A 57,671-nucleotide genomic window follows, 5' to 3' on the forward strand; every position below is an offset into this window, starting at 1 on the left:
GGAAGCCGTGAAACCAGAAACTGGCAATTACCGGCAGAGGTATGGCTTAACCCTGAGCGATCAGAGAATCAGCAGCATTGTGATTTAGCTGCATAAGTTGAGGCGACATCTACCTTGAAAGTTACCGCAATTGGTATAAGCAAAATTAAAAAGCCTAACACTAATTTAACCTACAGCGACGCGGTTGCTGCTTATTCAAGGGGCTTAGGCCCCGTTAGCTCTTTGAGCTATCGATACTGGCATACTTTTTCATTAGTTGCTCAGCTTGCTTTCGTACTTCTTCACACTCTTCATCAAAATCGCCCCAATCAAGGTCGCAATAACTGAGTGGAGCTAAGAATGTTTCTAAATTAATAATAATCTCAGTCTTCAAGTGACACCCTCTCATCAAACCGGTGTTTAAGAGTCATTGTTTGCGAAAGGTAAAAACAGCCTGACTCATTTACGATTACCACTTGACAGCTTAAAATTAGCACCTGACACCTAATAAAAAGGAAAGTCCCAATAACGAACTGTAGCCATTGGTTAGGTTGACTCCATCCAGTTTTTGTTGTTCTTCGATTATACAAAGTATGTTACTTTGTCAAAGTTATCGTTATTAATTAATTCACATAATTCAGCAAGATGCTCCCCAAAAAGAAGAGATTTTTTTCTCTTACAATCAAAATATCTTTGTATTGCTTGGGTATGCATCTCACTTTGTTGAGATGAAAAATCTTCTGCAATTTTTGCGCAATCATAATCGTCACAAGTGAATAAATGATAAAAATCTTTTCTAACCACTGCTAAATCGTCATTTTCGAAAAACACTCCACCCCACACGCCAAGTAAGATATCAATTATTTGCTGGTAGAGAGGTATTTCCCAACTGATCATATGGCTGTTCGATTCCATAAAAACATCAACTTTTTTTTCAAAGTATGCTACTGATAAATTTATTCTTATCAATTCAGCTGCAGTGCCAATTTCAATTTTGCTAAGTGTGTCCAGGCTTTTATACCAAGTTCTATATGCTCTTTTTGTTACATGTTTTAGTTCTTTAACTGTTGCTTTTTGAGAGAGTTCTGGCGATTCACTCAATGCATGCTGTATAGAATCAAAGAGTTTGGGCATTTTTTGAGTCGAGAATTGGTAATATAATTTATCCAACTGGTCTTTAGCATATAGATTACTAAATTGCAAAGCAACGCACGTACATAACAATTGAACAAGCTTCTTTATCATTTCTACATTCTCCTTAAAATGAGTTGCTTTTAAGGATATGCATGATTTGACACTTTTCAACCCAACACTTGCAGCAAAGATAACAAAGGCAGTGGCATGACTCTCAATAACTGAGAGCATTCACAAAAAGGCTGTTATGGCTTGATACTCCAGAGAAATGAAAGAGTCTGTTATCCAGAAGATGATAACCCCCCAATAATGCTTCCGTGGCTCAGCTTAAACGAGAAACCGACATTACTTACGCAACCTTGTTTACTTGGCGCAAACAGGCAAATGCGCAAGCTGTACCCGTGCCCGGTGATGGTAAGAATCCTCAGCAGTGGAGTGCTGAAAACAAGTTCGCGGTTCTGATGAAAACCGCCAACATGAACACAACGTAGCTATCCGAATACTGTCGCAAGAAGGGTCTCTACTCTGAAGACCTGTAGCAGTGAAAATCTGAATTTATCGCGGGCAGCACAAAGCCTGCTGAATCCCGTCAGGTTCAGGCCGCTGCCAGACGAGATGACAAGAAGCGTATCCAGAAACTGGAAAAAGAACTTAAACGCAAAGACAAGGTACTTGTTGAAAACACAGCACTGCTGGTTCTGACAAAAAAGGCAAACGCGATCTGGGGAGGGCGCGGGGACGATTGATCCCTCTCCCTGATCGCAAGGAAACCGTTGCTTTAATCCAGAGAGCTGTTTCACAGGGTGCACGTAAAGTGAAAGCCTGTACTGCGCTCACCTGGCGATACGCACGGTTCAGCGCTGGCAAAAAGATATAGAACAGGTGCGGGAAGATCACCGTCAATAAGCACACCCGCCAATGCCTGCCAACCAACTTTTTATGTCCTCAGACACCAGAAATAATCAGAAGCCATCCTGAAGTTCATTAAGCCTTAGTAATGTGTTGAGTTTTTATCACAAAGAGGAAGGCTCTGCCTCCACAAGAAGGTCGAGCCCAGCCCGATGACGGGATTCCCACTGATCCAGAGCTTCAATAGCCAATTGCCTACCCACAGCTGCAATCTCGTTAAAACGGTGAAATTCGTAGAATTGACAGATATTACGAGGCACGTTGACCAGGACGTCTGGCTGATAGCCCGCCATTTTGTATCGGGAAAGAGACTCCTGCATCACTTCCATGGATTGGTTGGAAATTTCCATCAGGCTCATGGAAGCACTGAGTTCATCTTGGGATTTCTTACTCTCATTAACACCTACAAGCTTGTCAATAAGACCGTCAAAAATGGATTTTTTGCCCTTTTCTCCCTCTTCAACCTCCTCATTTTTCTGAAAAGGATTAGCCAGCAGGTCAACAGCTACCACCATATCGGCCAGAGCTGACCCCGCAGGTGCCATTGGCAAAGGATTAAGCACGCCACCATCTACCAGCACCTGACCATGCATTTCTACTGGACTGAACAAAGAAGGAATGGCACATGAAGCACGAATAGCTGTCACCAGATCACCCCGCTGGAACCAGACTTCCTTGCGATTGGTCAAACTGGTAGCTACGGCTGTATAGGGAATCGGCAAGTCTTCTATTCGGCAGTCGCCGATAATGTCGCGCATGCGTTCAAACAGGCGATCACCCTTTATGACACCTGGACGCCCCAAAGAAATATCCAGCAAACGGATAATCTCGAACGAATCAAGGGTTTCTGCCCATTGACAATACTCATTCAGTTTACCCGTGGCCCAGAGACCACCGATCAGTGCGCCCATGGAAGCACCGGCTATTGCCGTAATTTTGTACCCTCTGGCTTCCAGCTCACGAATTACCCCGACATGGGCATAACCCCGGGCTCCACCACTGCCTAAGACCAGAGCTACTCTTTTTGTCATTGCTCTTGTGTCCTGTGAGTTGCTTGCGTTGGGCAATAGAATGAACCCTCTCAGACCTGAGGTCTATAGCACACTGATACTTTTCTCTTACTCGCAATAATGTTTAACGTGAATCAGCAGGATATGCCTCTGTGTCTCTACCTTTCCCTTGAGGAATGACCTGAATCTCAACCGATGACCGGATGGATGCCCTTTATATCATGCTTTTGCGGCCATTTTTAAATAATAAGTAGCTTTTGGCTGAACTACTAACTTCATTGTCAGCTTGATAGCGAATTCAGCACTTATTGCCACTGCTTTTACCTTTCGGTCAGGTAATCTTCCACAAGAATTAGCGGCAGCAGCCATGCTTTTAGAAATATTAACCAAGCCTCTGGCGGCGGATCGGAATGTTATGTCAGATACACTCTTTGATATTAAATTCTCTTCAACTTGACAGCTACTTACCTTTCGGGCTCGAAACCTTCCTGAGTCATCCTGGGTAGCAGTATTGACCGAGCAATCTGAGCTTGTTCTTAAATGGGCAGGCCAGTTTTGACCGCAAAGTTTTTCTAAGATCATATTAACATCCTTATCATAAGACTTTGCTTCAATACATTAACCATAGGGATTGGGTTCACATCTCACAATTAGATCAAAGTATTACCTCTCTGTAGGGAACAATTTCGAGACAAAGCTTGATATGAAAGGAGGAATAGGTGGCCGATAACTCTGAAGTCATGTTTATACAGGGGTTTGTTCTTGCAGAGGTACCTGGCAGGTATTGCTTTACTGTACGGTGTACTTGTAGCCTCTGACTGTCCTGTTTTATTCTAGAAAAACACCCTCTTCCAGTAAAAGCAGACTGAGGTAAATCATGCGTCTTGAAAATGTGCGCCTGCATCAACAGGAAGGTCTGTTTGATATCCTTTTTGATCAGGGTAAAATTCTCAGCATCACTGTCACTGGCACACAACGCCAGCCTGACACCGATAGTTTTGATGCCGGTGGTAAGCTGGCATTGCCCCCCTTCATTGATCCTCATGTCCATCTGGATACCTGCCTGACGGCAGGTGAACCGGTCTGGAATCGTAGCGGCACCCTGTTTGAGGGGATTCAGAACTGGTCTCAGCGCAAAAAAATACTGACACACGACGACGTCAGGCAACGAGCAAAAAAAGCACTGTCCTGGTATGTAGGCCAGGGCGTTCAGCACGTTCGCAGTCATGTCGATACTACCGACCCGGACCTCACTGCCGTTCATGCTTTGCTCGAGTTGAAAGAGGACGTTAAAGATCTCATTGACATCCAACTGGTCGCTTTTCCCCAAGAAGGAATCCCGTCTTTTCCTGAAGGTTCAGAGCTTCTCGAAGAAGCTATGAAACTCGGCTGCGACGCTGTAGGAGGCATTCCCCATTTTGAATACACCCGTGAATATGCTCTGAACTCTCTTAATACTGTCTTTGACCTTGCAGAAAAATACGACAGCCTGATCGATATTCACTGCGACGAAATAGACGACGAACAATCCCGGTTCGTAGAGACAGTGGCCTCTCTGGCACTGGAACGCAACATGGGGCAGCGTGTGACTGCCAGTCATACCACTGCAATGCATTCCTATAATAACGCCTATTTTGTGAAGCTGATGCGCCTGCTGAAACGTTCTGGCATCCACTTTATCGCCAACCCGGTGACCAATCTGAATCTTCAGGGGCGAATGGATACTTACCCGAAACGTCGCGGTATCACTCGCATTCCAGAGCTGCTTGAAGCGGGTATAAATGCTTGCTTCGGTCAGGACGACATTGTTGACCAATGGTTCCCGATGCAGGGCTGTAATATGCTGCAAGTGTTGTTTACGGGTCTGGTGGGTTGTCAAATGACAGGGCTGGACCAGATCAACCGGGGCATCGACCTGATTACCGGAAACAGCGCAAAATGCCTGAATATTCACGACCAATACGGTATTGAAGAAGGGAAACCCGGCAATTTGATTCTGTTGGACTCTGAGACAGTATTTGATGCCATCAGACGGCAGTCGGTGGTAACTCACTCTTTCCGTAACGGCCAGCTGATAGCAGAAACCAGACCTGCACAGACATCTGTCAAGGCAAATCAATCGCTGTCTGGCAATATCGATTATTCTTTTTGCCCTCAGTAAGCTTTTTACAGCCTCTCTTGGACGGCATTAGAGGTTGACTCTTCCCTCCCGGGACCAGCCTGCTGAAAAAATCATTTCCCCCTCTTGGGGACGTCATATTATTCACGTTAGAATGACCGCCTTAAAATGAAAACATAGCCCGGTGCAGTCTCACACTTTCGCACTTATGGCAGTCAACCGTCCTTTTTAGTCGTAACCAAACCATGAAAAACAGCGATTTACAGGCTCGCTTCAACGCCATACGCTCCAACAAGATATTTGAACTCTTTGTCGTCAGCATCATCATCTTCTCTGCCCTGGTTATTGGTGCAAAGACCTACAACCTGCCAACCTACCTCGAAAGCACTATCAGTGTGCTGGATGTCGGCATCACACTCTTTTTTCTAGTGGAGATACTGATCCGCTTTTTTGGGGAAGAGAACAAAAAGAATTTCTTCAAGTCCGGCTGGAATCTCTTTGATACCCTGATTGTGATCGTCAGCCTGATCCCGGTCAGCGATACCGAGATGGCTCTGGTGGGCCGATTGATCAGAATTTTCCGGGTGCTGCGGATGATTTCAGTTATCCCCGAGCTTCGACTGCTGCTGAACTCACTACTGAAAGCCCTGCCGCAACTGGGTTACGTCATGCTGCTGATGTTCATCATTTTTTATATCTATGCCGCTGTTGGCAGCACTTTCTTCCTGAATATCAACCCTGAACTCTGGGGTAATATTTCCGTCAGTATGCTAACCCTGTTCAGGGTTATGACTTTCGAAGACTGGACCGATGTCATGTACGAAACCATGACCGTCTATCCATTAAGTTGGGCTTACTATCTCAGTTTTATTTTCTTCACGACGTTCGCGTTTCTGAACATGATCATCGGCATTGTCGTCAATGTTCTGGAGGAAGAGCGTCAAAAAGTGCGTAGGGAAGAAGAAGCTGTAAAGAATAAGGGTCAACCTACCCTTGAAGACCTTGAGCAGCAGCTGAACGGAATCAAACTACTCCTGCAAAAGGAAAGCCACTGAATGAGCCGCTGCCAGACTGTTTAGTCTGGCAGGTTGGACGTGTTCAGAACAGACGGTTCAAACCATCCAAAGTAGCCACGCGGTAGGCTTCGGCCATAGTCGGGTAGTTAAATGTGGTGTTCAGGAAGTAGCGAATATTATTGGCCTCTCCCTTCTGGGACATCACCGCCTGACCAATGTGTACGATCTCGGATGCCTGGTCACCAAAGCAGTGAATACCCAGCACTTCGCCGGTATCGCGGTGGAACAGGATTTTCAGCATACCAACGGTTTCGCCGGTAATCTGGGCACGGGCCAGCCTTGAGAAGAAAGCTTTGCCCACTTCATAGGGCACAGCTGCGGCTGTCAGCTCTTCTTCGGTTTTACCCAGCGAGCTGATTTCCGGAATGGTATAGATACCGGTCGGTACTTCGTTGACAAAACGCCATTGACCGGCATGTTCAATATTACCTGCGGCAGACCTGCCCTGATCATAAGCGGCACTGGCGAGACTGGGCCAGCCAATTACATCACCCGCTGCGTAGATATGCTCGATCTCTGTCTGATAGTTCTCATTAACAGACAATTGCCCCCGACTGTTCGGCTTCAAACCTATCAGTTCAAGGCCCATGTCCTGAGTATTGCCCGTTCTGCCATTGGCCCACAGAAGAATATCTGCTTTCAGTTTCTTGCCTGACTTCAGGTGCATCACCACACCGTCATCCAGCATTTCTACTTTCTGGTATTCCTCATTGTGGCGAATGATGACGTTCATTTTCCTCAGCTGATAGCCCAGCGCATCGGAAATCTCTTTATCCAGGAAGGAGAGCAGACGATCACGGGTATCCACCAAATCCACCAACACACCCAGACCAGAGAAAATAGAGGCATACTCAGAACCAATAACACCGGCTCCGTAGATGATCATCCGGCGTGGAGTGGTGGTTAGCTGAAGAATGGAATCACTGTCGTAAATCCGTGGATGACGGAAGTTGACATCAGCAGGCTGGTAAGGACGGGAACCGGTGGCAATCAGGATATTGGTACCATGAAGCTTTTCGACATTGCCATTTTCCTGCTGAACCTCAATGGTATGTTCATCGACAAAGGAGGCATGACCAAAATAAAGATCAATCCGGTTTCGGGCATAATACAGGGTACGGGACTGCACCTGTTTCTGAATAACGCGTTCAGCCGTCTTCAGCACCTTGGGGAAGCTGAACCAGCGGGGCTCGCCAATCTCACGAAACATGGGATTGGTGTTGAAGTCCATGATCTGTTTGACAGAGTGCCGCAGAGACTTGGAAGGTATGGTGCCCAAGTGGGTACAGTTACCACCGACAAACGCATTCTGCTCAACGACCGCAACCTTCTTGCCCAGCTTGACAGCGTTCATTGCTGCGCCCTCACCCGCTGGCCCGGAACCCAATACAACCAGATCGTAGTGACTCACGCCCATCCTTTAACCCTCAAAGCGGTTCAGGCAGCATTGCAGCAGATCATTATCCGAGTATGCGGAGATCGATCGTACTGCAACGCTTCCTTATTTTTATTAATTTCCTCAAAGGCTGTTCATATTTTTTGAGGAACAGCCTCTCAACTTTCAACAGAGAAGCATCCGACCCTCTGTACTCTGAAACTCTGGTTTTTCCGGATATAACTTGAACTAAGTACCTGACTTCTTTACAGCCTTGTCGGCAGTCGCATCATAAAACAGATGCTCCATATCCTTATGTTGACCTTCAGAGAAAGGGTCGTTCTTATCCCCTCCGCCACAGATCATGCAGCCATCCTTGAGGCCAAGGTTACTCAAACCACCACAGGAGCCCTTGATCGGTTTGTTGGCAACAATGACACCAATGGCCATCAGGGCGATCAGTACCAGAAAGGTTCCAAATGTAATCAGCATCAGTGTCATGATATTACTCTCCTGACCAGAGGCCCGAATCTAAAAAAACAGTCTTGCTTATTCATCAAACATCTTGCGGGCACTGTTTTTAGCACAATAAGTGCGCTGTCGTTGGTAATGGCAGGTAAGGTCATCAATCCGGCCATTTCTCAATTCTGTTTTGGCAGATAGGGTTTAAATGCATCACTGCTAACTGCGTCAAAGCCTTTATCTGTATGATAGGTAAAGTAGGCCGCGATTCCCTCTCTGTTGGCCAGCTTCAGGCCTTCTTTATCACCCAAAACCATAAACAGGGTCGCCAGTGCATCAGCTTCTGCAACATTATCCTCAATCACAGCCACTTCTGCCAAACGCCCCATCTCAGGACGACCAGTTCGCGGATTAATCGTGTGGGAATACTTGTGGCCATCCACTTCAAAATAATTCAGATAGTCACCCGATGTTGCCATGGCTTTGTTTTCCAATTCAACAATCAGGGCAGGCTTACTATCGGTCATGGCTGGTCCACGGATACCCAGTTTCCAGAGAGAACCATCTGGTTTAGGGTCACCGACTTTGACCTCACCACCGATCTCAACCAGATAACTGTTAATGCCTTCTGAGTTGAGCAGATAAGCCACTTTATCGACACCGTAACCTTTGGCAATAGAGCTGAGATCGACAAAGACGTCTTTGGTTCGGGTCAGTAAATCGTTTCGGGTATCTGCTATAACTGCCTGATAACCCACTTTAGCTTGGGCTGCGGCAATCTCTTCATCAGAAGGCAACTTGGCCGGATAGTTATTTATCATCCATTCTATAAACTCCGGGGCTTGCTTATCAGCGGTACCAGACGATGCTTTTTTGCTTTGTGAGGGTTGCCTGCCAGCATCAGAAGGACCAAAGCCCCACAGATTGACCACTGGACCCACAGTCACATCGTAAGCACCATCCGACATGCGGGAAATCACCAGACTTTTTTCAACAAGATCCACCAGCTCATCGGAAGCTTTGAATGGCTTCCCGATTTCAGAGCGGTTGAATTGCATCAGTTCGGAATCTTCACGGTAAGTTGACATACTGTCATTAATCGCCTCCAGCAGCCCGTCAACCTGCTTTTTAACATTGTCTGTCGAATGGGAAAAAGGCCTTGAAACATAGGTAATAGTGTAAGTAGTACCCATGGTTTCACCCTTTATGTGCTTCAGGGTAGGGCGCAAAGACAAAGCATAAAAGCCAACAGCCAGAAGAATTAAGCCAATCAGCAGTGACCGCTTGTAGGATTTGGACAACAACCTGTTCTCTCCCGTTGAAGCTGGAAAAGCCATTCTGACACTTCCAGAATTCGTTCAAGGAGGCGCAGTGTACCACCGGGAGTGGTGAATCGTCATCCGTACAGAGCACCAGCGAGCGTTCTTATCTGAGCACGCCCTCAGCGCTGTCAGAGTTCATCCCTTGAATCAAGGAGATTCGGCTTCACAACGCCCTTTTCGTCCACCACATGGGTAGTAAAAGAATGGAAGTAGTTCAATCCGGTTAATGGATAGCTCAGCCCCTCCAGCTTGTCGGGGCGGGTGTAGCTTGCAGAAGCTTTTTCCCAATTGCATTGCCTGGGCACTATCCAGGCACCTTTTTTCCACGCTTCTCCAGAGGTCAGACCGGTATCGCATTGATAAACATACTGCCCAAAACCATTAAAGTCTGCTTCTGCAGAAAAGATGATGCCCTTTTTCATACTGATCATATGATGATGCGCATAGCGTTTTTTCTTATCTTCAGAGGCTGGCAGTAAATCAGAATGATCCTGAAAGTCATGGGTGACTCTGAATGTTTTGGGATAACCGTCTTCAAGCAAAGGAGGTTCCTTACCATCCAGTACTTTTGAGCTCACCGCTTTTCCCCAGGCACCAATATAAGCCATGCTTACCGGCTCTACAGGGTATCGAACAACGACCAACTGGTGATGCTTGCCCCTGAGCACCATTGACCGGGTATAAGGATCAACATTGAGGCCACTGAAGTCTCCCCTTAAAGAGGAGTTCTCGCCAACTACGTGTATTGCTAATAAATCGCTCGTCGTATAGCGGGTTTCACCAAACTGCACCAGACCATCCCCTTTCGCATTGATCGGTTCATCCTTTATATCAACCCAATGGCTGGCAGGTTCTCCACCCTCGAGGGCGAGACTTTGCAGGATAGCCCTGGAGTAATAACTCTGCGGTTTCTTCAGATTTCTTTGCATGACACCCAGGACATGGAAAGTTCCTTCTTTATCCTGATAAATATCTAAACCGGTCACGGGCTTGGAGTGATCAACCCCCTCTCGGCTATCCCCCATTGGAAGATAGCTTCCCCATCTCGAATTTACCCAAGCCGGAACCGTCACCAGTTGCTCCTTATCGATGTCGATGATAAAAAGATTTCCGTGCTGGGCGGCAAACAACCAGTTTTTTTTATAGCGCCGATTAAATTCGGCACTGTGGGCCAGATAAACAGGCGAGTTGGCATGAGGTAAGAGGTAACCAAGATTAGGTGATGGTGAAACTATCATGAAATCGAATTTTCCATGAGTCCCAATAAACACCCGACCGTTAGAACAACCAAAGGCAAACTGGTTGTTACCCAGAGGCTTATGAAATGTACTCAAACTGTGATGATGCGCCAAGGTTATGTTGGTCAGGGGAATATTGGTAAATTCATTCATCACACAGCCGGGAAGGTAATCATTAAAAACCGTTTTCCAGGCTTTGCTGCCTGCCGTGCTTTCAATAACAACGGCGTTGCCATCTCTATTGACAGCTCCGAGCTGAAATACCACGGTTTCCTCAGCATGTGAATTCAACGAGGATACCAGCGTGACAGACGACAAAATCAGGGCTTTAAGTGTCCGGATCATACAAACCTCCCTATCAGGGTAATAGTGTAACTACGAGTAAATGGCCTCTGAGTGTTTTGACTCAGTAAATTGCCAAGGGTTCAATGAAACGGACAAGTTTAGACAAACGGGCTTAGTACGCCACAGAGTGGAAAAGGCAAGAAAGGCAGGTCAGGCCGACCGGGCACAGACCGTCATTTTGAAGGCATCATCTTCTTGCCTGACAACTCGGTAGCCAGCAGTTCATGTTCATAGGTGACGGGATGTGGACGCCCCTGCCCTTTTCGGAGCTAGTCCTGTTAGAGTTCATCTCTTGGTCTAGGATGATTGGGATTAATAACGCTCGTTTTTTCCTCCACCTGAGCTATGAAGGGATGGATTTCGTCCATTACCCGGGTCGTGAAAGAATGATAGTAGTTTAATCCCGTTAATCGATAGTTCAGCCCCTCCAGCTTGTCGGGTCGGGTGAATCTGGCAGAAGCTTTTTCCCAATTGCATTGCCTGGGCTCTATCCAGGCACCTTTTTTCCAGGCTTCTCCAGAGGTCAGACCGGTATCGCATTGATAGACGTACTGACCAAAACCCTCGGAGTCTGCTTCTGCAGAAAAGATAATGCCTTTTTTCATACTGATCATATGATGGTGTGCATAACGTTTCTTCTTATCTTCAGTGACCGGCAGTAGATCAGAATCATACTTCAGGTCATGGGTGACTCTGAATGTCTTGGGATAACCATCTTTAAGCAGCGGAGGCTCTTTGCCATCCAGTTTTTTTGAGCTTACCGATTTTCCCCAGGCACCAGCGACATAACCCACATTTACCGGTTCTACAGGGTATCGAATAATGACCAGCTGGTGATACTTACCCCTTAGCACCATTGCCCGGGTATAAGGGTCAACATTGAGGCCACTGAGGTCTCCTCTTAAAGAGGAATTCGTACCAGGGTGGTGTATCCCATTTTCCACATCTGTTATAAACAGGGTTTCACCAAACTGTAACAGACCATCTCCTGCCTTGTTGATCGGTTCATCGTCTATTTCATGCCAATAGCTGTAGGGGATTCCATCTTTGAGCGTTACACGTTGCAGGAGCGCTCTGGAATAATGACTCTGCTTTTTCTCCAGTTTTCTTTGCATAACACCCAACACATGGAAAGTCCCTTTTTTGTCCTGGTAGATATCCAGCCCGGTCATGGGCATAGAGTAATCAACACCCATGCGGAAATCCCACATAGAGAGGTAGTTTCCTTCTACCCAGTCCGGAAACGTCACCAGCTGCCTCTTGTCGATATCGATAATAAACAGGTGTCCATGCTGGGCAGCAAACAACCAGTTTTTCTTGTAGCGCTGATTAAATTCGACACTGTGGGCGAGATAAACAGGTGAGTTGGCATAGGGTAAATTGAAGTAACCAAGATTAGGAGATGGAGAATTTACCGAGAAAGGCTCCTCTCCTTCGCCCCCAACAAACACCAAACCGTTAGAACAACCAAAAGCAAACCGGTTGTTTCCCAGGGGCATGTGAAAAGAACTCAGACTGTAACGATGAGCCATAGTTTTGCTGGTCAGGGGGATATTGGTAAATTCATTCATTACACAACCGGGAAGGTTGCCATTAAAAACCGTTTTCCAAGCCTTGCTACCTGGACTGCTTTCGATAACAACTGCGTTACCGTCGCTGTTGACCGCTCCAAGCTGAAACACCAATGTTTCCTTAGCCTGTGAATTCGGTGAGGAAAGCAGCGTGACAGATGAAAACAACAGGGCTTTAAGAGTCCGAATCATAAAAACCTCGAAATCAGGGCAATGGATGAAGCCATAAGCGCCAGGCACTTATGAAGTTTGACTCAACAAATTGCCAAGAGCTCAATGAAGCGGACAAGTTTAGACTAGCGGGCTGAATAAGCCACACATCAGGAAAGGCAAGGTCAGGCGGTCACCCAGAGAATAACGGCATCTTCCTCGCTGAGGGAAATCAGAGCATGCCCCATCTCGGCATCGTAATAGGTGCTATCACCCTCATTGAGCTCTACCGGTTGATAAAACTCTGTGTAGAGCATGATTTTGCCACTGAGAACCAGCAAAAATTCTTCACCCTCATGCCTGACCCAATCCTGATAATCCTCAAATGACCGGGCACAAACCGTCGTTTTGAAGGGCACCATCTTCTTGCCCGACAATTCAGTGGCCAGCAGTTCATGTTCGTAGGTGGTGGTGGGATGTGGACGCCCCTGCCCTTTTCGGGTGATGTCCCTGCGCCCGCTGGCTGCTTTCTTTTCTGCAGGCTGGGTGAACAACTGAGGAATATCAATACCCAGCCCTCTTACCAGTTTGGTTACAGCGGTGAAGGTGGGCGATATCTGCTCATTTTCTATCTTGGAGAGTGTTGATCGGGCGAGGCCAGTTTTCTGACTGGCTTCTTCCAGTGTCAGATTAAGACTCAGACGGATTTCCCGGACTCGCTGTCCCAGTTGCAACGGCTCAACAGCGTCCTCCCTGTGACTGCGGGAGATGATGACCGACTGTTTTTCCTTCTCTAAAAAGTGCGCCTGCTCTGATATTTCCTGCTCTGACATTTATAGTTATCTCGACATCCAGACGTGCTTGATACTATATAAGGTTCCCGAAAAAAGAAATAAGCTACCCGGAAATTAAACTCTCTAAAAAAGTGCCAAAGAACATTCAGCGTTGTATTTACTCAATTATTTCATTAAGTTAGGCGTACTGTCAGGATAAGAAACCTTAAAACTATCCGTCTCGTCCTGACCCTGATCATCTAACTGAACTGACACCCTTTGGCGTCACATAACAAAGAACCAAGAACAATAACAGAACAGCAAATAGCGTGGAGTAAAGTTTCAAAATGGAAACACTGACCGAAATCATCGGTGCCATTAATGGCGTCGTATGGGGACCCATGATGTTGGTCCTCATGCTGGGGGTAGGACTATTCCTGATGCTGGGCCTGCGACTGATGCCCATCCTGAAGCTGGGCACCGGCTTTAAGCTTCTCTGGCAAGGCCGCAGCGCCGAGTCCGGTGACTCCGGCGAAATCCCTCCCTTCCAGGCCCTGATGACTGCCCTTTCTGCCACCATCGGTACCGGTAACATTGCCGGTGTTGCCACTGCCGTCTTTATGGGGGGCCCCGGTGCGCTGTTCTGGATGTGGTGTACTGCTCTGGTGGGTATGGCAACCAAATTCTCAGAAGCCGTACTGGCCGTTAAATTCCGTGAGGTCGACGAAAACGGCAAGCACTACGGGGGCCCAATGTACTATATCAAAAATGGTCTGGGTTCGCGCTGGACGTGGCTGGGCACCGCCTTCGCTATTTTCGGTGCCATTGCCGGCTTCGGCATCGGCAACACCGTTCAGTCCAACTCGGTGGCTGACGTTCTGCATAGTAACTTCAACCTGCCTCCTGTGGTGACCGGTTTTATTCTGATGTTCCTGGTGGGTGCTGTCCTGATTGGCGGCATCCGTCGTATCGGTGCGGTTGCCAGTACTCTGGTTCCCCTGATGGCCACTGCCTATCTGGTGGCTGGTCTGGTTGTTCTGGCTATCAATGCTGATCAAATTCCTGCCGCCCTCAGCCTGGTCTTCACGCACGCCTTTACGCCTACTGCGGCTACCGGCGGTTTTGCAGGCGCTGCGGTATGGGCCGCCATTCGTTTTGGTGTCGCTCGCGGTGTGTTCTCTAACGAAGCCGGTCTGGGTTCTGCGCCTATCGCTCATGCGGCAGCCAAAACCAACGACCCGGTTCGTCAGGGACTGATTGCCATGCTGGGTACTTTCCTGGACACTATCATTGTCTGTTCCATCACCGGTCTGGTCATCATAACTTCCGGTGCCTGGACTTCGGGGGCGACCGGTGCCGCGCTGACTTCTGCCGCTTTTGCTGAAGCACTGCCGGGGGTCGGTAATTACGTGGTTGCCATATCTCTTGCCATCTTTGCCTTTACGACCATTCTGGGCTGGAGCTTCTACGGCGAGCGTTGCGTAGTATTCCTGATGGGTCCAAGAGCCGTGAAAGCCTACCGTTTCCTTTGGATCGTAGCGGTTCCAGTGGGCGCTACTGTCAGCCTGGATTTCATCTGGCTCGTAGCTGACACTATGAACGCTATGATGGCTATTCCCAACCTGATTGCCCTGGCACTGCTTAGCCCGGTGGTATTCAGGCTGGTGCGTGAATACTTTGGCAAGCAATCTGAAACATCAGAGGCAGTCACTGACTAAAAAGAGCTCTAACCAGCTCCAACGAAGGTGCAAACAGATCTACCATCTGTTTGCACCTCTCTTCATCACCCTCTCGTCATTAAGTACTTCACTCCTTGCCCAAACCCTGATAAATATTCAGAGAGCCATAAAAAAGCACTACCCGCCTGCCCTGTCACTGCTAATATTCCAGAAACCTGTCGTTTCAGTTAGTGGTCAGGAGTCTTTTTTATGGCCAGTAAAGATATCAGGAACCATCGAATGTCTGACGAGGTTTATCAGGAGAATTTTTCTGATATCAAGCCTCCACTGTCGTTTTATCAGTCCAGACTGGAAGCAGGTCGCTGCCTCTATTGTCATGATGCCCCCTGCATCTCTGCCTGCCCGACAGGTATTAACATTCCCTCGTTTATCCATCGAATCGCTGATCAAAATGTGGACGGTGCTGCCCAGGTTATTCTGGAAGAAAACATTCTCGGGGGGAGCTGTGCCCGGGTTTGTCCAACAGAAGTCCTTTGTGAGCAGGCCTGCGTTCGCAATCACCCGCCAGAATGTAAACCCGTAATGATAGGCCGCTTGCAAAGGTTCGCTATTGACCATCGGCAGACAGCTGCTCACCCATTTATCCGCGCGCAGACAACAGGCCGAAGCGTCGCGGTTGTGGGTGCAGGTCCTGCCGGCCTGGCCTGCGCACACAAGTTGGCCAGACTGGGGCATGACATCACCGTATTCGATGCTCATAGCAAACCCGGCGGGCTCAATGAGTACGGCATAGCTGCTTACAAACTGGTAGAGGACTACGCCCAGAAGGAAATCAGATTCATTTTCGAAATCGGTGGTATAACCCTTGAAGCAGGCAGCAGAATCAATCTTGGCCACCAGCTTGCCGACCTGTCTGTTCAGTTTGATGCGGTCTTTCTTGGCATTGGACTGGAGTCTGCGAAATCCCTTGGGCTGCCTGATGAGCCATCCGAAGGCGTTGAGGAAGCCCTTGGAGCCATCAAAACGCTTCGTCAGACCAAAAACCTGGCTGAGCTGCCAGTGGCTTCAAGGGTGGTTGTGATCGGCGGTGGTAATACAGCCATTGATATAGCCTGCCAAATGCGCCGGTTGGGAGCAGAAGAAGTCACACTCGCTTATCGAAGAGGTATTCAACAGATGTCAGCGACCCATCATGAACAGTTATTCGCAAAAGAAAACGGTGTTCGCATTATTCCCTGGATGAAACCCACAGGCTTTGAATCAAAAGCCGGGCAATTACGTGGCGTTCGTTTTGTGAGAACAGCAGAGGCTCCTACTGGCGAGTTGATTGAAACCGGCGAGCAAATAACGATGACTGCCGACCGGGCATACAAGGCCATTGGCCAGACCATAACAGCGGACAGTTTTGCTTACGGAAAACTGGCCCTTAGCAAGAATGGAAAAATCAGGGTGAACGATCAATTCAGGACATCTATCAGTAATGTCTGGGCAGGAGGTGACTGTGTCGATAAAGGGGAGGATCTCACTGTCCATGCGGTTCAGCATGGCAAACTGGCTGCTCAAGCTATCCATCAGTTCCTGCAACCGCCCGAAGTACAGGTAGAACAAGGCGATGGCAGACCTTAGCTGCGAGTTTCTCGGGATTCAGTCTCCCAATCCATTCTGGTTAGCTTCAGCGCCACCCACGGATAAGGCATACAACATTTGCCGGGCATTTTCTGCAGGCTGGGGAGGAGCTGTCTGGAAAACTCTGGGCGAAGATCCGCCACCAGCCAATGTTTGCTCAAGGTATTCCGCTCATCGGGATACTCATGGGCGGATTCTGGGCATCAACAACATTGAACTGATTTCTGATCGACCGTTACAAGTTAACCTGGATGAAATCAAACAAACCAAGAAAGACTGGCCCGACCGGGCTTTAGTTGTCTCCCTGATGGTGCCCTGTAAAGAAGAGAGCTGGAAACGTATTCTCAACCAGGTTGAAGCCACTGACTGTGACGGTGTCGAACTCAATTTTGGTTGCCCCCACGGCATGCCGGAGCTGGGCATGGGAGCGGCTGTAGGGCAAGTACCCGAACTCATTACTAAAGTCACGCGATGGTGTAAACAACATACACGACTGCCGGTTATCGTTAAGCTGACGCCTAATGTCACCGATATTGTCCAGACAGCCATTGCCGCTCAGGCAGGTGGCGCGAATGCTGTCTCACTGATCAATACCATTAACTCCATTACCAGCATCAATCTTGATACCATGGTTGGCTATCCACCCGTAGGCAATCATTGCACCAGCGGCGGTTATTGCGGCGAGGCCGTAAAGCCTATTGCCCTGAACATGGTGGGGCAACTGGCACGGCACGATGAGACAGCCAAACTCAGTGTATCCGCTATGGGCGGCATCACGACCTGGAGAGATGCTGCAGAATACCTGTCATTGGGGGCAACAACCCTGCAGGTATGCACAGCGGTGATGCTGAATGGATTTAAGATCATTGATGAGCTGGTAGACGGACTCTCAAGATGGATGGATCAGAAAGGTTACCGGACACTGTCTGAATTTCGTGGGGCAGCGGTTGCCAGCCTGACTGACTGGAACAAACTGGATCTGACCTATAAAAGTGTTGCTCACATTGACCAGAGCCATTGTATCCAGTGTGGCCGTTGTTTTGCCGCTTGTGAAGATACTGAACATCAGGCTATAGCCTTTCAAACATCTGATGATGGAAAAGACCGGACGTTTGAAGTCATTACGGGGGAGTGTGTGGGTTGCAATCTATGTCAGATCACCTGTCCAGTTGAGGGGTGTATCACGATGATTAATCCTCCCGGGTCCAATCCAGAACTATAAATTGGCAAAGATCACTCAACTAGCCTGGGTGGTGTTTTTCAAGGTAGTTGTCCCGATGACCAAGTTTTAGGCTGCTATTTTGATACAGTCAGCAGCCCCTGATTCCCGTTCCGGGTTTAACGCAACAGAACCAACTGGTTCCCAGTTCCTGCACTTGCCAGACCAACGCAACGGATTTTTCTCACGTGCTTTCTTGTACACCCGTTTTCGCTGCTCCAGTATCGCTTTGTCACATCCATCATGACGCTGTTCTGGTGTCACAAAGCGAATAGAGCTATGGCGGTGCTCTTGGTTGTAAAACCTGACAAACGACAGCATCCAATTTCTGCTTTCTTCCAGTGTCAGAAAACCTTGGGACGGCCATTGCGGACAATACTTCAATGTCTTAAATACGGACTCTGCAAAAGCGTTATCATTACTCACTCTTGGTCGGCTATGCGACGGTATGATGCCAAGGTCTGCCAGTTTTGATTGGAATGTATGCGACGTCATTGGTGCTCCGTTGTCAGAGTGCAGAACCATCGGCTTGTTAACACATCGCTCAGCGACTACAGCCCTGTTAATCAAGCTACTAGCCAGTTCCCCTGACTCTTTGTCGTGTACTTCCCACGCAACAATTTTACGGCTGTATATATCCAGGATGAGGTATAGATACCAAAACTGACCGCGCACCTTCGACGGAAAGTAGCTAATGTCCCAACACCACACTTGGCTAGGGCCAGAAGCTACATACGTGGTCGGCTTACTGCTTTTTGATCGCCTCTTTGATCGTCCTCTATGATGATGCTGGTCATGTTTTTTTAGTACCCGGTAGAAGCTCGATTCTGAAGCAATATATTCACCCTTATCTGCCAGCATCGGCACAATTTGCGAGGGTGGCAAGCTGGCATTTTCTGGCTTATTGCATACTGTCAGAATACGCTGCTCCTCCTCTTCTGTCAGCTTATTAGACGGTGATAATCGTAAGGCTCCAGGCCGTTTGTCAGGAATTACCTGGCCCGTGTTGTCACGCCACCGATTCAATCTCTTTAAAGACACCAGTAGTTGTTCTGCAGCCTTCCAGCGGGGCGCCCCGTTTGCTGTGGCCTCATCAAACCATGTCAGCAATTTCAGGCGTTCATCAAGGGGAGTCAGTTGTCCTCGTTGTCTATCCCGTAGAAGGCATCGAGCTTTTTTGACAGCACCAAAAGAGCAGCAGTTTCGGCTAATGCCTTATCTTTACGGCGAAGCTCGCTCTCAAGTTTCAGAATACGCTTTCGATCCTGTTGAGCTTGTTTTTTCTCTTGTCTGGCCTATTGTCCAGACTGATCTGCACCAGAAATACAGGCTTGCTTCCACTCGTGCACCTGTTACGGGTAAAGCCCTTTTTTACGGCAATACTCGCTCAGCTCTGCTTCAGAAAGTGCGGCAGTTTCAACGACTACGGCAAAGCGGGCTTCAGCAGACCACTGCTCTGAATTATGTTCATTCCCTGGCACGGGCAACCCTTTATCTCTTAACTGTCTGCGCCAATTGTACAGGGTCTGCTCGCTAATGCCTTCTTCTTTGGCAACGTCAGGAACAGAGCGATTGAGGGGTGGTAAAAGCTTTTTCAATACAGCGGCTTTACGTTCTTCAGAATAACTAGCAGCCTGTCGGACTTAAGCGTCCGTAGCGAGGATTGCAAGAAATTGAGGATAAAAATTTCTGCTTCTGAGGAGAATAGCGAGCTATTTGACGAAGAAGCAGGAATTTTTAGACCAATTTATTGCAACCGCAGTAGGACAGCCTTAAGTCCGACAGGCTGCTAGGCACTATAACCTGTCTACCGCCCCCGCTGTTTTATTAGTTGGTTGATTATTAACGGGGACAACAATCCTGACACAGTGGGTGGGTGGTAGGTATATGTAGTAAACGATTGACGTGCACCAAACGTTTGTCTCACCAAATCATCTTCTTTCACAAAGTCTAATGGAATCTTACTTTCTTCAACAGAGTTACGCGGCAATCGTAGCTTTCCTTTTGGAGCCAAACAAGCCCTTACTGCTAAAAAGTACTCATCTGAAAATCTCATAAAGTTACATAAAGGACCTTCATCTCTTATTTCATCGTATTTTTTATTGAGTGTTCTTAGAAATTCAGTTGCCCTTTTGTCTCCCCACTGCAGTAAAACATCAGGTTTAAGGCTTGCTATTATATCCAAAGTATCATGACCTGAATGACCTGAATGACCGGAATGATGATCACCAAGATCATGACCACAGCCAAGTATTAAAACAGAATGTTTTTCTGGGTGCAGCCCATTTAAAATTACAACACCATATTTTTTGTGGATATTATCAAGCTCTTCATCTGTTACTGATGTTTTTAAATCTAGTTTTTTATTTTTCAAATGAAGTTCAATAAAGTAATCCAGTTCATCATAAGCATCCAGAGAAAGTCGAGATTTTATTCTTTGAGCTTCGACTTTTGCTGATGGAGACTCCCCTCCGGAAGGGCATGTGTACAAAGGATTATCTATGTCATTCATTGAACTAAAGATCAGGTTGGCAATTTTTAAACCAGTTTTTTGAGAATCTTCACCGACGAACATTACACCCTTTTCAGTCAACTTTTTCTGTGTAATATGCAAATCCTGGTTTTTTGAATTATCAGGTAGATCCTTTACGTCAATCTTTCTTCTTTTAATATCCATACCAAAAGCTGCTATGCCTTCGCTAGCAGGTATTTTTTTTGTTTGAATCCTTTTAGTTTTACCAACATCCTGGTCTTCATCAGTTAAAGAACCACCCGCTTTGTTAATTGAAGATGGTTTTTTTCCTGGTATATCCATGTTTACTCTTTGTATCAATGTTAAGGTGAACCCACTGTCAAGACAGCAAATCAACGAGTCTGAGTTAAGTCCTGACAATCATCGAAAACTCCTCATGCAAAGTGAATTGCCTTCGGTGCGTTGTAATCCAACGACTGATGCACTCACTCTAGTAAATCGTCCAATCCTCCCTAAAGCTTAGAAACCGTCAAAAACAGTAGCTGTCCTTTCCACTGACTGAACTGGACAGCGGCAACCTGATGCTCACTGGCCAGCCGATTAAATTATAGTCTTGTCACCCCTTCAGGGTTCCAGTGCTACCATTGTACCTTCGTCACATCAACCCATTTGTTTCCAATAGGAAACAAATGGGTTGATGTGAAACATCCAAATTTGCTACTCTGCCAATACTCTGAATATCTGTTGGACTTCTTAAAATCATACGATTCGGGACTTATCGAAGAACAACATTGGTTTCTGTCAACCCAGTATCGTCAGGAGCCTAACCGATAGTAATACAAGCGGGGCGAACCATGGGACTGAGCATTTTCGACCTTTTTAAAATTGGCATCGGGCCTTCGTCTTCACATACAGTAGGCCCCATGGTGGCAGCCAACCGTTTTCTGGATGAACTCCACTCAAATCAGCACTTCGAGCAGGCACACCGTATAAAGGCCGACCTCTACGGCTCTCTGGCCATGACCGGAGAAGGGCACGCCACCGATGTTGCCGTCCTTCTTGGGCTCATGGGGGAGCACCCTGATAGAGTCAACCCTGATAAAGTGCACGAATACGTCTCTGATATAAAGGACAACAACCGACTGGAGCTGGGTGGAATCAGGGCCATTTCATTTCATTTCGACACTGATCTGCAATTTCATTTTGGAAACTCCCTGCCCAATCACCCCAATGGCATGTCACTGACAGCTCTGGATGCCAATGGGCAGATTCTTTATAAAAACCAATATTACTCGGTCGGTGGCGGTTTTGTTCTCAACGAACAGGAAGCTTCTTCCAATCTATCAACCAACCTGCAGTCTGCTCCCATTCCTTTCCCTTTTGAAAAGGGTCTGGACCTACTGGACCACGGCAAAAAAAGTGGTTTATCCATTGCCGAGCTGGTACTTGAAAACGAAAAACATCTGGGGCGCAGCCAGAATATTCCCAAGGATCTGATGGCCATCTGGCAGGTGATGGATCAATGTATCCAGCGCGGTTGCGAGCAAACCGGAAAATTGCCCGGAGGATTGGATGTTGACCGTCGTGCCAATGACATACACAAACGCCTGATCAACAAACCAAAAGATCAGTGGGATGACCTGCAAAGCATGGACTGGGTGAGTCTTTTTGCCCTGGCCGTGAATGAAGAGAATGCAGCGGGTGGTCGGGTCGTCACCGCACCCACTAACGGTGCTGCGGGAGTTATTCCAGCGGTTCTGGCTTATTATGATCGCTTTGTTCCCGGCAGTTCTGATCAGGGTATTCAGACTTTTCTGGCTACTGCTGCGGCCATCGGTATGTTGTACAAAAAGAACGCCTCCATTTCAGCCGCTGAAGTCGGCTGTCAGGGAGAGATCGGGGTAGCCTGCTCTATGGCAGCGGGAGCACTCTGCGCCGTTTTGGGCGGTACTAATGAACAGATAGAAAATGCAGCAGAAATTGGCATGGAACATAACCTTGGGCTGACCTGTGACCCGGTTGGAGGTCTGGTTCAGGTGCCATGCATAGAGCGAAACACTATGGGTGCAGTCAAGGCCATTAACGCGGCACGACTCGCCTTACAGGGTACCGGCCAGCATCGGGTCTCACTGGACAGCGTGATAGAAACCATGCACCAGACTGGCCTGGACATGCAGGATAAGTACAAGGAAACCGCCACCGGCGGACTGGCAGTCAATGTTGTCGTGTGCTGAGACTCGTGACAGATGCCAATAAAACCAAAAATAATCAGCACAAATACCCAGGATGCTCCGTATAACTAGGAGGCTGACCGAGAATAGCGCCCGTAGCGAGGACGGCAGAAAATTGAGGATGAAAATTCGGTTTTGTGAGGAGAATAGCGAGCTATTTGACGAACAAAAGCGGATTTTCAGACCAATTTGCTGCCGCCGCAGTAGGGCAGTCTATTCTCGGTCAGCCTCCTAGGAGCACACCCATGGGAGCATGGGCCGAGAGCTACGGTTCAGGTGTTTTTAGACCATCACAGGGCTGTCCCATCCACCGACAGCCGTCAGAGAAAGGTAGAAACATGGCTGTTGATAAACAGGCACTCAGCGCTCTGGAACAGAGCAACGCATTTACCGGCCGTCACATTGGCCCGGATCAGGCTCAGCAACAGGCAATGCTGTCCGAACTGAAACTGGAGTCACTGTCTGATCTGATTGAACAGACCGTTCCCAAAGCTATTCGCCCAAACGTTACCTCTGGAGAGAGCCCTCTGGCTGTAGCAGCGGGCAAAACAGAAGTTCAGGCGCTGGAATACCTGCGTGCACTAGCCGACCAGAACAAGGTGAACAAGTCTTACATCGGTATGGGTTACTACAACACCCACATTCCAAACGTTATCCTCAGAAACGTTCTGGAAAACCCCGGCTGGTACACCGCCTACACCCCTTATCAACCCGAAATCTCCCAGGGCCGTCTGGAAGCTCTGCTGAATTTCCAGCAAATGGTTATGGACCTGACCGGCATGGAAGTCGCCAACGCTTCCCTGCTGGACGAAGCCACCGCTGCTGCTGAAGCCATGGCGCTTTGCTTCAGATCAAGCCGTAGCAAGAATCCGATATTCTTTGTTGCTGACGACGTTCACCCACAAACCATCGACGTCATCAAAACCCGTGCTGAGCACATGGGTATCCGGGTAGAAGTCGGCAATCCCGTTACTGATCTGGAAAAACACGACATCTTCGGTGTACAGCTGCAATACCCTGGCACTTACGGACAGATTACCGATGTTGCCAGCATCGTCGCCAAAGCCAAAGAGCAAAAAGCCATGGTGTCTGTCGCCACTGACCTGATGGCTCTGATGCTGCTGAAATCACCCGGCGAACTGGGGGCTGACATTGCCCTGGGCAGCAGCCAGCGGTTTGGTGTTCCCATGGGCTTTGGTGGTCCTCACGCTGCTTTCTTCGCTGCCAGTGAAAAACTGAAGCGCTCCATTCCGGGTCGCATTATCGGTGTCTCCATCGACCGCCGTGGCAACCAGGCTTATCGCATGGCGATGCAGACCCGTGAGCAGCATATCCGTCGTGAAAAAGCGACGTCCAACATCTGTACTGCCCAGGCTCTGCTGGCCAACATTGCTGCGTTCTATGCCGTTTACCACGGGCCACAGGGTCTAAAAACCATTGCCGAGCGCATCCACCGTCTGACCACTATTCTGCACAAAGGCCTGACGACTCTCGGTGTTCAGTGCAACAACACCTTCTTTGATACTCTGACCCTGAAAGTAGGCAGTCAGCAAGAAGCGATCTATAACCGTGCCCTTGAAGCCGGTTGCAACCTGCGTCGCATCAGCTTCGATCAACTGGGTATCAGCATTGATGAGACCACAACAGCGGAAGACATCACGCAGCTCTTCAATGTCATTCTGGGACAGGGTCAGGATCTGGATATCCAGACCATCGACAGTCAGATTGCAGTGTCCGGCCTCAAAGACGAACATCGTCGTACTGATGCCGTCCTGACTCACCCGACCTTCAACAGCTATCATTCCGAAACCGATATGATGCGCTACCTGAAGCGTCTGGAGAACAAGGATTACTCCCTGACCCACGGCATGATTCCTCTGGGCTCCTGCACCATGAAACTGAATGCCGCCGCTGAAATGATTCCGGTGTCCTGGCCTGAATTTGCCAACATCCACCCGTTTGCGCCCAGAGATCAGGTCAAGGGTTATATGACCATGATCAACGAACTGGAAGCGGCACTGGAAGAAATCACCGGTTACGACAAAATCTCCATGCAGCCCAATTCCGGAGCCCAGGGAGAATACGCCGGTCTGCTGGCCATTCGTAACTATCAGGAAGCCAATGACCAGGCACACAGAAATATCTGCCTGATCCCCTCTTCTGCTCACGGCACCAACCCGGCTTCTGCCGCTATGGTCGGCATGAAAGTGGTCGTCGTTGACTGTGACGAGAATGGTAACGTGGATGTTGCCGATCTTCAGGCCAAAGCAGAACAGCACAGTGATAACCTGTCCTGCCTGATGGTCACCTACCCTTCCACCCACGGTGTTTATGAAGAAGAGATTCGCAATATCTGCGACATCGTCCACGAACACGGGGGTCAGGTCTACATGGATGGTGCCAACATGAATGCCCTGGTTGGTATTGCCAAACCCGGCAAGTTCGGCTCCGACGTTTCGCATCTGAACCTGCATAAAACCTTCGCCATTCCTCACGGTGGCGGCGGTCCCGGCATGGGCCCCATTGGTGTCAGAAGCCACCTGGCGCCTTACCTGCCAAACCACTGCGTCAGCCCGATTGAAGGTGATAACGAAGGCATGGGGGCAGTATCAGCAGCGCCATTTGGCAGCGCCTCCATCCTGCCCATCAGTTATCTGTACATTGTCATGTTGGGACAGCAGGGCCTGCAGCAATCCAGTGAAGTCGCCATTCTCAACGCCAACTACATGGCTGACAAGCTGGCTGCTCACTACGACGTACTTTATCGTGGCCGCAACAACAAGGTGGCTCATGAGTGCATTATCGATATTCGTCCGATCAAAGAAGCCTGCGGTGTCACTGAAGAAGACATTGCCAAGCGACTGATGGATTACGGTTTCCATGCACCAACTATGTCCTTCCCGGTTGCCGGCACTCTGATGATTGAGCCGACCGAATCCGAATCCAAAGACGAGATCGATCGTTTCGTGAGTGCCATGATTGCCATTCGCAAAGAAGTTCGCAAGGTACAGGAAGGCGAATGGCCTGCCGAAGACAACCCGCTGTGCAATGCTCCGCACACCATGGCAGATCTGGTAGACAGCGAGTGGAGCCACCCTTACACACGTGAAGAAGCCGTCTTCCCGCTTAAAAGCTCTATCAATGGCAAGTATTGGCCCACTGCCAACCGTATCGACAATGTCTACGGCGATCGTAACTTTATCTGCTCCTGCCCGTCTATCGAAAGCTATCGAGAAAAAGACTAACGTCGTCTGAGAACCAGCATTAAACCGGGGAAACTGCTTCCCCGGTTTCTACACTATTTCAGGGAGTCTTTGTAATGACTGATCTCAAAAAAACACCACTCCATGGCCTGCACCTGGAGCTGGGCGCAAAAATGGTTCCTTTCGCGGGCTTCGATATGCCGGTCCAGTATCCTCTGGGGGTTAAAGCTGAGCACCTGCATACCCGTGCTCAAGCGGGTTTGTTCGATGTCTCCCACATGGGGCAGGTTCGTCTGACAGGCAACAATCCGGCCAGGGCTCTGGAAGCTCTGGTACCTGTCGACATTATTGATCTGCCTGAGCGCAAGCAACGCTATGCCCTGTTCACCAATGAACAGGGGGGCGTGATGGACGACCTGATGGTCACCAACGAAGGCAATAACAGTCTGTATGTGGTTGTCAACGCTGCCTGCAAGGATCAGGACATTGCTCACATGAGGGCTCATCTGCCTGAGGATGTAAAGCTGGAGGTTCTGGACGACCGTGCTCTGGTCGCTATTCAGGGCCCTGAAGCGAAATCTGTTATGGCCCGCTTTGCACCTGAAACAGAAAAGATGGTTTTCATGGACTCTGTTCATATCACCATTGAAGGCGTTGACGTTTACATCAGCCGCTCGGGTTACACCGGTGAAGATGGTTTTGAAATCTCAATCCCGGAAGCGGATGCAGAAAAATTCTGTCGTATGTTGCTGGATCAGCCAGAAGTGGAGTTCATTGGTCTGGGAGCCCGTGACTCCCTGCGTCTGGAAAGTGGACTTTGCTTGTATGGTCACGATCTGGATACAGAAACCACCCCCATCGAAAGCAGCCTGATCTGGGCCATCAGCAAAAACCGTCGTAAGGATGGTGAGCGTGCTGGCGGCTTTCCCGGTGCGGACAAGATCCTGAGCCAGATTGAAAACAAAGACTTCACCCGCAAACGTGTTGGTTTGATCGGCAGCAGTCGTGCACCGGTTCGTGAAGGGACTGAAGTCGTCAATGCCGAAGGTGAGAAGATCGGCGTGGTGACTTCGGGAACCTTTGGACCCACTGTCGGCGCACCGGTTGCCATGGCTTATGTTGCCACTGAATACGCCGCTCTGGAAACAGAAGTTTTTGCTCAGGTGCGCGGTAAAAAACTGCCTATGACTGTGAGTCGTATGCCGTTTATTGAACAGCGTTACTACCGTGGTTGATAAATTAAAGCCCGGTTTTCCGGGCTTTTTAATGAATAAGGAATCAACCAGATTTAAGGCTATTAGACAAAATCATCAATTGATGGTCCTCAATCCCTCCGAGGCAATATTCCCCGATAACACTGCTTTTCAGACACTCCTGATCCAGCCCTTGCGAATATCGACTGACCCCTGCAGCCTTCTGCCCCTCTTTGCCAGCCGCTTTTACATAGGGATGAGAGAAACCTGCTTCCACTTTTTCCACCATAGGCAGATAAAGACGACTCAAACGACATTGTGGATACTGTTGTTGGATTGTTCGGAAAATTTTCAAGCCTTCATGGTCAAGATCTCCCCAGAAAAACAACTCCGGATGATCCAGCAGGGTCATAAGATCCTGTGATGTACCTGCTCTGGAAATGCCCACTACTGACTTCCTGTTTTCAATCACCTGAAGCCAGCCTAATCCGTATCCAAAAGTACTGATTAGTGCCATTTTGAGGTGCAGTCCCAGCTGGATACAAGCCTCAAAACTCTGGGGATTCTCAATCAACAACACCTGCTCCGGCTGTTCAGGAGTGGCAGTTACCACATAACTGACAGGCTTTCTGAACTGGTCAGGATCAATACCAAACTGCTGAAGGCTTCGCTTGCCCAGAGCATTAAGAAGCTTGGATGAACCCAAAAGATACCGGGCGGAAGCCTCATAAGCCGTCATTTGATAAGCTGCGGGCAAATCTGATTTTAACTGGTGCAAACCATCAGCCAGTTTCTGCATGTCTTCCCGGGTCCAGTAAGACAGTGACTCATGGCAAGCAGCCAATGCCAAGCCATCTGAATAGTTGTGCAGAATCTCTCGCCAACACTGTTGAGTTGCCGATTCCGCTGGATTAACCGGACAGGACAACTTCCCATAACGCACATCTTCATGAGAAGAGGTGATTTTACGCTCCTCTGCCAGAGCCTTCAGTATCTCTTCAATAACCAGAAGACTCTCTATACCCAGAGACTTCTGAATCATTTTTGGCGCAGAGCGAGCATTAGTCGCAGTTCTTTTTTTTATAAACCAGTCAAACACTCGTTCCTTGTCTTCTTCAGAGTACATTCAAATTAGCCCCCTTCATGATCCACATGCAGATGGAACAAACTGGCTTCTCCTTTGCCTCGCCCCAAAGAGGCTGGACTGACCAGAACACCCTCCTTCACTGTGACATGCCCTCCCTGCCCCTGAAGACCACCAATCACATTACCCACCAGATAGGTAGGAAAAATGCCCGGGTCGTTTTCATAGTTAGGATTGTGAATCAGTCCCACCATCTGGAATCGACCGCGGGTATTGCGCAGGGATTCCAGGGAGTCCTCAATCAACTTCTTGTGAGAAAGCTTACTGAAGAGGCCGTCCAGAATAATGACCGACTCACTGGATTTACGCTCTTGCCTGCGGTAATGACTGGGGACAGACTTCAGCTCCCGCTCAATGGCAAACTCAGACAGCTTTACCAGCCACATAAGGGAAACCGCCTCGCGCTGGCCTTCGCTCATATCCTCATTCAGGCTGAAGAGATTGCCATGAGGCCTAATAGCATCGTGTTTCAGACGAATACTGATATTGGTAAAAAGCTGACGATAAATCTGACCGCGCAGATTCTGACTCAACTCTTTTCGCTGCTTTTCCTCACTGCCTACAGGCAAGTTCCTGGCTTTACGGGTGCGAACCTGACGCTGATTATCTTCAATTTCCGCCAGCAGGCTTCTAACCAGATGTCGAATGCCCTCTTCAGTAACAATATCCGCCTGAATCACGAAGTATGCATTATCTCCGGTGGACTGTTTGGCAACTCGTTTCAGAATTTTAAGGTTATCTACCGAGTGCATGATGATGCTGGAAAGCCGCTCGTGGAGCTTATCCTCGTAGCCACTCATGGATTCCTGAAGTTCTTCAAGAATTCGCTGGCTATGATCAATCTGCTCATCCAGGGTACTGATCATGCTGGCAAGTTCTTTCAATGCCGCTTCGTCTGCTTCACTCAGCCCTGTCAGACGAGTTTGCTCAGTAGCGTTAAACAATTGTCGCTCATTGTCCTGAATACGAGCCAATACTTCGCGGAAGCCTTTTTCATCCCTGGAATACTCTTTCTCGTGCCGTTCAAGCTCTCTGCTCAGCTCTTTAATGTTCTCAAGTTCAAGCTGCTCTCCCAGAGCCATGGCTGAGTGGCAGACCTGATCCCTGTCGAAAATGTCATTTTGGCTGGCTTGCTGATACTGTTCAGCCTTTTCAAACAGAGCCATCTTTACCAGTTGATCAAGGTCGGGTTCCGGCAGCTCTGCCAGCATGGCTTCAGTGAAATGAGAAAGCTGTTTTAACCAGCGCTCAGCGGTTTCGTCTATTTGGTGTATCGCTTTCAGTTGCTGAGGCTGTTCATCCTGAATTCTGTTGATTTCAGCACTTTTCTCGTCCTGTTCGTCTCTGATTCGATTGATCTGATTTTTGGCATCGGCAATCTGTTTTTTCAGAGCTTTAGTACCACCTTCATCACGGCGAGCACTCAGATAAGCCCTGATGCGATCAAACTTCAAACTGGCCCGGGCCTGAGCCTGCTCCTGCTGCCCCTCTAATGACGCCTGCACGGCCTCTGCATTGGCCATAAATTCAGGGCCACCATCCTGAAGATATTTTGCCAGCGAACTCAACAGTTCCACTTCTCCCGGCTTGTAGATTGCGTTGGCCTGAGCCTTGAGCTGAAAGATCTGACTCTGGTAACTGGCGACAGTTTCCTCACACCGGGCCAGTTGCTCAGTCAGCTGTTGTCGTTTGATAGTTTGCAGCTCTATATCACCCTGCAACTCAGCCAGCCGCTCTTTACCTCCGCCATTGAGGAACTGCTCTGCCTGATCCAGCTTCCGACGGTTTTCCCCATTAAGCAGGCTTTCCAACTGGCTTAGCTGTTTTCCAAGATCATCGAGTTTCGATTCCAGATGATTTAAAGAAACTCCCAGCTCATCAATACAACCACTGCCGCCCAGTTTGAGAAAACGTTCAGCAGAGTGAATGAGCTTACAGTTCTCCGGAGCCAACTGCTTCAGCAATTGCTGCTGTCGGGACTGGTTCTGCTCAAGAGCTGCCAGCTGTTCCGGAAGCTCTCTGTCAGCCTGCTGATCAATGGCCTCAGCCGCTGATTTTGCCAGCCGGACGCTGTCAGAGTCATGGTGATAGAGCTCAAGCTCCCGCTTGACTCTGCCGAGTTGAGCCTGCAATTGTGCCAGTTTATCCTGCAACTGCTGTCTCAGTTCCTCAATAAACTTTGGATTCAACAGAGCACGAACGGCAAGGCTTTCATAACCAATGACAGCACCTAACAGTGGCTGGTTATGGGTCACAGCCATTTGTAATGACTCACGGGTGAAAACCGGTACCGGCTGACGGTTCTGCACAAACAGTTCTGCCGCCTGCATCGCTTGTTCCAAAGAATCCAGAACAGGCGCAAACAGCAGGTTGTGGGCTTGTGCCAGCCATTGAGACCTACGGGGATCGTCGTCTGCAATCAGTTCTGCAATGACTTTGTGGAGTGGCCAATGCTTAATGTTCTGTTCACTCAGGAGCTGTGAGCACTGGACTTCGACAGCGCCGGGGCTAATCGGATCCGTTTTTAAATCATCCAGCTGTCGTTTAATATCGCCGATACGAGAATGCAGGTCACCCTGTTCTGTCAATAAGCGAGGATAAGCTTCTACGGCTTTAACCAACCACTCAGAGGGAACAACACCGGGAAAAAGATGATTGAACTCCTTGTGGTCTGAAACCAGTATTTGCAATTCGCCCACTCGTCTTTCCTGCTGCTCAACCTGTTGATCCAGCCCGTTTTTTTCCTGCCAGAGTTGACCTTCCAGACCTTCAGGCTGCAGGTCAGGATAGACTTCCTGAAATGCATGGTATTGTGGCAGCAGAGAGTTTAACGCCTGCAACTGATTTTTGACTTCTGTCTGCTGCTGGCGGTATTGGCTTTGATTCTCCCTGTGCTGACGCTGCTGCTGCTCAAGCCTGCTGACCAGTCCTGAAATATCCTCATCCGGAAAACATTTCTGTGCGTAATCAAAGCTGCTGCCCAGTCTGCCCATCTGCTGATAATCCGACTCCAGTCCTGGCAGTTTCTGCCCAATGATCTGCAACTGATTATTAAGCTCCCTCTCCTCCCCCTGATATCTGTCACAGAGGCCCTGTAAATCTTGCAACTGGTGATTCAGCTCTTCCAGCTGCAAATCCTTCTCTTCGATCAGCTCAGCCGGAATGGCCTCTTGACCAGGCTCTTTACAATAGTCACGTTGAAACTTCGCCCAACTGTCGGCTAAGCCTTTAAATCTCCCCTGGTTTTCCAGAAACGTTCTGTAGCTGTCCTTAACCGCTTTCAGACGGGTTTGAACGCTTGCCTCTGTTTCATCCGGCGTCTCCAGCTCCTCTTCAGTGAACAGTCCCTCCTGCAGGGCATCGGTAAAGACGGTTTCATTGTCTGTAAACTCTTTGTCCCGATTCACCAGAACGTCGTGATTCTTTTCCAGCTTCCACTGCTTTTCTTTTAGCTCCTGACACTCGGTTTTCAGGGTTTTCAGATATTCCTGATCGGCCAGATAGCTCTCCCGAAACGGGTTGGTATCCAGATCAAGGAACCGGTCTACCGCCTCTTCCAGGGTCTCCAGGCTGTTGATACGGTCTGCATCATCCCTGAACAGCTGCTGACTGTCTTTGAGATACCGGATTACTTTTTCAACGGGGTAAAGTCGCATGGATTTTCCCGCTACCCAACTGGCTTTCGGGCTGTAAACGACGGCTGTCCGGTCATGACGATAACCTGATAACTGTCTGCTCTCCAGATACTCCTCAACCTTACGGGCACCACTGCTGGTGATTTTTGCGAGGGCTGAAAGAGGTACCAGAGGCTCAACCTCACCGGGTCGAATGGCCATTTCAGCGGCCAGCAGTGAGACTGTATCCTGCTCATCCTGACTAACGGGTATTCCAGGCAGCCCATTGCCGGTTATGGTCGCCAGACAGCTGGCCTGTATTTCCAGCTGTTTACGAGCACTGTCGCGCAGGGAGCGAGTTTCGGCCAGCCTGCCCCCGGATCGATCAAGCTCTGCCAGCCGACCTGCCTTATCACGGTTTCTTTGCAGGTCAAGGGACTTCTCATTAATCTTGTAACGCAACTCTGATACACTACGACCGGAATTGATCACCAGATCTTCAATGAACTCTTCTGACTCGTCCGTTTCGCCCTGGCTGGCGCCCGCCAGAATCTGTGGTGCCAGCACTTCATAAAAAAAGGCCTGATCCGCTTTTTCACCGGGGCGGGGTTTTATGGCATTAAATATCTGGCTTTTATCGGCTCCCCCTTCTTTCTGAAACGACGCCAGCTGCTCCAGCTCCTTGCGGCTGATATGCAGACTGATGGCATCCAGCCAGGACTCCCGGTCTTTGGGTCGTTCCGGCTTTAATTGTCGAAGGGTCTGCTGGAAGTGCTCATTACTGAACAGTTGCAGCTTGTTGTCTGCAGTGATACTACTGACAGGGAGTTGCTCAAGTCGGCCCTGGAAAAAATAGAAACCTGAATCAGTATCGCTGTGTCCGTACATACCGAAAACCCACTGCTCAGTACCGCCCACGCTATCGCCTGCTGCTGCCAGTATGTCGGGCTGTCCAACATGACTGGACGAATAACTGAACTCAACGCGAACATGCGTCCATGGACGCCCATCCCTGGAAGGTGACATCTTGCGACGGGTCTTGCGCATCAGGCTTCGATCTCGCGACAACATACCTATCAGAGCATCGGACAAGGTCGTCTTACCAAAGCCGTTTTCCATATTCATGGCTGTGGACTGACCACGTAAGTTCAACATCAAATGACGCATTTTAGCGTCCCACGGACTACTGATATCTCCGTGTTTGTTCAGTAGGCTGGCGATTTCAATACGATTAATGACGGACATCGACAGGCTCCTGCACGATCTGTTTTTCCTCTTCCAAATGACGCTCTACAGGCAGGATAATCCGCTGTGCTATGTCTTCAGGAATCAGGTGCCTCAGGTGATTCAGGCCACTCTGTTCCACTTCCAGGGCACCCAACAGCGTTTGTTGAAATATATTCTTGCCCTTTTCGCTCAATAGACTGGCATCCAACAGACTTTCAACAAAGTTCCGAACCCGACGGGGAATATCTTCACCTTTTTCTGTCAGAAGAATGGCAATCTGCCGGGGCAGCTCCTGATCCTGCTGTCCTCCACGACGCAGTGTTTCCAGATGCGTTTTCAGGGCATCAATCAGCTCATCCTGACTGAAAACCGCATCCTGATAGAGACTGACATCAGACAGGGCCCGGTTATTACGGGTATAGAGCAGTCCCAGCATCAGCATCCATATATGGATAAACCAGACTGCTGTCGTTTCCTGGGAATCATTTCTGATTCTCAGTTTCTGAAGCAACTGCTGCTGACTGAACATGACTGGCAGCTCTGCCTGGGGGTGTCGAAGCAGCAAATAAATCTGCCCGCCCGGCGGAATCCCCGGATAGTCAGCGCTGTCATAGATGGCCAGTTGCAGTCCCTGACCACTCAGAAACGAGCGAAGCTGCTGCATCTGCTCTTCATCAGCATCCTTCAACAGGGAACAGGCATCTCTCTCAGAAATCAATCCGCTCTGAGAGGAGCGACGCCGACGCTCCTGGGGCTGACTTTCAGCGATCCTGTGGCGAAGCAGAAAAGCATAGACTTCGCCCATTTCCGTCATATTCATGAATGTACTTTCCCGGAACGATTGGAATCTTGTGTCATAAGAACAGGATTATCACCATGTAAGCGACGACCATCCTGTAACTGAATATTGAGACCATTGTGATCAATCGCTACGGTCAGGCCGGACTGCAGCTGCTCGGTATCTACGAACATATTGATCAACTGAGGCAAAAAGTCTTCCTTCTGTCCGCGTTCTTCGTGAGTGTGCCAGCCATTACAGATGGCTTCACCCAGCGATAACGGGCCTTCCAGCAGCCGCTCTCGAATGGGCTGAGCAAAGAGATTAAGAAATCGTTGCAACATGAGAGATTCAGTACTTTCGTCTATAGAATCTTCATACACCAGGCTTCTGGCACTGTTATCCGCTCGCTGGTTGTCCAATACGCCCCGAAAGTCACCAGGCGCAGGCAAGTTCACAGCCACACCAAAAGGAGCCGTCTGGTTAAAGACAGAGGTCAGCAAATCCATAGCAGGAGGATTCCAGACCAGGTTCAGCGCAGCCTTCTGAAAATCAATAACACCCATGCTCTGGATTCGACCTTCAGCAATATCTCTAAGCAGATCGGTCAGACGTCGATTGAGATTCTCCAAGGCATTGAGAATTCGGCTGAATGACTGGTTGATCATGGACAGATCCCATTCCAGCTCTTGCTGTGCTGCCCACTGGTAGAAGCGATCCTGAATTTCCGGACGAAGAAACTGATTCTGGCAATCCATCACCGTCGCTTGAATATTTCGTGCCGCTGTTCCGTAGTGCTTGCGATTGCTGCGAAAGGACTCGAGTTTGCCTTCCAGGGCTGGGTTTTCCCGGATACGTCGAATCTCCTGTGTCAGTCCGCGTATGGCGAGCAGAATAGAATCACAGATATCAGGTATCCGGTCAAAGTCACTGCGGGCAATTGCAGAAACAATTTTGGCTGCATCGTGCTCACTGTAGAGAATGTCATCAACCTGCCTTGATAAGGTGACACTCTGCCTGCCCGCCTGAGAAAGCCGGATATGGCCAATTTGGGACTGTTTGTCCAGCAGTGCAGTTCCTTTGGTGCTGGCTATTACAGCGCCTTCCTGATCACTGCGCTTGCGGAAATAAAGTTCGCTGGGGGTACTGAGGACATTGGCGACATAAGCCAGATCCTCTGCCCTCAGCTCAGGAATCTGCGGCTGTAAATAGTTCAGGCAGCGAACCTGAGGGATGTATTGGCCGTTTGTGCGGTAGTCTTCCTCAAGCAGGAACTCCAATAGCAGGCAGGCAATATCCAGCCAATACCCATCTCCGAGTCCAGGGCGAGTCTCTGCCGAGACATTGATATTTTCTGAATGCCTTTCGTGATTACTGTCGTGTAAATCCACAAGGCGCACGGTGGATGACAGTAGGTGAATCCATGGAGTCATGCATTCTCCAACTTAACTAAAAGCCGTTAATTATAACTGGAAATAATAACGCAGATACAGATTGTCCGATTGAGGAAAACAGGTTTAGAGCAAATACAGAATGGCCTGCCTGAGCAGGCAGGCCGGAATGATCAAAAGTTAAACAATCATTGGAGCAAAAGCAAAGCCAAAGGCAACACAAAGTGCAATACAGAGAGTACCCGGCATAAAGAATGGATGGTTAAAGACCAGCTTACCGATACGGGTAGACCCGGTTTCATCCATTTCTACGGCCGCCAGCAGTGTTGGGTAAGTTGGCAGAACGAACAGAGCGGATACTGCTGCGAAAGAAGCAATAGCGGTGACGGGATCAACCAGAGCCAAAGCCGCAGGCATCAGGGCTCGAGTGGTAGCAGCCTGAGAGTAGAGCAGCATGGAGGCGAAGAAGAGAGTAACCGCCAGCAGCCATGGGTAGCTGTTCAGAACATTACCCGCCAGAGCCTGGATAGAATCAATGTGCGCCCCCACAAAAGTATTACCCAACCAAGCAACACCCAATACGCAGACACAGGCACTCATACCGGACTTGAAGGTCTGGGCGTTGAGAATTTGGCCAGAATCAATATTGCAGAAGATAGTAATCAGACCCGCCGCAATCATCATAAACACCATGATGGCAGAGTCGCGGGGCAGAACAGGATTTGCAATCAGACTTACATTACCGCTGATGGCAGTAGCGTAAAGCACCACAGCCAAAATACTCAGAGCAAAAATGGCGACCGAGAGGCCCGCCCCCTTCCTGCCACCCTGACGTTCTCTAGTCTCACGCAGGGTAATCAGACCGGCTTTTAATCTGTCCTGATAAATAGAATCCTTGTCCAGATCCACTCCCATGAAGTTACAGATAACAGCGGTCAGCATAACGGCAGCATAAGTAGTAGGAATGCAGATAGCCAGCAGCTCCAAATAACCGATGCCGTAGGGCTCTAGAAAGCCACTAAAAACAACGACCGCCGCAGAAACAGGTGACGCAGTTATGGCAATCTGGGAAGCAATCACAGCGATACTCAGTGGGCGAGATGGGCGAACACCGTTTTCCTTAGCCACTTCTGCAATCACTGGCAGAGTAGAATAAGAAGTATGACCCGTGCCTGCCAACAGAGTCATAACATAAGTCACAGTCGGTGCAAGGAAGGTAATATACTTTGGCTTACTGCGAAGAATTTTCTCCGCCAGTTCAACCAGATAATCCAGACCGCCAGCCACCTGCATGGCAGCCACTGCTCCGATCACAGACATAATAATCAAAATTACATCTATGGGTATTGCCCCGGGTTGGAGCCCAAGGCCCAGTGTCAGTAACAGCACCCCCATACCACCGGCAAAACCAATACCGATACTACCCAGTCGTGCACCAAGAAAAATGGCTCCAAGTACAACCGCTAACTGAACCCAAAGCATGAAGAGTTTCCCCTATGTACTAATACTGCTTCCGGCAGGCAATGACAGTGTCACCACCTGACATGAAAAACCTTAACATTAATATGTTAACCTTTTAACACCAGAAAAATAATTAGTTATCATGGCAACTTTTTACGGTTTACCGAAACACCTTCCCGCATTACCTGTTGGATGGAAGCTTTGCAGACTTTTATCCATCCTGTAGTGATTCTCAATAATCCTGATATAAAAGGAGATGGGTGGTAAACCCAATAACTGCTATTTTTACGGCATTATTGAAGAAAATACTAAAAACGCAAATAACTGACTTGTCGGCTATTCAGAGCAGAATGGTTTTGACTTTTAGCAAGTTGAGCGCATCCCTCCACCCATCGCTGCCATTAGCGGCGTAACTGAACCAGAAATTATGTTTCTTAGTAGGCTGATTTCAGGCCTAGAAACTCAGAAAAAGGTTTAAAATCTCTATCAAAGTACAGCAGCCCCATTTTTCGCTCGATGCAAAATGAAGCAATAATCACATCGTTGGTTTTTCGAATCGTTATTCCTTTTTTACGCAATGTACGGTAGTTATTTGCGCATTTAAAAATCATGTCTGACCCAAACATGGAATATTGATCGAGTAGTGATAATTTAGTTTTTACTTTTTTAAACTGCTTTTCGTCTTTAACGCCTTGGAGGATCTCTAAAAAAATCAGATCGCCCATTGCGAGCGTTCCCTCAACGAGACAATCATCCAAGAGGTCTGTTTGAGGGGTGATCTGCCCGTTAAGGTAGTCAATCCAAACGCTGGTGTCTGCTAAGATCACTCATTATTCCTCATTTCATCTAAATCACCTTCCCAAGTGATCTTACCTCGTAAACTTCTTATCGATTGCTGCTCGCTGCGTTTCACCAACAGCTTAAGCCCCTGTTCCACGACCTCTTTTTTGGTATCTAAACCTGTAGCCTTTAAAGCTTGCGCCATTAGATCATCGTCAATTACTATATTTGTACGCACATTGCACCTGTGTGTATAATTTCTTAATGTATACACATTATAGATAGGGTACAAAAACATAACAAATAGTTCAGAGTTCTGAGTCTCTGCCCCATCTCAACTATATGCCTCTGTGCAATATTTCGATGTCTGCTATGTTCATCACATCTACAACAAACGATAAGGTAATGCTGGAAAACCAGCGTAAAAACCGCATCAGGTTTGACAAAATCGAAGACACACTGACCATCATTGTCAGACAACTGAAGAAATAACCACGCCACTTGATGAATAAGGAGAGAATGCACGCAATCTACCCTTATTCGTTGTGTTGCTCAGTGAGCCTACCGGAAATTTTTACCAAGTTCTATTCGTCCCGGTTTTCAGTACAACTAGATGAAGGGCTTTCACAATTTATATGACTCTCTTCACATAAAAATGGCTTTAGCATTACTCCAAAGACTCCTCTAAAGCTATGTGGAAAACATGATAATTTTAACTCCGGCACAGTAGATAATACAGTGATTAAAGAAGTAATTTTCTCTTTATACCCACTTTTTATGGCATCTGAAAACTCTCCAGAATAAACATAAAATGAACACAAAAAAAAAACGCATTTTAAAAAACCTAAGGAATTGTAAGCGAATGCAATGTAGCACCAAAATCAGGAGACCCCGAATTAATGAGCAAAAAATCCCCCTTCTGAATTCATGGGCGTTAGCATCAGAACCATGCAAAATTGGGAGCAAGGGCGTAGAACTCCAAAGGAGCCTGCCAAAGCGTTACTCCAGATAGCAGAGCAATGCCCAGAAGTTTTCCAGGCATTGCATCAATCAACCAGTGCAGCTTAGCCTTGATATCCGGACATCCCCCTCGCTCCCACGCTCTGAAGTCGTCATTCCCGCGAAGGCCGGAATCCAGCGCCATCAGTGGGTCACGGCCTTTCGGGGATGACAAGGCCAGGGGGGAGCCCTCGCCCATAAACCGATGTTTTATGGCTCTCGCCCATACTGTGTTCTAGCCTTATGACTTCGATTGTCATCATTCGAAGGTACATACATGAGTTGGCTGAAATATGTGTTCCTATTTTCTATCCCATGTTTCTCAATGCAATTGTTCGCAAGAGATAGGGTGGAAAGGTACACTGATCCGGCAGAAGTAGTTCCTGCGGGGCAACTTCCCTGGATTGTACAGTTAAATCATTATTATGATCCTTGTTGTGCAGTAAGGTGTACGGCATTTTTGATCACTCAAAGACATGTTTTAACGGCGGCTCACTGTTTCCTTTCTGAAAAAAAAGCATTGGCTTCATATGTAGATTTCAACAACCTGGATAGCAAAAAAAGAATTAAAGTAAAAAGATTCATTCTTCATCCGAATGCTGAAATTACAACAACAGATATCGCAATTATGGAGCTTTCAGAAGATGTCATTCTCGACAACCCTCCCCTTCTTGATTTTTCAATATATACTTGTTCAGAATTAGCCAGTTCTATAAGAAACCCTTTTGCAGCAGGTTACCAGAGCACTTCAGTACTTAAGAAAGTGAAATTATCATGGCTAACACAGCTTATGTGCCAATATACGGATCTTAGATATATCTTGAACTATCCGGGGGAAGGGAAAGGTGGAGATTCAGGCTCACCTCTGTTTTATGAGGTTAACCGTACTGAATATCTAATTGGTGTACATTCAGCTGTGGCTAATCACGATGGAAGCATCATAGGCTATACGCCAATATTCATTAATGCTGATTTTATAACTAAAAATATTTACCTTAATTCATCAGCTAATCAAACATACTTTTATGATGCATTGACATCGAATGATTTTGAATGGACTGATTTAGTTACTTCAACTGCTTCAGATAGTTCAACTACTTCAGATACTCCAGCTACTTCAGCTACTTCAGCTACTTCAGCTACTTCAGCTACTTCAGCTACTTCAGCTACTTCAGCTACTTCACATACTTCAGGCACTTCAGATACTCCAACTGCTTCAACTGTTTCAGATACTTCAGCTTCATCTGTTACAGCCACTTCAGCTAGTCAAATTTACACATTAGTTATACCAACAGCTATTATTTTTTTATAAATGCTGATCCAGCCAACTGAAGCTTTTAATCAGTGATTGCCAGTAGACAACCCACTGATTATTTTTGCTAAGTGAGGTGGTTATCTCTTGAGGTGGTTCACGATGATGGAGAGAGTGTCTTCAATTTTGTCAAAACGCTTTTCCTGCTCATCGAAGCGTTTATCAATTTTATCAAAGCGCTTATCGTGTTCGTCAAAACGCCTATCGTGTTCGTCAAAACGCCTATCGTGTTCGTCAAAACGCCTATCGTATTCATCAAAGCGCTTATCGTGCTCGTCAAAGCGTTTATCAAACTTAGCGTCGAGCTTTTTAATATTGCTGTTTGCTTCACCTAATGAGCTGACCACGTCAGTCAAGGTGTCTCGAATGTGATCCAACTCCGTCGATTGGTATTTGGGCTTTAAACTCACTGGGCTTACTCTCTTTCAATGGTAAAAAAATAGCATAGCAGAGATCAAAATATAGAGGGCAACATAAAAATAGCTATAAGCAAAAAGTTTCTGAAGTTGATCGTCGGATATTGGTTTAATGATTAATCCAACAAAAAAAACCGGTGAACTCTGAGAGTATCCCCGGTTTCTTTGTATCGAGAGCCACTGAGCACTCTCAAGCCAACCTCTATGTCAGACCATTGAATTAACCACCGAAGTCGTCCAGCATGATATTTTCGGGTTCAACCCCCTGATCTTCAAGCATTTTAATCACCGCAGCGTTCATCATGGGAGGTCCACACATATAGAACTCACAGTCTTCAGGAGCAGCGTGTTCCTTCAGGTAGTTGTCGAACAACACCTGGTGAATGAAGCCGGTGTAACCTTCCCAGTTATCTTCTGGCTGAGGATCAGAGAGCGCCAGATGCCAGGTAAAGTTAGGGTTATCTTCTGCCAGCTTGTCGAACTCGTCTACGTAGAATGCTTCACGCAGTGAGCGGGCACCGTACCAGAAAGAGATCTTGCGGGTAGAAGACAGACGCTTCAACTGGTCGAAGATATGGGAGCGCATTGGCGCCATACCAGCACCACCACCGACAAAGACCATTTCGTTGTCGGTGTCTTTTGCGAAGAATTCACCGAAGGGTCCATAAACGGTCATCTTGTCACCCGGCTTCAGGTTGAAGACGAAAGAAGACATCTTGCCCGGCTCAAAGTCCGTCCCGGGAGGCGGTGAAGCGATACGGATATTGAACTTCAGAATACCTTTCTCTTCAGGGTAGTTAGCCATAGAGTAGGCTCGAATAGTCTCTTCATCGACCTTGGAAACGTATTTCCACTGGTCAAACTTGTCCCAGTCGCCCCGGTACTCATCCTGAATGTCGAAGTTCTTGTACTCAACCGTGTGCGCAGGCGCTTCCAGCTGCACATAACCGCCGGCACGGAAGTTAACGTCTTCACCTTCCGGCAGTTTCAGAACCAGCTCTTTAATGAAAGTGGCAACGTTCTCGTTGGAAACAACTTCACATTCCCATTTCTTAACACCGAAGAGTTCTTCTTCAACTTCGATTTCCATATCCTGCTTAACGTTCACCTGACAGGACAGACGCCAGCCTTCCTTCTCTTCACGTTTGGTGAAGTGGGAACGTTCGGTAGGCAGCATCTCGCCACCACCGTCGAGTACTTTACACTTGCACTGTGCACAGGTACCGCCACCACCACAGGCAGATGGCAGGAAGACACCCGCACCTGACAAAGTCGTCAAGAGCTTGCCACCGGCCACTGTAGTGACCGCTTTCTCAGGGTCTTCATTAATGTTGATGGTCACATCACCGGTGCTAACCAGTCGCGAGCGTGCAGCAAGGATGATCGCTACGAGCGTCAGCACTATGACGGAAAACATGACTACGCCATAAACTATGACTTCGGTATTTTCCATATTTACACGACCTCCTTAAAGCTGTACGCCAGAGAATGACAGAAAGCCCAGTGACATCAGACCCACAGTAATGAAGGTGATACCCAGGCCGCGCAGGCCCGGAGGTACATCACTGTACTTCAGCTTTTCACGGATGCCAGCCAGGGCAGCAATTGCCAGAGCCCAGCCAACACCCGCACCTAATCCATATACCGCAGACTCGCCCAGATTGTAGTCACGCTCAACCATGAACAGTGACGCACCCATGATGGCGCAGTTCACGGTAATCAGCGGCAGGAATACACCCAGTGCGTTGTAGAGTGACGGTACAAACTTATCCAGAAACATCTCCAGAATCTGAACCAGAGCCGCGATAACACCGATGTAGGTGATCAGCCCCAGGAAGCTCAGATCGACACCGGGGGTCAGCGCGCCATCTTTCAGAATGTTCTGATAAATCAGGTTGTTAATGGGGACAGTAATGGTCAGTACGGCCACTACGGCGACACCCAGACCCAGAGCTGTTTTAACCTGCTTGGACACCGCCAGGAAGGTACACATACCCAGGAAGAAAGCCAATGCCATGTTTTCCACGAACACTGCTTTCACAAAAAGTGAGATGAAATGTTCCATGGCTTAGTGGGCCTCGCTGAACTTGGTGTTAGGAGCCATTTTGAACTCGTTGTCTTCAACCTGATCCGGCTTGCGACTGCGAATCACCCAGATCAGCAGACCGATCAGAAAGAACGCACTCGGGGCCAGCAGCATGAGGCCGTTAGGCTGATACCAGCCACCGTTGTTGACAGTCTTCAGGATTTCAACACCGAACAGGTTACCGGCACCGAACAGTTCACGGAAGAATGCCACAATAAGCAGTACCGCACCGTAACCCAAACCGTTACCAATACCGTCCAGGAAGGATAGCTTGGGACCGTTCTTCATAGCGAAGGCTTCGGCACGACCCATCACGATACAGTTGGTGATGATCAGACCTACAAATACAGACAACTGCTTGGAGATGTCGTAAGCGTAAGCTTTCAGAATCTGATCCACCACAATTACCAGAGAAGCAATGACGGTCATCTGACAGATGATACGAATGCTGTTGGGAATGTGGTTACGAATCAGGGATACAGCCAGGTTGGAACAGGCGGTTACGCCGATTACCGCCATGGCCATAACCAGGCTAACCTGCATGCTGGTGGTCACCGCCAGTGCCGAACAGATACCGAGGATCTGCAAGGTTATGGGGTTGTTGTTAACGACCGGTTCCAGCAGGATATCTTTAGTCTTCTCAGACATTATGCATCCCCCGCTTTCAAATTAGTAAGGAACGGTTTGAAGCCATCTTTACCCATCCAGAAATGAATAAGGTTGGTCACACCGTTACTGGTCAGAGTTGCGCCGGAAAGACCGTCGACCTTGTAAGGAGACTTGGGATCAGCACCGCCTTTCACCAGGCCTGCTTCCACAACACCTTTACTGTCGTAGATCTTCTTTCCGGGCCATTTATCCTTCCAGAGCGGGTTGTCTACTTCGCCACCCAGTCCCGGCGTTTCTTTCTGGTCGTAGAAACCGAAACCCTTGACGGTGTTCAGGTCACTATCCAGAGCCATAAAGCCATACATGGTAGACCACAGACCGTAGCCGTGTACGGGCAGAATGATGGTTTCCAGCTTGCCATTTTTCTCAATGATATAGACCTTGGCAATGTCAGCCTGACGCTTGATGCTGGCAATATCCTCGGCACCACTCAGGGCACGGGACTCGTCGGGAATCTTGGCGGCAACACGCTGGTCATAGTTGGCAGCGGTTTGACCCTCAGGGGTTTTATCAACGAACTTGCCGGTTTTCAAGTCGACCAGACGCGGCTGAACCTGTTTATACAGTTCGGCCACTTCACTGTTGCTCAAAGCCTTGGCATCTTTGGTCAGACCAGAAATGCTAAGGATATTGCGCTGAACGTCGAGTTCAACATTCTCGTTCTGCTGCGGCTTCAGGAAAACGGCAGCAGCAGACACCACAATGGAGCACACCAGAGAGAGCAGAATCGTTACAAATAACGTCTTCTTGATACTATCGTTACCCATCAGGCACGAGCCTCCCTACGCTTGATGTTGGCTTCAACCACGAAGTGGTCAATCAGCGGCGCAAACAGGTTGGCGAACAGAATGGCCAACATCATACCCTCTGGATAAGCGGGGTTAACGGTACGGATCAGGATGACCATGACACCAATCAGCATTCCGTAATACCAGCGACCGGTATTGGTCATGGAAGCGGATACAGGATCGGTTGTCATAAAGATCAGACCAAAAGCAAAGCCCCCCATAACCATGTGCCAATACCATGGAGTAGTGAACATCATGTTGGTCTCGGAACCAATCATGTTGAACAGGGTTGCTGTTGCAATCATACCCAGCATGGTACCGGCAACAATTCTCCAGGAGGCGATACGAGTTGCCAGCAGCACAGCACCACCGATGAAGATGGCCAGAGTAGAGGTTTCACCGACAGAGCCCTGGATAGTACCCAGGAAAGCGTCGAACCAGGTGATACCATTGGAGACAACCTGATCAATACCACCCTGCTGTGCCAGACTCAGGGCAGTTGCACCGGAGAAGCCGTCTACAGCAGTCCAAACCAGGTCACCGGAGATCTGTGCAGGGTAAGCGAAGAACAGGAACGCACGGCCAGTCAGAGCCGGGTTAAGGAAGTTCTTGCCAGTACCACCGAATACTTCCTTACCGATAACAACACCGAAGGAGATACCGAGGGCGACCTGCCACAGCGGAATACTGGGAGGCACAATCAGAGCGAACAGGACAGAAGTAACAAAGAAACCTTCGTTAACTTCGTGACCACGAACGATGGCAAAAAGTACTTCCCAGAAACCGCCGACAAAGAATGTAACGGCATAAATAGGCAGGAAGTAAACAGCACCATAAATAAAATTATCCCAAAGACTTGCCGGATCGTGACCCGCCAGCAGGCTGATCAGGGCACCGTGCCAGTCAGCAGGAGCAGACAAACCACCCGCAATGGCTGTGTTCGCCTGGAAGCCGACATTCCACATACCAAAGAACATGGCCGGGAAGGTGCAGAGCCAAACCATTCCCATCATACGCTTCAGGTCGATCGCATCGCGAACGTGAGCGGTATTATGAGTCTTGTTAGGGGCTGTATAGAGCAGAGTATCTACTGCTTCATACAGTGCATACCACTTCTCGTGCTTGCCACCTTTGACAAAGTGGGGCTCGAGGGAGTTAAGGAGTTTTCTCAAAGCCATTTCTCAGCCCTCCAGCTCGATACGGGTCAGGTTGTCGCGCAGGATGGGACCGTATTCATACTTACCGGCACACACGTAAGTGCACAGTGCCAGATCGTCTTCTTCCAGTTCCAGGGCACCCAGTTTCTGGGCCATTTCCGTATCACCCACCACAATCGCACGCAGCAACTGAGTGGCCAGGATATCCAGGGGCATGACCTTTTCGTACTGACCCACTGGTACCATGGCACGTTCACTGCCGTTGGTGGTGGTTGTGAAGTTGAAACGTTTGCTTTTGCTCAGACCTGAAGTCAGCACATTCAGGACAGAGTGGCGGTTGATGGTCGGATTTACCCACCCCATGAACAAACGCTCGTTGCCTTCTTCCAGAACGGAAACCTGTGTGTGATATCGACCCAGGAACGCAAAGGAGCCTTTAGCAGTTCGGCCACCAAACACAGAACCAGAGATAATACGGTTATCCCCCTCTTTCAGTTCACCTGCTGCCAGCTCATCGGTGCTGGCACCCAAACGTGTACGCACCAGACGAGGCTTCTCAACCTGAGGACCTGCCAGGGCAACAACACGATCAGTAAAGAGTTTACCGGTGGTGAACAGCTTGCCCACGGCAATGACGTCCTGGTAGTTGATCTGCCAAACGATTTTTTGAGCACTTACCGGATCCAGAAAGTGAATATGGGTACTGGGCTGTCCAGCTGGATGAGGCCCGTCAAACTCTTCTGCAGTGGCGATACCGGCAGGAATACGGGCACCGGGTGCTTTACACAGGAAGATTTTGCCACCACTGAGCTTGCCCAGGATGTTGATGCCCTGTTCAAACGCTTCAGCATGTTCACTGATGATGACTTCAGGATTAGCTGACAGAGGATTAGTATCGATAGCAGTCACAAAAATGGAGACCGGCCGGGAACCCAGGGCAGGCACTTTGCTGAAGGGGCGGGTGCGCAGAGCAGTCCATAATCCAGAGCCGTTCAGCTGGGCTTCTACCTGATCAGCAGTCAGAGACGACAGTGCTTCAGGCTTGTGCTCAGTAAAAGTGACTTCATCGTCACCATCGACATCAATGACAACTGACTGAAGCACCCGCTTTTCACCACGATTAATCGCAGCAATCACACCGGCAGCGGGCGCAGTGTAGCGCACACCCGGTGTTTTCTTATCGGTAAAGAGCTCTTGCCCTTTTTTAACTCGATCCCCGACAGCAACAGCCATAGTAGGTTTCATACCCACATAATCAAAGCCAATCACGGCGACAGAGCGAACTGCCCTGCCATCCGCTATGCTTTGATCAGGCGCTCCTGTAATCGGAAGATCCAGCCCCTGTTTGATTTTGATCATACCTTTCGCCTAATCAATCAATTTTCAGGTCCGGAATAAACCCGCCTCTCCGGTGATAACCGACAGCTGACCAATACAACCCTGAATACCCAGCTTTTTTTTCCAACAGGAAGTCAGAACTAAAGCTATGATCTCCACTTCAATCAAACGCACAACAAAGAGACCGCACCCCGCTGAAATGAGTCCCATTTGTAAATATTCTGATTCAAGCAAACTGACGGTAAACGTTCCCAAGCCTCTTACTGCCCAGCCCTCTCCGGGACTTATGCTTTCAAAAACAAGTCCTGGAGGGATCTACCTGAGACCTGAGTACAATCTCACATCAATCCATCGTTACGTGGCCACTACGGCTCACCATAGAAAAAAATGGTGGCGCAATTATAAAGACAGTCTTCTGGATATGCCATAGGCGAATGATCGTGTAATCCCTTAATATAGAAAGAAGTCACTATTATATTCAAAGTGGCTATCGACTCGGTAAATATCGAATAATGGATCGTCATCAACAGTCCGAATTGTCAACGAACGCTCCCTGCTTCAACAGGAAGCCGCTTTGGGAAACAGTCGGAAGAAGTTTGCAGACGTGATCTCAGCCAGCTTTTCTGGCGAGATACCTTTCAGGTCAGCCACGCATTTTGCTACCTCAGGCAGATAGCGAGGCTCATTCGGCCTGCCTCGATGAGGAACCGGTGCCAAATAAGGAGAGTCGGTTTCAATCAAAAGCCGCTCCAGTGGTAACTTCTTAACGACCTCTTTTAATTCAGTCGCATTCCTGAACGTGACTATGCCGGAAACAGAGATGAAGTAGTTCAGCTCCATCGCCTCTTTCGCCATCTCCCAGCTCTCTGTGAAGCAGTGCAACACACCCGCTTTGTCCAGATCGCCATGCCGGCGTATCAACTCAAGGGTATCCTCCCTTGCGTCCCTGGTGTGAACAATAATGGGAAGTTCTGACTTTTCAGCCGCCTGCAAATGAATTCTGAACCGCTCCTGCTGCCTTTCTTTATTGTCAGCCGAATAATAATAATCAAGACCACTCTCACCTATGGCAATCACCTTTGGGTGAGCCGCATAATGCAGGAGGGTTTGCAGATCTGGCTCGGCTGCTTCTTTTTCGAGAGGATGTATTCCAACCGAGGCATACACATCCTGATATTTATCTGCCAGATCAACCACAGCATCTGCATGCTCAAGATCAATGCCCACGCAAAGCATTCTTTCAACCCCCGCCTGTCTTGCTGCGTCAAGTGCTGCGTCCAGATCACCGTCATAGCTGTCGAGCTTGAGACGGTCGAGATGGCAATGTGAATCAATCAACATATTCAGTCGTAATTAGTTCAATAGTATTCAGACAAAATGACTCCCCATAATACCTCATGCGCGTCCCTCTTACCTCAAGCGCCAGGCAGAATTGGGCTCAAACCGCTCTCCTGTGCATTACTCCATTCTGCGCAATCACCCTGTAAGGCCGCCAACCGAATCAGCAATCATGCTTCTTTCTGTAATAACAACTCAAAGCCAGTATCCCAGTCCCAGCCCCAGGTCAGGTCACCAAGAATCAAATAACGGGTGAATAAATACCTGACCAGGAACTTACAACCTCAAGCAGCGAGACTGCTTGAGGACAGAACCTTACATGAGCTTTACATAGTACTGGTCTCGCGATCGGACTTGAGCGCCGCAGCCAGATACATCTCTATTTTGGTTCTGACTGTATCTGTCGCATCGGTAAACTGAACACCTATCCCGGCCATTCGGGCAGAGCCCTGGGGTGTGATCCAGACCACCTTCCCGGGAACAGGTAATTTATCCGCTTCATCCATCAGAGTCAGACGAATAAAAACTTCGTCCCCCAGTGAGTAACGCTTTGACGTCGGAATAAACAACCCTCCACCGGTTATAAAAGGCATATAGGATGAATAGAGAGAAGAAGTGTCTTTGATCGTCAAAGACAAAATACCTGACATACCACCCTTTCCACGGCTCATCGTTCTTCTCCTGACATAGTGATTATTTTTTTCTGATAACTGATACGGATTTTGAGCTTACCTTTCAGTCAGTGTAACCCGTCCAGGGATGAGTTGACAGAGGCTAATTCTCCCGGCTATGCCGCCATGAAAACCACCCTTTGATACAGCTATTGCAGCCCTTGAAATGTCGTGTCAGCCGGGTATTTCGTACAACGCTTCATGGCGTCTGAAACACAATCTGATGAGAGGATGAAAGAACGTGATGAAAGCCATCGCTTATCAGGCGACTTGCCAGTCGATGATACCTGTTGGGGACGTAAAAAACACGGCGGCAAGCGAGGTCGTGATTCTGTAAACAAGCATACCTTTGTGGCAATAGAACTTATAATAGCCCTCTGCCTGATGGTCTATCCTGCTATCGGACATCGGATTCATTATGGGCTGAACAACGTATCCATTTCTGAAAATTGATGGGACGGAAAAGCATTTAGCTGGCATTACGGAAAGCCCTTCGACAGTCATTTTTATATTCGATCACAGGTGGCAATCAATCTATTCCTGATCGGGATAGTGAATGACGGATACCAGGGTGATATGAAAAAAACATATTACACACTTGTCATTTGCAGGTTTCTTTTTTCCTGTTTTATAATGCAACTGGCAAGGGTACAGCCAGCAGTGGCCGTCAACAGTTTCACCGAACAGATGTCGTTAAGTTCGCTCTTACCTCTGATTGCCACTGTTTACCGAAATATTCCCGAAGCAAAGAACCGTTTGCCTGACCTTGATGTTACTCTGGCTACAGGCCAGGTTTGGCAATGCTCAGGCGCTAGTGAACCTTTGGAACCGGAATCCTCTTACCAGCCCAGCGCCATAGAATACATTGACACAACTGGACATTGTCATGAACATTGGGCGATTCAGGGCATCACCACACAGATCATTACCCCGGACATCGACCCGGTAGATCCGGAAAACAGCCTGCCAGCATCGCTGACTCATAAACCTGATTTACCCGTACCCCATAACCTCACGCATCTCTTTGCAGGCAATGGTTTTGATAGTTCTGATAACAATGACCCCGACGCACCAGAACCGCTGGTGCCTTCAGAGTTTCCTGCCGTGGTGAGAATCAGCGATATTACTGAGGAAAACTGGCCGCAACTCACTAAAGCAGACTCTCTTCAGAATGGTACCGACAGCGTCAGATCCGTCCTCAGATGGGCTAATAAACTGATAATGAACTCATTATCCGACGACCCGTTATTAAGATTTCTTACATTCATTCACGGGGCCGCCTTTTATGTTCAGGACAGTAATGGGCAGCCGTCCTACATCATCCAACACAACGGCAAGCTATTGTTCATCAGCAGGATTGAAGCCTACTTGTGGTTCAGTCATTACTGTCAGAGCTTTCTTGAGTCACTGTATCCGGAGATTTTCGGCCCATCGCTGCCGGCGGGCGGCGGTTGGCACGAATGGAAACGCTTCATTCGAAAGAAGCCTTTTCAACCTGGTCAAATAGTTAATCATGAGAGCCCTGAACGGGACACCAACAACCATACCGGTACTCAAAGACCATTACGCCCTGAAGACGAGAGTAATGAAAGATCGACTCGATCTGAGGCTCAAGAGGTAATGCATCAATCAGAATGCACCCCGGAACCCGATACGGCATCTACCGATAGGGCTGGAAGGCAAAAACGGATCAACCAGCAGAAAATTGCGGCTACTGGTGGCAGTCTGTCCTCTGGAGACGGTCGTCTGTTCTCTGGAGACGGTCGTCTGTTACAAGTGGAGTACGCTGGAGAGGCTGTCGGCCACGGCCTCTGTGCGGTTGGCGTAAAATCTGCTGACACCGTCGTCTTGGCTGTGGAAAAGAGGCCGTTGCAGCTGCTGCAGAGCGAGACTAACCGTAAAATCGTCCAACTTGATGAGCACGCTCAGCTGGCCTTCGCTGGTCTGTCTGCTGACGCCCGCGTCCTGATCCGAAAGGCTCAGCTGGAGTGCCAGAGTTTTCGTTTATCCTTCGAGGACGCCATGAATATCAACAGCATCGCCCGTCGCGTCGCCGAGGTACAGCAGAAAGCTACTCAGCATGGAGGTTGTCGCCCTTACGGTGTTGCCTGCATCATTGGTGGATTCAACAATGATGGCTCCCCTCAGCTCTGGCAGACTGAGCCCTCCGGGGTATGCGTCAGCTGGAAAGCCTGTTCTGTCGGAAGGAAGAGTAAGGCTGTGTTGGAGCTGCTGGAGAGAGAATACAAGGATGATATGAGCCGCGATGACACTATTAAAGTCGCACTGAAGGGACTGCTGGAAGCTGTCGAATCTGGTGCTCGCAACATCGAGCTGATGGTGCTTGAGCCTGATCACTCATCCAGACGCCTGGCTCTTGCTGAGCTTGAGCAGTTGGTGACTGTTCTGAACAAAGAGCGTGATGAAGAGGCCGCCAACAAGCGCCGTCGTGACGAGCAGTAATTTATCAAATGACGGTTTGATTTTTGAGAGAGCAGAAAAGACCTGATCAACCTGTTCTGAATGATGAGTAATGCCAGTTGTTCTATCTGACATCGCTCACTCAGGATCATTTACAAAACCCACTCAAGGCAGCGGCAGAAGACACCTTCCATTAATATCTGCGGATTAAGATTGCCCCCTTCCAGCAGGGATTGTCTTTGCGATATCAACCACTCCCTCTCTTGCAGGAGGTCTCTGGCATTACTTTTTCGAGCCAGATACTCGAGCATTTTCAACTGATCTCGGTTTCGAAGGTCTGACGGATCACCACCCAAACCCAGCTTAACGGCATCATCGAGCCAACCCATTATCCAGCCAATCGTCAGAGCCAAATCCTCTGACTGCCAGTTTTTAGCCAATTCCACAGGGGTTAGCTTCCCCTTGAAAAGTCCTTTCACACCATCAGCCAGCGCTTCTCTTTTTTCTAGCAGTCCCTGATCTGAAAAACGTTTAGCCTCCAAAGGCGAATTAGCCGTGAGATCCAACAATTGCGATACCAGACTCGAATCTTCCAGTTGTGAAGCTAACCACTGCTCCGCTTCTGTTCTTTCCGGTGCAGCAAAGTTTAATTGCTGACAACGACTGCGAATGGTAGGCAGCATATCGCCAGAACGGACACTAACCAGCAGGAAAATGGTATCTTCCCCCGGCTCTTCGAGACATTTGAGCAAAGCATTGGCCGCATTGACATTCATCGCTTCTGCCGGACTCAGGATAATCACCCTGCGCCCTCCCTGCTGGGCTGTTTTATGGGCAAATTCGTTCAACTTTCGAATACGATCAATTCGAATAGGTCGGCCAGGCTCATCAGGCTCCAGCAGTGTCAAGTCAGGATGCGTGCCTGCCTTCAGTAGCTCACACTCCTTGCAGTGACCACAGGCACCCGTCGCCTGAGGATTCATGCACAGCAGATACGCTGAAAGTGCTTTGGCAAACTGGAGCTTTCCGGTACCCGGCAAACCTCTGAGCAAATAGGCATGGGCCAAATTATCCGACTGCTGGCAGTGAACCATTCGCTCCCACTGAATGTTTTGCCAGGGAAAAATGCTCCAGTCTTTCATCAGCGTTCTCCCAGTCTTCTTGAGAGCACTTCCAACAACTGCCGTTGAACATTTTCAAGGGGTTGTCCGGCATCAATGACTTCAAACTGCTCTGGAAACAGCTTCGCCCTCTCCAGATAGGCATTGCGAACCCGGATAAAAAAGTCCATTTTTTCCTGCTCAATCCGATCCAGCCTGCCACCTCGCCCTTTGGCTCTGGCCATGCCTGTTTCAGGATCAACATCCAATAGAACGGTCATATCCGGACGCAGAGAGCCCTGTACCAGATTCTCCAAAGCCTCAACCGGTTGCGTATTCAGGCCTCGACCACCGCCTTGGTAGGCATAGGTGGCATCGGTAAAACGATCACAAAGTACGATTTTTCCTGCTTCCAGCCCGGGCAGAACATTATGAAAAATATTTTGCGAGCGAGCGGCAAACATCATCAGCAATTCAGTCATATCAGATAACGGCTCACCATGATGCCCCAGCAACAGCGAACGAAGGTGTTCCGCAACCTGGGTACCACCCGGCTCCCGGGTTTCAATAAACGCCAGCCGATGACTTGTCATCCAGCTTTTAATGAAATCGACCGCCGTCGTTTTACCCGCACCTTCACCACCTTCAATCGTCAGGAAAAAGCCGGAGGGAGCATTAGCCATTATTGAGTCTCCACAGTCGATCGGTAATCCTCACGACGCTGTTCAATCTGATACTTTCTGACAGCTCGATTATGCTCTGCCAGTGTTTTTGAAAAATAATGTGTACCATCACCCTTCGCGACAAAATAGATTGATTTACCATCTTTCGGATGCAAAGCAGCATGAATGGCTTCCCGACCAGCGATGGCGATAGGCGTGGGAGGTAATCCTTTGATAATGTACGTGTTGTACGGAGTGACTCCCCGAAGCATTTGTCGACTGATATTCCCTTTATAGCGATCACCCAGACCATAAATCACGGTGGGATCAGTTTGTAGCCTCATACCTTTTTGCAAACGTCTGACAAAAACACCCGCAATTTCACCACGCTCGTAAGCGACACCCGTTTCTTTTTCTACCAGAGAGGCCATAATCAGTGCCTCGTAGGGATTCTTGTATGGGAGTCCTTCAGCACGCTTTTCCCATTCTTCACCGAGTACTGAATCCATCCGGTTGTAAGCCCGTCTGAGTATGGATTCAACCGAGGCACCGGCCTGGAAGAAGTATGTATCAGGGTAAAACAGACCTTCAGGGTTCAATTCTATGGCCAGACTTTTATAGAGAGATTGCAGCGCCTTCTCATCCATAGGGGAAGACAGTTTTTCGTGTTGATTTAAAATGGCTATTACCTCTTTCAGCGTGTAGCCCTCAACCAGCGTCACGTTGTAGTAGCGCACTTGGCCAGAAGTAAAAACCTTCAGCAATTCCCTATGGGTGATCCCGGCCGGAATCAGATAATCCCCGGCATGAATGCTACCGGCCGCTTTCTCTATTCTGGCCAGGAGCACAAAGATCTTTGGGTATTGAAGCCAGCCTGACTCAGCCAGACTGTCTGCCACCCGAGTCATCGACTCGCCCTGGGAAATAGTAAACTCCAGGCTGCTTCCAGTGTCTGGTTCATTTACGGGCTGATCGCCGTACCAGTCCAACGCCTTCCAACATACAACGGCTGCCAGCAATCCTGCAAGACAGAGACCCATCACTGAAAATGACAACTTTTTAAGCATTCAAAACTTCCTGAACCCTACCCCTGACTGTCCGGGTCACACTACCCACTGACCAGTGCAAACAGCCACAGGCAATCACCGGCCAAACTCCGTTAACACTGTTACAGACAAATACCTCATCGGCCCCGGCAAGATCTTTCAGATGATAATCACCCGTTTCCACATCGAAACCCCACTGACGAGCCTGCCCCATAATCAGATCTCTGCAAACTCCTTTGACCCCTGATTTGCGAAGACACGGTGTCCTCAGGGTTTTGCCGGATACCAGGAATAAATTACTCATGGTTCCCTCTACAAGCCTGTCGTCCATACCCAGTAACAAACCTTCCAGACAATCGGTACCCTGCCATTCAGAGCGTGCCATGACATTCTCGAGACGATTAAGATGTTTTAATCCGGCGAAGGCATTATCACCGAGCCTGGTGTTACATTGATGTAGCCTGACGCCCCTGATCGCCGGGTCGCCAGGATAGACCGGCAAAGAATGAAAAGAGAGAATTCGGCAAGGTCTGTCACAACCCTGTGGGTTGTATCCGCGACCGCCAGTGCCACGGGTCACAATGGCTTTGAGTACCCCTTCCTTCAGATTCTGCGTTTGCAAAAAGTCACTGACTTCATTTTTGAACGCCTCCAGATCAAAAGGAATGCCCAATACAGCCATACCGGAACAAAGCCTTTTGCAATGAAGATCAAAAAGAGTGGGGGCACCGGCCTGAACACGGATGGTTTCAAAAACACCATCGCCGTATGCCAGACCTCTGTCACTGATCAATACTTCAGAAGCTGGCTCACCATTGACCCAGCTGGCGGGATGACGATTATCCAAAGTTTCTAATCCAGTCTCGAGAAAGCCAGAGTCACATTGGTTCCCCCAAACCCGAATGAGTTGGAGAGCACATGCTCCATCTCAATGGACCTGGCTTTTCCGGGCACATAATCCAGATCACAGCCTTCACCCGGATTTTCCAGATTAATCGTGGGAGGCGCGATATTATTTTGCAGCGATTTTACAGCAAACACGGCCTCCAGCGACCCGGCCGCCCCCAACAAATGACCTGTCATGGATTTGGTAGAGCTGACTGCAACCTGTCTGGCAGCCTGACCAAAAATCCTGTGCACCGCTTTGGTTTCAGCAATATCACCGGCAGGCGTAGAGGTACCGTGGGCATTAATATAGGCCACCTGTTCTGCTTTAAGGCCGGCGTCATCCAACGCTGACTGCATGGCTCTGGCCGCTCCGCGACCATCTTCAGGTGGTGATGTCATGTGATAAGCATCACCACTCATGCCTACACCACTGAGTTCTGCATAAATAGTGGCACCACGTCGTACAGCATGCTCGTACTCTTCCAAAACCATAACACCAGCACCATCACCCAGCACAAAGCCATCCCGATCTTTATCCCAGGGACGGCTGGCGGCTTCAGGCTGATCATTTCTTGTAGACAGGGCTCTGGCCGCGGCAAATCCGGTCATACCCAGTGCCGAAGAGGCTTTTTCGGCACCACCGGCGACCATAACGTCAGCATCACCGTAGGCAATGGTTCTGGCGGCCAGGGCCAGAGCATGACTGCCCGTTGCACAGGCAGTAGAAGTTGCAAAGTTAGGCCCCTGCAGATTGTAGTGCATGGACAACCAGCCAGCCGCCATATTGATGATTGCCGCCGGTATGAAGAAGGGGGATATACGACGAGGACCGCATTTATGAAGCGTATCATAGTTTTGCTCAATAGACGTTATGCCACCAATACCGGAACCAATGACAACACCATAGCGACCGACATTATCGCCTCTCAGCAAATCACTCCCATCCAGCCCCGCATCTTTCATCGCCTCAATGGAAGCCGCCAGTGCATACTGGATAAAAACATCCATTTTCCGGGCGTCTTTAGGATTGAAGTAGTCACCTGCCTCAAAGCCTTTTACTACCCCACAGATACTGACACTGAATTTCTCAGCATCCAGATGATCGATAGTTTCAACACCACTGCGACCAGCCAGTACAGACTGCCAGCTCTGATCAACTCCCAGACCTACCGGAGATAAAGCCCCTAGCCCGGTTACCACTACTCTTCTATGCGACAAAACAATTCACTCCTGCATCAGATCTTCTGACTTTATTTTTTGTGCCCGGGCCTCAGGGGCGCTGATAATTAATCATGAAGCTCAGCCGTCTCACGAGTCATAAAATAGTTATGGCCACAGGTTTACAAAAAATCATGCTAAATGATCATGTAAAAATGATGACATTAATCTTTATGTGAGTGTGTTATGTCCCGACCATGTTTCTCACAGTAAAAATACAAAAGCCGCACGCAATTTACTGCGTACGGCTTTTTCAGGATACAGCTATTCGCATGCAGCCCGGACAGAATCAGGAATGAGCAACAACGTAGTCGATTGCTTCCTGAACTGTGGTGATCTTTTCAGCTTCTTCGTCTGGAATCTCAGTTTCAAACTCTTCTTCCAGAGCCATTACCAGCTCAACGGTGTCCAGAGAGTCCGCGCCGAGGTCCTCTACGAATGACGCACTGTTGGTGACTTCCTCTGCTTTTACGCCAAGCTGTTCGCAAACGATCTTTTTGACGCGCTCTTCAATGGTACTCATACCTGGTTGTGCTCCTATGGATATTCGGGTGCAGAAGGACGATTTGAAGACCACCCTATCTGCGGTCAATTACTATATATAAACGCTTGCGGTAATTTCAAGGACAGGCCCATTATATTACCGAAAATTTCATCTTTAATCAGAGGGTTTTTGACACGTATCAAGTGCCAATAACATTGCACGACCTCTAACCCATGTACATCCCGCCATTCACGTGAATGGTTTCTCCGGTAATGTAACCGGCTGCATCACTGGCCAGAAAAGCCACCACTCCAGAAATTTCTTCGGGCTGTCCGAGACGGGCCATTGGCACCTGTGACTGCAAAAAGGTTCTGTGTTCTTCCGGTAACTCACGGGTCATATCGGTATCGATAAAGCCTGGTGCCACTGTATTCACAGAGATCTGACGGGAGCCAACCTCTCTGGCAAGAGAGCGACTGAAGCCTTCTATACCCGCCTTGGCCGCCGCATAATTCGATTGCCCCTGATTGCCCATGGAGCCGACCACGGAGCTGATATTGATAATGCGCCCCCAGCGAGCCTTGGTCATACCTCTCAACACTGCCTTACTCATTCTGTATATAGAACTCAGGTTGGTATTAATGACAGCATCCCATTCATCATCCTTCATTCTCATCAGTATGTTGTCACGGGTAATACCAGCATTGTTCACCAGAATCCGGGGGGCGCCAAATTCAGATGTCACGGATTTGACCACTTCAGAACAATTGCCAGCCACAGAGACGTTCAATACCATACCACAGCCTTTTATTCCTTCCGCCTGCAGCATTTCAGTGATTCTTTCAGCGCCCGACTGTGAAGTAGCAGTACCCACTACAACAGCCCCCTGCTTGCCCAGATCAACGGCAATAGCCTTGCCAATTCCACGACTGGAACCAGTAACCAGAGCTACCTTGCCTTCAAGGTTCGACATAGTTCTATCCTGTTGTTCTTCTGCAAAAGCACTTTCAATAGTCACGATTAAAAGCTGCTTTATCGCTTAATACTGACCTGACCATTCCTCGAAAGAGGATGCCGATTCAAGAGTTGCTATTGGCGACCTGCGAATGATCCGCTTGTTCAGACCCGCAAGTACCTTGCCAGGCCCACACTCAGCAAACCGGGCTACCCCTGCTTCATTCAGATACTGAATCGTCTCTACCCAACGAACAGGACTATAAAGCTGTCTGACCAGGTTTTCACGAATTTTTTCCGGCTCTGAACATGGCTCTGCAGTAACATTTTGTATCACTGTGATCGAAGGCTCACTAAACTCGATAAGCCCCAGCTCAACAGCCAGTTTCTCTGCCGCCGACTTCATCAGCGCACAGTGAGAAGGCACACTCACAGGTAAGGGCATCGCTTTTCTGGCACCTGCCTCTTTAGCCAGCTCAACCGCACGGGCCACTGCTTCTTTTTCACCGGCAATAACAACCTGACCGGGCGAGTTAAAGTTAACCGCTTCAACCACATCTCCCCGGGCAGCATCCAGACAGAGTGAGATCACCTGCTGATCGTCAAGACCGAGAATGGCAGCCATGGCACCACTACCTGCGG

The 57,671-nt window shown here is 48.7% G+C and carries 48 protein-coding genes and 1 pseudogene (1 of these 49 running past the window's edge); 11 read left to right on the plus strand and 38 right to left on the minus strand.

The annotated features are described in order from the left end of the window. Positions 1-214: 214 nt before the first annotated feature. The 4 genes from KBW69_RS15155 to KBW69_RS15170 all read right to left on the minus strand — a co-directional run bounded on the left by KBW69_RS15155 (position 215) and on the right by KBW69_RS15170 (position 3,614). Positions 215-373: a hypothetical protein gene (locus tag KBW69_RS15155; RefSeq protein WP_257281404.1), complete on the minus strand. Its 159-nt coding sequence runs from the start codon at positions 371-373 to the stop codon at positions 215-217. 188 nt (positions 374-561) lie between these two features. Then, positions 562-1,344, minus strand: coding sequence for a hypothetical protein (locus KBW69_RS15160; RefSeq protein WP_257281405.1), 783 nt, complete (start codon positions 1,342-1,344; stop codon positions 562-564). Positions 1,345-2,126: 782 nt separating this feature from the next. Beyond that, on the minus strand, positions 2,127-3,053 hold the full coding sequence (locus tag KBW69_RS15165) for a patatin-like phospholipase family protein (protein ID WP_257275058.1): 927 nt from the start codon (positions 3,051-3,053) through the stop codon (positions 2,127-2,129). Positions 3,054-3,251: 198 nt separating this feature from the next. After that, entirely contained in the window at positions 3,252-3,614 is a 363-nt protein-coding gene (locus KBW69_RS15170; protein ID WP_257275057.1) for a hypothetical protein, read from the minus strand. Positions 3,615-3,909: 295 nt separating this feature from the next. Here KBW69_RS15170 and codA point away from each other — a divergent pair, with 295 nt between their 5' ends. Together codA and KBW69_RS15180 are read left to right on the plus strand one after the other, a co-directional pair. Then, positions 3,910-5,193, plus strand: a complete 1,284-nt coding sequence (gene codA, locus KBW69_RS15175) for a cytosine deaminase (protein ID WP_257281406.1) — start codon at positions 3,910-3,912, stop codon at positions 5,191-5,193. A gap of 203 nt (positions 5,194-5,396) precedes the next feature. Beyond that, positions 5,397-6,206: an ion transporter gene (locus tag KBW69_RS15180; RefSeq protein WP_257274373.1), complete on the plus strand. Its 810-nt coding sequence runs from the start codon at positions 5,397-5,399 to the stop codon at positions 6,204-6,206. A gap of 43 nt (positions 6,207-6,249) precedes the next feature. Here KBW69_RS15180 and sthA read toward each other — a convergent pair whose 3' ends face one another. From sthA to KBW69_RS15210, 6 genes are all read right to left on the minus strand, one after another. After that, positions 6,250-7,644 carry a Si-specific NAD(P)(+) transhydrogenase gene (gene sthA / locus KBW69_RS15185; RefSeq protein WP_257274372.1) on the minus strand — a complete coding sequence of 465 codons (1,395 nt, stop codon included), beginning with the start codon at positions 7,642-7,644 and terminating at the stop codon, positions 6,250-6,252. Positions 7,645-7,851: 207 nt separating this feature from the next. Then, positions 7,852-8,103 (minus strand): (Na+)-NQR maturation NqrM, encoded by a 252-nt coding sequence (gene nqrM, locus KBW69_RS15190; protein ID WP_257274371.1) that lies wholly within the window; start codon positions 8,101-8,103, stop codon positions 7,852-7,854. A gap of 140 nt (positions 8,104-8,243) precedes the next feature. Then, complete coding sequence (locus KBW69_RS15195) at positions 8,244-9,401, minus strand: FAD:protein FMN transferase (RefSeq protein WP_257274370.1); 1,158 nt, start codon at positions 9,399-9,401, stop codon at positions 8,244-8,246. 113 nt (positions 9,402-9,514) lie between these two features. Then, positions 9,515-10,969, minus strand: a complete 1,455-nt coding sequence (locus KBW69_RS15200; RefSeq protein WP_257281407.1) for a hypothetical protein — start codon at positions 10,967-10,969, stop codon at positions 9,515-9,517. A gap of 278 nt (positions 10,970-11,247) precedes the next feature. Further along, positions 11,248-12,732, minus strand: coding sequence for a hypothetical protein (locus KBW69_RS15205; RefSeq protein ID WP_257281408.1), 1,485 nt, complete (start codon positions 12,730-12,732; stop codon positions 11,248-11,250). Positions 12,733-12,875: 143 nt separating this feature from the next. After that, positions 12,876-13,523, minus strand: a complete 648-nt coding sequence (locus tag KBW69_RS15210; protein WP_257274367.1) for a helix-turn-helix domain-containing protein — start codon at positions 13,521-13,523, stop codon at positions 12,876-12,878. A gap of 287 nt (positions 13,524-13,810) precedes the next feature. On the opposite strand from KBW69_RS15210, the gene KBW69_RS15215 reads away from it, so the two are divergent. The 3 genes from KBW69_RS15215 (at position 13,811) to preA (ending at position 17,990) form a co-directional block, all read left to right on the plus strand. After that, entirely contained in the window at positions 13,811-15,181 is a 1,371-nt protein-coding gene (locus KBW69_RS15215) for a sodium:alanine symporter family protein (protein ID WP_257274366.1), read from the plus strand. Positions 15,182-15,391: 210 nt separating this feature from the next. Beyond that, on the plus strand, positions 15,392-16,768 hold the full coding sequence (locus KBW69_RS15220) for an NAD(P)-dependent oxidoreductase (protein ID WP_257274365.1): 1,377 nt from the start codon (positions 15,392-15,394) through the stop codon (positions 16,766-16,768). Further along, positions 16,755-17,990: an NAD-dependent dihydropyrimidine dehydrogenase subunit PreA gene (preA, locus tag KBW69_RS15225; RefSeq protein WP_257274364.1), complete on the plus strand. Its 1,236-nt coding sequence runs from the start codon at positions 16,755-16,757 to the stop codon at positions 17,988-17,990. The genes KBW69_RS15220 and preA overlap by 14 nt, the downstream gene beginning before the upstream one ends. A 66-nt stretch (positions 17,991-18,056) precedes the next feature. Here preA and KBW69_RS15230 read toward each other — a convergent pair. Then, positions 18,057-19,585 (minus strand): annotated as a pseudogene (locus KBW69_RS15230) (IS3 family transposase). Between the two features lie 209 nt (positions 19,586-19,794). After that, on the minus strand, positions 19,795-20,802 hold the full coding sequence (locus KBW69_RS15235) for a hypothetical protein (protein ID WP_257281409.1): 1,008 nt from the start codon (positions 20,800-20,802) through the stop codon (positions 19,795-19,797). Between the two features lie 512 nt (positions 20,803-21,314). Here KBW69_RS15235 and KBW69_RS15240 point away from each other — a divergent pair. The 3 genes from KBW69_RS15240 to gcvT all read left to right on the plus strand — a co-directional run bounded on the left by KBW69_RS15240 (position 21,315) and on the right by gcvT (position 27,129). Further along, a complete protein-coding gene (locus tag KBW69_RS15240; protein ID WP_257274362.1) occupies positions 21,315-22,694 on the plus strand; it encodes an L-serine ammonia-lyase in 1,380 nt (459 codons plus the stop codon). 335 nt (positions 22,695-23,029) lie between these two features. After that, entirely contained in the window at positions 23,030-25,936 is a 2,907-nt protein-coding gene (gene gcvP, locus KBW69_RS15245; RefSeq protein ID WP_257281410.1) for an aminomethyl-transferring glycine dehydrogenase, read from the plus strand. A 74-nt stretch (positions 25,937-26,010) separates the two neighbouring features. After that, a complete protein-coding gene (gene gcvT, locus KBW69_RS15250; protein ID WP_257281411.1) occupies positions 26,011-27,129 on the plus strand; it encodes a glycine cleavage system aminomethyltransferase GcvT in 1,119 nt (372 codons plus the stop codon). A 43-nt stretch (positions 27,130-27,172) separates the two neighbouring features. On the opposite strand, the gene KBW69_RS15255 is transcribed toward gcvT, so the two are convergent. The 8 genes from KBW69_RS15255 to KBW69_RS15290 form a co-directional block, all read right to left on the minus strand. Beyond that, complete coding sequence (locus KBW69_RS15255; protein WP_257281412.1) at positions 27,173-28,213, minus strand: DUF2220 domain-containing protein; 1,041 nt, start codon at positions 28,211-28,213, stop codon at positions 27,173-27,175. A 5-nt stretch (positions 28,214-28,218) separates the two neighbouring features. After that, on the minus strand, positions 28,219-33,090 hold the full coding sequence (locus KBW69_RS15260) for a hypothetical protein (protein WP_257281413.1): 4,872 nt from the start codon (positions 33,088-33,090) through the stop codon (positions 28,219-28,221). Continuing rightward, positions 33,077-33,892 (minus strand): hypothetical protein, encoded by an 816-nt coding sequence (locus tag KBW69_RS15265; RefSeq protein WP_257281414.1) that lies wholly within the window; start codon positions 33,890-33,892, stop codon positions 33,077-33,079. The genes KBW69_RS15260 and KBW69_RS15265 overlap by 14 nt, the downstream gene beginning before the upstream one ends. Beyond that, on the minus strand, positions 33,889-35,283 hold the full coding sequence (locus KBW69_RS15270) for a hypothetical protein (protein WP_257281415.1): 1,395 nt from the start codon (positions 35,281-35,283) through the stop codon (positions 33,889-33,891). Before KBW69_RS15270 ends, KBW69_RS15265 begins: the two co-directional genes overlap by 4 nt. A gap of 138 nt (positions 35,284-35,421) precedes the next feature. Continuing rightward, positions 35,422-36,723: an anaerobic C4-dicarboxylate transporter gene (locus KBW69_RS15275; protein WP_257281416.1), complete on the minus strand. Its 1,302-nt coding sequence runs from the start codon at positions 36,721-36,723 to the stop codon at positions 35,422-35,424. Positions 36,724-37,136: 413 nt separating this feature from the next. Further along, the gene (locus KBW69_RS15280; protein ID WP_257281417.1) at positions 37,137-37,529 is read right to left on the minus strand and encodes a PIN domain nuclease; all 393 of its coding nucleotides are present in this window, start codon (positions 37,527-37,529) and stop codon (positions 37,137-37,139) included. Continuing rightward, the gene (locus KBW69_RS15285) at positions 37,526-37,720 is read right to left on the minus strand and encodes a type II toxin-antitoxin system VapB family antitoxin (protein ID WP_257281418.1); all 195 of its coding nucleotides are present in this window, start codon (positions 37,718-37,720) and stop codon (positions 37,526-37,528) included. The genes KBW69_RS15280 and KBW69_RS15285 overlap by 4 nt, the downstream gene beginning before the upstream one ends. A 702-nt stretch (positions 37,721-38,422) precedes the next feature. Then, positions 38,423-38,680 (minus strand): hypothetical protein, encoded by a 258-nt coding sequence (locus KBW69_RS15290; protein WP_257281419.1) that lies wholly within the window; start codon positions 38,678-38,680, stop codon positions 38,423-38,425. Positions 38,681-38,758: 78 nt separating this feature from the next. Here KBW69_RS15290 and KBW69_RS15295 point away from each other — a divergent pair, with 78 nt between their 5' ends. Then, entirely contained in the window at positions 38,759-39,793 is a 1,035-nt protein-coding gene (locus KBW69_RS15295) for a trypsin-like serine protease (protein ID WP_257281420.1), read from the plus strand. 80 nt (positions 39,794-39,873) lie between these two features. Here KBW69_RS15295 and KBW69_RS15300 read toward each other — a convergent pair whose 3' ends face one another. From KBW69_RS15300 to KBW69_RS15345, 10 genes are all read right to left on the minus strand, one after another. Continuing rightward, positions 39,874-40,203 carry a hypothetical protein gene (locus KBW69_RS15300; protein ID WP_257281421.1) on the minus strand — a complete coding sequence of 110 codons (330 nt, stop codon included), beginning with the start codon at positions 40,201-40,203 and terminating at the stop codon, positions 39,874-39,876. Positions 40,204-40,429: 226 nt separating this feature from the next. Then, positions 40,430-41,662, minus strand: a complete 1,233-nt coding sequence (nqrF, locus tag KBW69_RS15305) for an NADH:ubiquinone reductase (Na(+)-transporting) subunit F (protein ID WP_257281422.1) — start codon at positions 41,660-41,662, stop codon at positions 40,430-40,432. A gap of 15 nt (positions 41,663-41,677) precedes the next feature. Beyond that, the gene (gene nqrE / locus KBW69_RS15310; RefSeq protein WP_257281423.1) at positions 41,678-42,274 is read right to left on the minus strand and encodes an NADH:ubiquinone reductase (Na(+)-transporting) subunit E; all 597 of its coding nucleotides are present in this window, start codon (positions 42,272-42,274) and stop codon (positions 41,678-41,680) included. 3 nt (positions 42,275-42,277) lie between these two features. After that, positions 42,278-42,943, minus strand: coding sequence for an NADH:ubiquinone reductase (Na(+)-transporting) subunit D (locus KBW69_RS15315; protein WP_062268817.1), 666 nt, complete (start codon positions 42,941-42,943; stop codon positions 42,278-42,280). Continuing rightward, the gene (locus KBW69_RS15320) at positions 42,943-43,731 is read right to left on the minus strand and encodes a Na(+)-translocating NADH-quinone reductase subunit C (protein WP_257281424.1); all 789 of its coding nucleotides are present in this window, start codon (positions 43,729-43,731) and stop codon (positions 42,943-42,945) included. Before KBW69_RS15320 ends, KBW69_RS15315 begins: the two co-directional genes overlap by 1 nt. Further along, on the minus strand, positions 43,731-44,930 hold the full coding sequence (locus KBW69_RS15325) for an NADH:ubiquinone reductase (Na(+)-transporting) subunit B (RefSeq protein ID WP_257281425.1): 1,200 nt from the start codon (positions 44,928-44,930) through the stop codon (positions 43,731-43,733). Before KBW69_RS15325 ends, KBW69_RS15320 begins: the two co-directional genes overlap by 1 nt. Positions 44,931-44,933: 3 nt before the next feature. Continuing rightward, positions 44,934-46,268 carry a Na(+)-translocating NADH-quinone reductase subunit A gene (locus KBW69_RS15330; protein ID WP_257281426.1) on the minus strand — a complete coding sequence of 445 codons (1,335 nt, stop codon included), beginning with the start codon at positions 46,266-46,268 and terminating at the stop codon, positions 44,934-44,936. 24 nt (positions 46,269-46,292) lie between these two features. Then, positions 46,293-46,457, minus strand: a complete 165-nt coding sequence (locus tag KBW69_RS15335) for a hypothetical protein (RefSeq protein WP_257253672.1) — start codon at positions 46,455-46,457, stop codon at positions 46,293-46,295. A gap of 348 nt (positions 46,458-46,805) precedes the next feature. Then, a complete protein-coding gene (locus KBW69_RS15340; RefSeq protein WP_257253674.1) occupies positions 46,806-47,588 on the minus strand; it encodes a TatD family hydrolase in 783 nt (260 codons plus the stop codon). Positions 47,589-47,911: 323 nt separating this feature from the next. After that, a complete protein-coding gene (locus tag KBW69_RS15345; protein ID WP_257252610.1) occupies positions 47,912-48,256 on the minus strand; it encodes a PilZ domain-containing protein in 345 nt (114 codons plus the stop codon). Positions 48,257-48,487: 231 nt separating this feature from the next. On the opposite strand from KBW69_RS15345, the gene KBW69_RS15350 reads away from it, so the two are divergent. After that, positions 48,488-48,709, plus strand: coding sequence for a hypothetical protein (locus tag KBW69_RS15350; protein WP_257252609.1), 222 nt, complete (start codon positions 48,488-48,490; stop codon positions 48,707-48,709). Positions 48,710-48,832: 123 nt separating this feature from the next. Continuing rightward, positions 48,833-50,719: an archaeal proteasome endopeptidase complex subunit alpha gene (locus KBW69_RS15355; RefSeq protein ID WP_257281427.1), complete on the plus strand. Its 1,887-nt coding sequence runs from the start codon at positions 48,833-48,835 to the stop codon at positions 50,717-50,719. 110 nt (positions 50,720-50,829) lie between these two features. On the opposite strand, the gene KBW69_RS15360 is transcribed toward KBW69_RS15355, so the two are convergent. From KBW69_RS15360 to fabD, 8 genes are all read right to left on the minus strand, one after another. After that, positions 50,830-51,819: a DNA polymerase III subunit delta' gene (locus tag KBW69_RS15360; protein WP_257281428.1), complete on the minus strand. Its 990-nt coding sequence runs from the start codon at positions 51,817-51,819 to the stop codon at positions 50,830-50,832. Continuing rightward, entirely contained in the window at positions 51,819-52,460 is a 642-nt protein-coding gene (gene tmk / locus KBW69_RS15365) for a dTMP kinase (RefSeq protein ID WP_257281429.1), read from the minus strand. Before tmk ends, KBW69_RS15360 begins: the two co-directional genes overlap by 1 nt. After that, positions 52,460-53,506 (minus strand): endolytic transglycosylase MltG, encoded by a 1,047-nt coding sequence (gene mltG, locus KBW69_RS15370; RefSeq protein WP_257281430.1) that lies wholly within the window; start codon positions 53,504-53,506, stop codon positions 52,460-52,462. The genes tmk and mltG overlap by 1 nt, the downstream gene beginning before the upstream one ends. Then, entirely contained in the window at positions 53,499-54,332 is an 834-nt protein-coding gene (gene pabC / locus KBW69_RS15375; RefSeq protein WP_257281431.1) for an aminodeoxychorismate lyase, read from the minus strand. The genes mltG and pabC overlap by 8 nt, the downstream gene beginning before the upstream one ends. 5 nt (positions 54,333-54,337) lie before the next feature. Continuing rightward, entirely contained in the window at positions 54,338-55,591 is a 1,254-nt protein-coding gene (fabF, locus tag KBW69_RS15380; RefSeq protein WP_257281432.1) for a beta-ketoacyl-ACP synthase II, read from the minus strand. A gap of 289 nt (positions 55,592-55,880) precedes the next feature. Then, positions 55,881-56,114 carry an acyl carrier protein gene (gene acpP / locus KBW69_RS15385; protein WP_034842413.1) on the minus strand — a complete coding sequence of 78 codons (234 nt, stop codon included), beginning with the start codon at positions 56,112-56,114 and terminating at the stop codon, positions 55,881-55,883. Positions 56,115-56,301: 187 nt separating this feature from the next. Beyond that, on the minus strand, positions 56,302-57,048 hold the full coding sequence (fabG, locus tag KBW69_RS15390; protein WP_257252599.1) for a 3-oxoacyl-ACP reductase FabG: 747 nt from the start codon (positions 57,046-57,048) through the stop codon (positions 56,302-56,304). Between the two features lie 66 nt (positions 57,049-57,114). Next, on the minus strand, positions 57,115-57,671 hold the 3' portion of the coding sequence (gene fabD / locus KBW69_RS15395) for an ACP S-malonyltransferase (RefSeq protein WP_257252598.1). The gene runs 376 nt beyond the window's last position; only the last 557 of its 933 coding nucleotides appear in the window; the start codon falls outside the window, past its right edge — the gene reads right to left on this strand; the stop codon is at positions 57,115-57,117.

It is taken from the genome of Endozoicomonas sp. ISHI1 (genome assembly GCF_024606225.1).
GTDB lineage: Bacteria > Pseudomonadota > Gammaproteobacteria > Pseudomonadales > Endozoicomonadaceae > Endozoicomonas_A.

What these genes read in the sequence shown, in the direction of transcription:
- KBW69_RS15160 (WP_257281405.1), bottom strand. Translation starts at nt 1,344, where the DNA reads ATGCTCTCAGTTATTGAGAGTCATGCCACTGCCTTTGTTATCTTTGCT.
- KBW69_RS15165 (WP_257275058.1), bottom strand. Translation starts at nt 3,053, where the DNA reads ATGACAAAAAGAGTAGCTCTGGTCTTAGGCAGTGGTGGAGCCCGGGGT.
- KBW69_RS15170 (WP_257275057.1), bottom strand. Translation starts at nt 3,614, where the DNA reads ATGATCTTAGAAAAACTTTGCGGTCAAAACTGGCCTGCCCATTTAAGA.
- codA (WP_257281406.1), top strand. Translation starts at nt 3,910, where the DNA reads ATGCGTCTTGAAAATGTGCGCCTGCATCAACAGGAAGGTCTGTTTGAT.
- KBW69_RS15180 (WP_257274373.1), top strand. Translation starts at nt 5,397, where the DNA reads ATGAAAAACAGCGATTTACAGGCTCGCTTCAACGCCATACGCTCCAAC.
- sthA (WP_257274372.1), bottom strand. Translation starts at nt 7,644, where the DNA reads ATGGGCGTGAGTCACTACGATCTGGTTGTATTGGGTTCCGGGCCAGCG.
- nqrM (WP_257274371.1), bottom strand. Translation starts at nt 8,103, where the DNA reads ATGACACTGATGCTGATTACATTTGGAACCTTTCTGGTACTGATCGCC.
- KBW69_RS15195 (WP_257274370.1), bottom strand. Translation starts at nt 9,401, where the DNA reads ATGGCTTTTCCAGCTTCAACGGGAGAGAACAGGTTGTTGTCCAAATCC.
- KBW69_RS15200 (WP_257281407.1), bottom strand. Translation starts at nt 10,969, where the DNA reads ATGATCCGGACACTTAAAGCCCTGATTTTGTCGTCTGTCACGCTGGTA.
- KBW69_RS15205 (WP_257281408.1), bottom strand. Translation starts at nt 12,732, where the DNA reads ATGATTCGGACTCTTAAAGCCCTGTTGTTTTCATCTGTCACGCTGCTT.
- KBW69_RS15210 (WP_257274367.1), bottom strand. Translation starts at nt 13,523, where the DNA reads ATGTCAGAGCAGGAAATATCAGAGCAGGCGCACTTTTTAGAGAAGGAA.
- KBW69_RS15215 (WP_257274366.1), top strand. Translation starts at nt 13,811, where the DNA reads ATGGAAACACTGACCGAAATCATCGGTGCCATTAATGGCGTCGTATGG.
- KBW69_RS15220 (WP_257274365.1), top strand. Translation starts at nt 15,392, where the DNA reads ATGGCCAGTAAAGATATCAGGAACCATCGAATGTCTGACGAGGTTTAT.
- preA (WP_257274364.1), top strand. Translation starts at nt 16,755, where the DNA reads ATGGCAGACCTTAGCTGCGAGTTTCTCGGGATTCAGTCTCCCAATCCA.
- KBW69_RS15235 (WP_257281409.1), bottom strand. Translation starts at nt 20,802, where the DNA reads ATGGATATACCAGGAAAAAAACCATCTTCAATTAACAAAGCGGGTGGT.
- KBW69_RS15240 (WP_257274362.1), top strand. Translation starts at nt 21,315, where the DNA reads ATGGGACTGAGCATTTTCGACCTTTTTAAAATTGGCATCGGGCCTTCG.
- gcvP (WP_257281410.1), top strand. Translation starts at nt 23,030, where the DNA reads ATGGCTGTTGATAAACAGGCACTCAGCGCTCTGGAACAGAGCAACGCA.
- gcvT (WP_257281411.1), top strand. Translation starts at nt 26,011, where the DNA reads ATGACTGATCTCAAAAAAACACCACTCCATGGCCTGCACCTGGAGCTG.
- KBW69_RS15255 (WP_257281412.1), bottom strand. Translation starts at nt 28,213, where the DNA reads ATGTACTCTGAAGAAGACAAGGAACGAGTGTTTGACTGGTTTATAAAA.
- KBW69_RS15260 (WP_257281413.1), bottom strand. Translation starts at nt 33,090, where the DNA reads ATGTCCGTCATTAATCGTATTGAAATCGCCAGCCTACTGAACAAACAC.
- KBW69_RS15265 (WP_257281414.1), bottom strand. Translation starts at nt 33,892, where the DNA reads ATGAATATGACGGAAATGGGCGAAGTCTATGCTTTTCTGCTTCGCCAC.
- KBW69_RS15270 (WP_257281415.1), bottom strand. Translation starts at nt 35,283, where the DNA reads ATGACTCCATGGATTCACCTACTGTCATCCACCGTGCGCCTTGTGGAT.
- KBW69_RS15275 (WP_257281416.1), bottom strand. Translation starts at nt 36,723, where the DNA reads ATGCTTTGGGTTCAGTTAGCGGTTGTACTTGGAGCCATTTTTCTTGGT.
- KBW69_RS15290 (WP_257281419.1), bottom strand. Translation starts at nt 38,680, where the DNA reads ATGGGCGAGGGCTCCCCCCTGGCCTTGTCATCCCCGAAAGGCCGTGAC.
- KBW69_RS15295 (WP_257281420.1), top strand. Translation starts at nt 38,759, where the DNA reads ATGAGTTGGCTGAAATATGTGTTCCTATTTTCTATCCCATGTTTCTCA.
- nqrF (WP_257281422.1), bottom strand. Translation starts at nt 41,662, where the DNA reads ATGGAAAATACCGAAGTCATAGTTTATGGCGTAGTCATGTTTTCCGTC.
- nqrE (WP_257281423.1), bottom strand. Translation starts at nt 42,274, where the DNA reads ATGGAACATTTCATCTCACTTTTTGTGAAAGCAGTGTTCGTGGAAAAC.
- KBW69_RS15315 (WP_062268817.1), bottom strand. Translation starts at nt 42,943, where the DNA reads ATGTCTGAGAAGACTAAAGATATCCTGCTGGAACCGGTCGTTAACAAC.
- KBW69_RS15320 (WP_257281424.1), bottom strand. Translation starts at nt 43,731, where the DNA reads ATGGGTAACGATAGTATCAAGAAGACGTTATTTGTAACGATTCTGCTC.
- KBW69_RS15325 (WP_257281425.1), bottom strand. Translation starts at nt 44,930, where the DNA reads ATGGCTTTGAGAAAACTCCTTAACTCCCTCGAGCCCCACTTTGTCAAA.
- KBW69_RS15330 (WP_257281426.1), bottom strand. Translation starts at nt 46,268, where the DNA reads ATGATCAAAATCAAACAGGGGCTGGATCTTCCGATTACAGGAGCGCCT.
- KBW69_RS15335 (WP_257253672.1), bottom strand. Translation starts at nt 46,457, where the DNA reads ATGGGACTCATTTCAGCGGGGTGCGGTCTCTTTGTTGTGCGTTTGATT.
- KBW69_RS15340 (WP_257253674.1), bottom strand. Translation starts at nt 47,588, where the DNA reads ATGTTGATTGATTCACATTGCCATCTCGACCGTCTCAAGCTCGACAGC.
- KBW69_RS15345 (WP_257252610.1), bottom strand. Translation starts at nt 48,256, where the DNA reads ATGAGCCGTGGAAAGGGTGGTATGTCAGGTATTTTGTCTTTGACGATC.
- KBW69_RS15350 (WP_257252609.1), top strand. Translation starts at nt 48,488, where the DNA reads ATGAAAGAACGTGATGAAAGCCATCGCTTATCAGGCGACTTGCCAGTC.
- KBW69_RS15355 (WP_257281427.1), top strand. Translation starts at nt 48,833, where the DNA reads ATGAAAAAAACATATTACACACTTGTCATTTGCAGGTTTCTTTTTTCC.
- KBW69_RS15360 (WP_257281428.1), bottom strand. Translation starts at nt 51,819, where the DNA reads ATGAAAGACTGGAGCATTTTTCCCTGGCAAAACATTCAGTGGGAGCGA.
- tmk (WP_257281429.1), bottom strand. Translation starts at nt 52,460, where the DNA reads ATGGCTAATGCTCCCTCCGGCTTTTTCCTGACGATTGAAGGTGGTGAA.
- mltG (WP_257281430.1), bottom strand. Translation starts at nt 53,506, where the DNA reads ATGCTTAAAAAGTTGTCATTTTCAGTGATGGGTCTCTGTCTTGCAGGA.
- acpP (WP_034842413.1), bottom strand. Translation starts at nt 56,114, where the DNA reads ATGAGTACCATTGAAGAGCGCGTCAAAAAGATCGTTTGCGAACAGCTT.
- fabG (WP_257252599.1), bottom strand. Translation starts at nt 57,048, where the DNA reads ATGTCGAACCTTGAAGGCAAGGTAGCTCTGGTTACTGGTTCCAGTCGT.